The organism is Streptomyces sp. NBRC 110028, assembly GCF_001417735.1.
Lineage (GTDB): Bacteria > Actinomycetota > Actinomycetes > Streptomycetales > Streptomycetaceae > Streptomyces.
Genome location: NZ_BBUZ01000041.1, coordinates 1 through 55,712 on the forward strand (window position 1 = coordinate 1; position 55,712 = coordinate 55,712).

Genomic DNA, 55,712 nt, shown 5'->3' on the forward strand with positions numbered 1-55,712 from the left:
CCCCGAGCTGCTCGGCACGAAGGGCCTGGGCGCCGTTCGTAAGGGGGCCAGGGTCGGCAAGTCCGGTGGTCTCCTGAACAAGGCTCGCGAGGCGATCAAGGGCCGCAAGCGCGGTGATAACACCACCGATAACAAGGACAAGTGCAGCGACGGAACCGACCCGGTCGACCTGGCGACGGGGAAGATGTACCTCCCGCAGACGGACGTCTCCCTGCCGGGTGCGCTACCGCTGGTGTTCCGCCGCCAGGTGGAATCCGGCTACCGGGTCGGCCGGTGGTTCGGCCCGTCGTGGTCGAGCACGGCGGACCAACGGCTGGAGATCGATGCCGAGGGCGTCGTCTTCGTCAGCGAGGACGGTCTGCTGCTGTCCTACCCTCACCCAGCCCCGGATGTCCCGACCTTCCCCTCCGCGGGCCCCCGCTGGCCCTTGGCACGGGACCCCCGCGGCGACTACACGCTCACCGATCCCGCCACCGGCCGGGTCCGCCACTTCAACGGTCCACGGGACGTGGACCCGGGCGGCGACGGGGTCGCCCTGCTGGAGCAGATATCCGATCGCTCCGGCCACTGGATCACCTTCGAGTACGACGCCGAGGGCACCCCGACCGCCATCGCCCACAGCGCCGGGTACGAGCTGAAGCTCAGCACCGCAGAGGGCCGGATCACCGCCCTCCACCTGGCGGGTGCCGCTGCGGACGGTGGCGACCAGGAGCTGATCCGCTACGCGTACACGGACGGCAACCTCACCGGCGTGACGGGCTCCTCCGGCCTCCCCCTGCGCTTCGAATACGACGACGACGGCCGCGTCATCGCCTGGACCGACACCAACGACCGCCGGTACGACTACGTCTACGACCACCAGGACCGCTGCATCGCCGAGGGCGGCGAGGCGGGCCACGTATCGATCCGCATCTCGTACGACGAGGTCGATCAGGCAACGGGCCACCGCGTCACGACGGTCACCACGCCCGAGGGCCACACCACCCGCTACTTCGTCAACGACGCGGGAAAGGTGGCCGCCGAGACCAACCCCCTGGGCCACACCACCCGCACCGAGTACGACCGCCACGACCGCGTCCTGTCCCGCACCGACGCGCTGGGCCGCACCACGACGTTCGCCTACGACGAGGCGGGCCACCTCACCCGGATCACCGCCCCCGACGGCAGTGAATCGACGGCGACATACAACGACCTCGGCCTCCCGACATCCGTCACCGGCCCGGACGGCACCACCTGGACGCAGACGTTCGACGAGGCGGGCCGCCGCACTTCGGCCACCGACGCGGCGGGCCACACGACCCGCTACGCGTACGACTCGTACGGCCACCTGTCGTCCGTCACCAACGCGCTGGGCGAAACGACCCGGGTCCGCTGCGACAAGGCGGGCCTGCCGGTGGAGATCACCGACCCGCTGGGCGCGGTCACCCGCTACGACCGCGACGCCTTCGGTCGCCCCATCACGATCACCGACGCGCTCGGAGCCACCACCCACCTCACCTGGACGGTGGAAGGCAAGCTCACCCGCCGCACCAACCCCGACGGCTCCACGGAAACCTGGACGTACGACGGCGAAGGCAACTGCACCACCCACACCGATGCCATCGGCGGCACCACCGTCTTCGAGTACACCCACTTCGACCTTCTCGCGGCCCGCACCGGCCCGGACGGCGTCCGCTACGAGTTCGAACACGACGCAGCCCTTCGCCTCACCCAAGTCACCAACCCACAGGGCCTGACCTGGTCATACACATACGACCCCGCTGGCCGACTAATCTCCGAGACGGACTTCGACGACCGCACCGTCACGTACGAACACGACGCGGCGGGCCAGTTGCTCTGCCGGACCAACCCACTGGGCCAGACGGTCGCGTATGAGTACGACGGGCTCGGTCAGGTAATACGCAAGACCGCCGACGACCAGGTGACCACCCTCACCTACGACCCAGCAGGCCGCCTGACCACGGCCACTGGACCGGACACCGAGGCGATCTACCAGCACGACCGCTTGGGCCGGCTCAAGTCGGAAATGATCAACGGCCGCGTACTGGCCCACTCATACGACCCCCTGGGCCGCCGCACCCGCCGCGTCACCCCGAGCGGCGCGACGACGACGTACGCGTACGACGCGGCAGGCAACCGCACCACCCTCACCGCCGGTGGCCACACGCTGACCTCCGAACACGATGAGGCAGGCCGCGAGACAACGCGCCGCATCGGCGACACCCTGACGGTCACCAACACCTGGGACCCGCTAGGCCGCCTGACCGAGCAATCCCTGACAGGCACCACCAACGCGTCCCTCATCCAACACCGCGCCTACACCTACCGCGCAGACGGCAGCGTCACCGCTATCAACGACCGCCTGAGCGGCCCCAGCACCTTCGACCTGGACGCGACAGGCCGCGTGACAACAGTCCGCGCCACTGGCTGGACCGAGACCTACGCCTACGACGAGGCAGGCAACCAAACCCAAGCGACCTGGCCCGCGCCCCATCCCACCGCAGCCACCGGCGAACGCACCTACACCGGTACCCGAATCACCCGCGCCGGGGCCATCCGCTACGAGCACGACGATGCGGGCCGCCTCACCCTCCGCCAGAAGACCCGCCTCTCGAAGAAGCCCGACACCTGGCACTACACCTGGGACGTCGAAGACCGCCTCACGACCGTCACCACCCCCGACGGCACGATGTGGCGCTACCTCTACGACCCCTTCGGCCGCCGCACCGCCAAACAACGCCTCGCCACCGACGGCGAAACCGTCCTGGAGCAGACCGACTTCACCTGGGACGGCCCCACCCTCATAGAACAAACCACCACCACCCCAGACCTCCCAAACCCCATCACCCTCACCTGGGACCACGACGGCCTGCGCCCGATAGCCCAGACCGAACGCATCACCGAGGCCACCACCCAGCGCGAGATCGACGCCCGGTTCTTCGCCATCATCACCGACCTCGTCGGCACCCCCACCGAACTCGTCGACGAATCCGGCACCATCGCCTGGCACACCCGCGCCACCCTCTGGGGCACCACCACCTGGGCCACCGACAGCACCGCCTACACGCCCCTCCGCTTCCCGGGCCAATACTTCGACCCGGAAACCGGCCTCCACTACAATTTCCACCGCTACTACGACCCGGAGACCGCTCGCTATACATCGGCAGATCCACTGGGTCTCGATCCTTCCCCCAATCCGGCTACCTACGTCCACAATCCGCAGACCTGGACTGACTACCTGGGGCTTGCCGGAAATGAAGGACTAGAGTGGGCAGATCCTGCAGATCTAAATTTCTCTCAGCGAACCGTGTCACCGAACGACTATGTGGATAAGATGCGGTCTGGGGAGTGGGACTGGGAACGCCCAGGGACAGCCCTGAAGGTCATGGAGGTGGACGGTCAACTTGTATCCTATGACAACCGAAGGCTCGACGCGGCACGCGAAGTGGGGAAGCCCGTAACTATCGAGCGAGTCGACCCGAACGCCGTTCATCCGGACTCGACTACTGGACGAACATGGGCCCAACAATTTCACAGGCGCATGAACTCCGCACGAAACAGAAATGAACTAGGCGAACCAGTCCCTCGACAGGGACTCAAGGAAAGGCCACAGCACGTGCGCAACACGAAATGCAAGGGAAAATGAGCGAAATCGAGCGCCTATGGGGAGATTTTTTGCTCCCTATCAGAGATGCCCTGCACTTCCCTGACGGACATTCCTATGATGTCACTCTCGCCCCTGAGACATCACGTGGACTGCAAATCCTGGCCCCCTTCGACCTCAATGCCATGCTGGCAAGTGACCCGAATTGGACATCTTCCGTTGATGGACTTAACGAACTAGACCTAGAGGGCAGCGGGTTCCTTTGGGCCGGCGAAGGTTCCTACGGCTCAGAGGGCTTCATTGCACGTTTGACTATCGACCGAACGCTAGTTTGGGCGATCTTCTTCGAGGAATCGAATCCGTTCCAAGAAATTCGACTTTCTGGCACCACCGCAACCTTCACCTCGACTTCCGGCATCGACATCACCCTCAATATCGATGATCCGCGAAATCCAATTCCTGACCATCCCAGCTGATACGCTCTGGCATCACGCACGCCGATGCAGCATCTGGCTGCATTAGTCCGCCAGCGCCACCTGGAGCAGGTCGTCCGCTCCCACGAACCGTGGGTGGTCCCGTTTGTGGTGCAACTGGTTGGCGAATACGTGGTGGAGATCCTGGAAGCGATCCGGAGGGGCATTTCCGACGTGGCCACTGCGGGGTCCGCCCAGCGACTCCTGTACGGGGAGTTCATCGCGCGCAACCCCTCGTACTTCGCACGCACGGAGCGCCGGGTGGTGAGCTGCTGGTCCCGTTACTACCGGCCCGAGTACCCGGCGTTCGGTGCCTACCCGGGCTGCCCACTCCTGACAACCTCCGTACTGCTGCGGCCGATCTCACCGGCAGGCCGTGACCTCGCCACACACCAGGACTCACCGGCCCAGACCGCTCTCCCTAAGAGCGATCAGCCTGCGGATCATGCGTCATCGTCGACCCCGCTTGCGTCACCCAGCGACGCGCGGTGATCACGGTGACGTCCTTGCCGGTCGCCGTGGGCCTTGCCGTCCGGGATGACGCGGTCGCGTCGACCAGGAAGAGCCCCATGCCGTCCTTGCTCCGGTCGCTCACCGTGATGCACACGCCGTCCCGCGTTCCCTGGGCGACCATCGTGCACAAACCAAGTGCGGGCCTGTGCTTGGGATCGCAGGGGCATCCGGCCCGCTGTCGGACGACGAAGTGGAGTTCTTCGTGAACTTTCGTCTCGAGCGGCAAGCCATCTTTCAGCGCGACGACCCGCCGCAGTACCTGTGCATCCTGACCGAGGGCGTGGTCCGCCAACAGATCGGCGGACCCCCGATCATGGCGGATCAGCTTCGCCAACTGATGTCCCTGAGCCGAGCCCTCCTCCACGGCAGCCGCGTCCACGATCACGTCCGGGACCGGCAGGCCCGTCCGCAGGAAGCAGCCGCGCACCCCGTGCTCATAGGCTCAGATTTCCCTGACGAAGACGATGGCGTCCATCTGGTCGGTGGTGGCCGGGTCGAGCGGTGCGTAGGTGTGGTCGGCCGGGACGCGGGGCGTCGGCTTGTGGTCGAGGGCCGTGGCCCATCGGCCAGGATCGATGACGGTGCGGGGGTGGGGTAGGGAGGACAGGAGCCCTTCGAGGGTGTCGGAGTGGGGGACGTCGGCGCCGCGGGTGCCGAAGGTGGAGGCGGCGAAGGCGTACTGGTCGCCGAGGCGCGTGGCCATGATGGCGCCCGCGCTCCACCACTGGTACGGCGTGTCGCCGAACCGCAGCTCGCTCTTGGGGCGCTGCAAGTGGCCGTTGTGGGCGAAGGCGAGGGTGGGGCCGCGGCGGGCCTCGCGGCGCATGATGGCGTCGAGGTTGTCGGCCATCATCACGGCGCGCAGCGACAGGAGTGCACCGACGCGGGTGGGCCCGGTGTCGGCCATGCCGGAGTGGTAGCGCAGGAGTCCGGCGGCGGTGCGGGCGTGCAGTTCGGCGTGCCAGAGGTCGTCGGGGGAAGTGGCGGCTGCCAGTTGGGGGGCGTGCGCCGTGAGCAGCGCGCTCAGGTCGTCGACGACCAGGCGCAGCTTCCCGGCCTCGGGGGTGCGGCCGATGGACTGGGCGGGTTCCATCATGGCGTCGGGGTTGGTCCAGCGCTCATCGGGGCCGAGCAGTTCGTCGAGGGTTTCGCGGCTCCAGGGCAGGTCGAGGTGGGCGGCGAGGTGGGCGTACAGGGCGGTCAGCGCGGGGCGGGGGCTGGCGGCGCCGGTGATCTCCAGGGGGCCGTCGAAGCCGTAGAAGCGGAGCCGTTCGTGCGAGGGGCGCTGTTCGTTGTGGGCGCGCATCCAGCGCAGGAGCTCGCGGTTGGCGGGTGAGGCACCGAAGCCGTGGCTGAAGCCTCGGCCCATCGCGTCGTCGAGGGTCCCGGGGCCACCGGCGACGTAGGCGTCGGCGGCCAGGGCCGCCAGGCAGTCGCCCTCGATGGCGATCGAGCGGTAGCCCTCGTGTTCGACGAGGTGGCGGAACAGCTCGTTGCGCAGCTCGGGAAAGGCTTCGACGCCGTGGGTGGGCTCGCCGAGGCCGAGCAGGCGGGTGGCGGGAGACAGGAGCGCGGTGAGGGCGCCGCCGGTGAAGGGACGGGCCGCGTCCCGGATGGTTGGCGTCATGGATTCAACCGTATCGTTGAACCTTCGGTGTAAACTTTGGCGGCTATTTTTCCCACGGGTAAAGGCGAACCTTCAAAATGCGGTTGCGGCCCATCGATCTGGCGCGCGAGCACGGCCTGTCCACACAGGCGGTGCGCAACTACGAGGATGCGGGGATTCTGCCGTCGGCCGAGCGTTCGCCGAGTGGCTATCGCGTCTACGCTCCGCGCCACGCGGCGGCGTTGCGGGCGTTCCTGGCGTTGATCCCCGCACACGGCTATGCGACGGCCGGGGCGATCATGCGGGCCGTGAACGGCGACGCGGTCGAGGAGGCACTACGCCTGATCGACGAGAGCCATACGCAGCTGGCCGACGACCGGCGCACGCTGGAGGACGTGGAGGAGGCGCTGCGCGACCTGGCGCCGCCAAGCGAACCGGAGCCGGGCGTCACCTTCATCGGGCCGCTCGCACGCAGGCTCGGCATCCGGCCCGCGACGTTGCGCAAATGGGAGCGGGCCGGGCTGGTTGTGCCCCAGCGCGACCCGCGCACCGGCTATCGCGTCTACACCTCCGCCGATGTGCGCGACGTGCTGCTGGCCCACCAACTGCGCCGCGGCGGCCACGGGCTGGAGCAGATCGCGCGGGTGCTGGAGCGGGTACGGACGGCAGGCGGACCGGAACCGCTCCAGGCGACGCTACGGGAGTGGCACGACCGGCTGACGGCGCGGGGCCGGGCGATGCTGGCGGGAGCGGCCGCGCTCGACACGTATCTGGGGAGCCGACACACCTGACGGCGGCTCAGCCCTCCCCCAGCACCGCCCGAATAACGTGCCGCGCGTTGCGCGCCATCGGCGGGGTCCTCGTCCGGTGGTACGGCAGGGCAATCAGGGCCTGCGAGAGGGTCCGGGCACGGCCGCGGGTCCAGGTCGCGTCGTCCACGGCGAGGGCCTCCCGGAAGGCCACACGCGCACCCGCAGGTAGCAGGTTCCAGGCCGGGAACAGGTCACAGGCCGGGTCGCCCACCCCCATGCAGCCGAAGTCGATCACCGAGGTCAGTCGGCCACCAGCGTCCACCAGCAGGTTGCCCGGCATCAGATCGCCGTGCAGCCACACCGGCGGGCCGTCATAGGCCGGGGTTCGGAGGGCGTCGTCCCATACGGCGGTGGCGGCGTCGCAGTCGACGCCCTCCTCCGGGATGGCGCGCAGTCGCTCGATCGCCGCCCGGGTTTCCGCGTCGAGCGTGGCGAGGGGGCCGCCGCGGTAGGCCTTCGGGGCGTCCGACAGCGGGATGCTCCGCATCGCCGCCACGAACTCGGCCAGGTCCTTGGCCAGCAGGACGGGTTCGCTCAGCGCGCCCTCCTCGGGGTTCTCCCCCGCCAGCCACCGGTGCACCGACCACGGCCACGGAAACCCTTCGGTGGGCTCCCCGGTCCCCAGCACCTCGGGGATGGCCGTGGGCAGGTGGGGCGCGAGGCGGGGCAGCCACGTCCGCTCCGTCGTAACGTCGGAGGCTCCGCCCGCCACCAGCGGCAGCCGTACGGCCATCTCGTCGCCCAGCCGGTACACGGCGTTGACGGTGCCGCCGGACGGGAACCGCCGCACCGGCAGGTCCGCCCACTGCGGGAACTGACTGGCGATCAGCCGCCGTACAACGGAGTCGTCGAGGTGCGTCCGCCCTGGGCTCATGGGGCACCATCCGATCGCTGGGCGGCGACGGGGGCAATCGATTTTTCATAAGACCGGGCCGGCGCAGGTGCCCGCAGGATGCCCGCCGCGCAGGCGGCGACGACGCAAAAGGCCACCGGGAGGAAGAAGGTCAGGTTGAGGGGCACGAGGTGGGTCAGCGGGCCGATGACGGCGGGGCCTGCGAGCATGCCGAGGTAGCCGAGGCCCGCGACGCGGGAGACGTTGGCGCCGGCGGTGGACTGGTCGGTGTGGCCCGCGGCGCTGAAGAGCTGGGGGACGCAGCCGGAGAGTCCGGCGCCGAACACGGTCCAGCCCAGCAGGGCCAGGGGGCCCCAGGGCGAGAGCGCGGCCACGGTCATGCCGAGAGCGGCCGCGGAGGCGCCGTAGCGGAGGATGGCCACCGGGCCGAGCCGGGCGGCCACGCGGTCGGCCAGCAGGCGTCCGGCCGTCATGGCGGTGGCGAAGGCTCCGAAGGCGAGGGCAGCGGTGGCGGCGGGCGCGTCCAGGACGTTGCGCAGATGGAGCACGCTCCAGTCGTTGGCCACGCCCTCGCACAGCATGATCATCAACGCCAGCGTGGCCAGCGCCCAGATGCGGCGGGGCGTCCCACGGCGGGACTTCGCGGCAGGAGCGTCGGGGTCCGGGGCGGTGGCGGGCCGCCCCAGCAGTGCGCGGGCGGCCACGGCCGCGACGGTGAGGCCGAGGGCCGCCGCCACCGTGAGGGTCGTCGCCGGGCTCCAGCCCCAGCCGAGGGTGCGGGCGCCGACGAGCGAGGCGAGGACACCGCCGAGCGAGAAGGTGGCGTGGAAGGCGGACATGACGGGCCGCCCGTAGCCGCGTTCGACCTGGACGGCGTGGGCGTTCATGCTGACGTCCAGGCAGCCGTTGCCCACACCGAGGGCCAGGAGCGCCGCGCCCAGTGTCCAGGCGTTGGTGGCCAGGCCCGGGAGGATCAGGGTGGCGCTGCACAGCGCCGCGCCGAGCGGTACGACGACGCGGGCGCCGAAGCGGTCGGTGAGGGGACCGGCGAACTGCATGGCCGTGAAGGCTCCCGCGCCGAGGAGGAGAAGGAGCCAGCCGAACGCGGCGTGGCCGATCCCCGCACGGTGCTCGATGCCGGGGATGTGCACGATCCACATCCCCAGGAGGAAGCCGTTCAGGGTGAAGTAGGCGAAGGTGGCCAGCCGGGCTACCCGCAGCGATCTCTGCATGCATCGAACGTAGCGAACGAACTTGATGTTTGTAAGGTTGCCTTTTGGGCATGAAGAGTGTTCAAATCGGCAGCATGGCAGGCACAGAGCGACTGAGGCAGATCACCGAGGCCGTACGGAGCGCGGGCCGCCTCGGGGTCGCGGAGCTGGCCGCACTCACCGGCGCCTCGGAGATGACCATCCGGCGCGACCTGGAGGCATTGGCCGCTCAGGGCGTCCTGGAGCGTTACCGGGGCGGGGCGCGGAGCCTGCTGCTGCGCGGCGAGGAGCCGCCGTTCGCGCTGCGCGCCCAGGACGGGCTGGAGGTCAAGCGGCGCATCGCGGCGGAGGTCGCCGGGCTGATCGCCGACGGGGAGTCCGTCGTCCTCGACAGCGGCACCACCTGCCTGGAGGTGGCCCGGGCGCTGGAGCACCGCCGGGTCACCGTGATGCCGCTGTCCCTGCACGCGGCGAACGCGCTGAGCGGTGCCCCGCAGGTGACGCTGCTGGTGCCCGGCGGCCGGTCCCGGCCGGGCGAACTGGCGCTGACCGGCCCGCTGGCCCAGGCGTCGCTGGCCGCGCTGCGCTTCGACACCGCGGTCATCGGCTGCTGCGGGCTCGACTCCGCGGGCGGGCTGACCGCTTACGACCTGGACGACGCCGCCGTGAAGCGTGCCGCCATCGCCTCGTCCCGCCGCGTGATCGCCGTCACGGAGGCCGCCAAACTCGGCCACACCGCCCTGGCGTTCGTCGCCGCCGCCTCCGATCTGGACGCGGTGGTGACGGACGAGACCGCGGCGGAGGAGGAGACCGGCCGGCTGGCGGCGGCCGGCGTGGTCGTACGGAAGGTATGAACGTACGGGCGCCGGGGCTGGCCTGCGGCGATCCCTGCTTCAAGGGGCCGCAGGGCCGGGGCATATGCCAGAGCGAGGAGCCGGGGAACACTCCCGCAGAAGATGCGTCGTTCCTCACATACGGCGGGTAACACCCCAGTTGAGAGGTTTAGGCCACAGCGCTTGTCAGTGGCTGCCCCTACTCTGTTTCCCATGCGTCCGACTCCTACTCCTCAGAGCCCCGCCTTACTGACCACCTCCACCGACCAGGCCAACGAGGCGATCCGCGTGTTCCTGCGGGCCCGGGCCGGGCGGGCCTTGCGGCCTGCCGAGCGGGCGGAGTACGGGCGGCTGCTCGGGGTGTACACGCGGGCGCTGCGCGGTGAGATGGAGCAGGCGGCCTGACAAGCGGGGCGCCGACCACACCTGGGGGCGGGCGACGCCATGCGTACAGCGGGGAGAGTCGTACTCGGTACGGCGTTAGCAGGGTTCATCGGAGTTGCGGGGATCGGGGGGTACAACCTCTACATGGGGGTGACCGGCGGCAGTGAGTCGTCGGTTCCGGACGGCGCCGTGACGCCGGCCGAAGTCAAGGAAACGGCGCGGGACTTCCTGGCGGCTTGGGCGGACCAGAACGACCTGCGGGCCGCCGCGTTCACCAACGACGCCCAGAGCGCGGGTGCCGCGTTGAGCGGCTATCGCGAGGACGGCCGGGTGGAGAAGCTGACGCTCACGGCGGGCGAAGCGCACAGCAGCACGGTGCCGTTCCGGGTCGAGGCGCAGATCGCCTTCGGGAAGACGCGTTCGACATGGGCGTACGACTCCCAGCTCACCGTCGTGCGGGGCCGGACCACGGGGAAGCCGCTGGTGGACTGGAAACCGGCGGTCATCCATCCCCGACTGACAGCCGGTGAAACGTTACAGACGGGCATGGCGGACCATCAGCCGGTCCGGTTGCTGGACCGGAGCGGCAAGGAGCTGAAGCAGGGGCGCTATCCGTCCCTCGATCCGGTGCTGAACGCGCTGCGGGCGCGATACGGCGACAAGGCCGGTGGCGCCGCCCGGGTCGAGGTGACGGCGGTCAAAGCCGACGGGACGGCCGGCGCGACGCTGCATGTGGTGACGAAGGGCAAGCGGGGGAGCCTGCGCACGACGCTGGATCAGGCGGTGCAGCGGCGCGCGGAGTCGGCCGTGAGCGAGCGGAACGGGGCGTCCGTAGTGGCGCTCAGGCCCAGCACCGGGGAGATCCTCGCGGTGGCCAACTCGGACAAGGCCGAGTTCAACGCCGCGTTACAGGGACAGACGGCGCCCGGGTCCACGTTCAAGATCATCACCGCCGCCGCGCTGCTGGAGTCGGGCAAGGTGACGCCCGCCCAGCCGGTGCCGTGCCCGAAGACGGCGGCGTACGCGCAGGGCATGACGTTCCACAACGTCGAGGAGAGCGAGAATCCGGGCGCCACCTTCGCCCAGGACTTCGCGGCCTCCTGCAACACCGCGTTCGTCTCGCTCGCGGGCTCCATACCCGACGACGGGGTGGCGGAGGAGGCGCGGGCGGTGTTCGGGATCGGGCTGGACTGGCGGGTGGGCGTGACCACGTTCGACGGCTCGGTGCCGACGGAGGGCGGGGACGGCAAGGCCGCGGCGGTCATCGGGCAGGGCACGGTGCAGATGAACCCGCTGACCATGGCGTCGGTGGCGGCCACCGTGCGGACGGGCGCCTTCAAGCAGCCGGTGCTGGTGGCGCCGTCGGTGGACAACCGGAGGCTGGCCACCAGCGAGCGCGGGCTGACCCCGGCGGCCGTGGCACAGCTGAAGGGCATGATGCGGCTCACGGCGACGAGCGGCACCGCGGCGCGGGCGATGGCGGGCCTCGGCGGCGACATCGGCGCCAAGACCGGCTCGGCCGAGATCGACGGGCAGGCGGCGACCAACGCCTGGTTCACGGCCTACCGGGACGACATGGCCGCGGCGGCCGTGGTCACGGCGGGCGGGCATGGCGGTGACGCGGCCGGACCTGTCGTGCGGCAGGTGCTCGAATCCCCCTGAGGGCGGTGGTCCTCGCTTCTGCCCCCGCTTGCCTCTGACGCTTCGTACAAGGGTTGTGCGAAGGGGTTGTCTATGGCCAGGCGCACGCTCTAGCCTGGCGCGGCGTCAGCCGGGAGAGCCACAGAGGGGATTTTGGCGTGAAGCGCACGTCCCGCGACATACGCACCGCCAACCGCTACGGGGTACTGCGCCACATCGTCGCCGAATCCCCGGTGTCCCGGCAGGAGGTGGCCGCGGCGACCGGGCTGAGCCTGGCCACGGTCGCCAATCTCGTCGGCGAGCTGCTGGAGCTGGGCATGCTGGTCGAGGTCGGCTACGAGGACTCCGACGGCGGCCGGCCGCGCGGGCTGGTCGCCGTCAACTCCTCCGGCGGCGCGCTGATCGGGGTGGACGTCGCGGAGACGTACATCCATGTCGAGCTGTTCGACCTGGCCCTGACCGTCCTCGCCCGCGCCGAGGAGGAGTTGCGCCCGGAGCGCCCGGCGGAGAACGACCCGACCAAGGTGGTGGCGCACATCGCCGCCGCCGTGGCGTCCGTGGTCGGGCAGGCGAAGGTCGCGCCCGAGCGGGTGCTGGGGGCCGGGGTCAGCATGCCGGGGCAGGTGGACCGGGAGGGCGGGGTGTCGGTCTTCGCGCCCAACTGGGACTGGCACGACGTACCGCTGCTGCGGATGCTGGCCGACCACATCCCGTACCCCCTGTACCTGGACAACCCGCTGCGCGCGTGCACGGTGGCCGAGCAGTGGTTCGGCGCGGCGCGCGGCCGGGGTGACGCGGTGGTGGTGAACCTCGGTACGGGCGTGGGCGCCGGGCTCGCGCTCGGCGGGACGCTGCACCGCGGGGTCAGCAACAGCGCGGGCGAGTGGGGGCACACCACCCTCATCCTGGACGGGCGGCAGTGCCACTGCGGCAACCGGGGCTGTGTGGAGACGTACGTCGGCGCGCCCGGCATCATGCGGAATCTGCGCGAGCTGAGCCCGGACAGTCCGCTGCTGCGCCCCGGCGACCAGACGGCGACCATCGAGGCCCTGGGGCGGGGGCTGGCGGACGGGGACCCGGTGGCCGTCCAGGTGGTCCGCGACACGGCCCGCTATCTCGGGGCGGGCCTCGCCGACCTGATCAATCTGCTCAACCCGGAAGTGATCGTGCTCAGCAGCTGGGTCGCGGCCGCGCTGGGCGAGGGGCTGCTGGCCGAGGTGCGCGAGGCGGTGGCCGGGCGCGCGCTGCGCCGTCCGCTGGCGAACACCGAGATCGTGCTGTGCCCGATCCCGTCGAACCCGGTGAGCCTCGGGGCCGCGACCTTCGTGCTGGAGGGGTCGCTGGCGTCCGTGGGGCTGAAGCAGCGCCGCACAGCGGCCGTACGGACCCGCGGCGGCAGCCCTTCCTGACGGCGGCGGGGCGTGGGAGCGTTCCCACACCCCGGTTCCGTTCGAAGGCTCGAACCGTCCCGGAACTCCCGCCGGGTACTTCGTCCAACCCCTTGCCGAAGTCTTCGTCTATGGCTAACGTCCCGCTGCACCAACGCACTTGGCCGTGAACCGTGATCGTGATCCGAGACAAGGACATCAGATGTCGGCAATGAACAGAGCCAGGGATGCCAGGGACTGGGACCGCCGCAGCGTGCTGCGCGCCGTCGGCGGGGTGGCCGCCCTGGGCGGGCTCGCCGCCTGCGGTTCGAACACCGGCCGCGCCGGCGGCGACGGCAAGTCGATCAAGCAGATGTACCACGCCTACGGGGAGCAGGGCACCCAGCAGGCCGCCAAGAAGTTCGCCGACGCCTACGACAAGGCGAAGGTCACCATCGAATGGGTGCCGGGCGAGTACGAGTCCAAGCTGGCGACCTCCCTGCTGGGTTCGGGCCGCCCGGACGTCTTCGAGTACCACCCCGATCTGCAGTTGGTGCGCTCGAAGCAGATCGTCCCGCTCGACGACGTCATCGCCGACGTCAAGGACGACTTCCTGCCGGAGGACATCACGGCGAATTCCGTGGACGGAAAGATCTACGGCATTCGCATGATCGATGACCCGCAGTTCTTCTTCTACCGCAAGTCGCTCTTCGAGGACGCCGGGGTCAAGCCGCCGACCACGTTTGACGATCTGATCGACATCGCGCACAAACTGACCAAGGGGAAGGTCAAGGGCCTGTACATCGGCCAGAACCTGAAGACCATCAGCAAGCCGCTCGTCTGGTCCAACGGCACGCACTACCTCACCGAGGACCACAAGATCGCGTACCACACCGATGAGCTGGAGCAGACCCTCACCAAGGCGCGGGAGCTGTACCGGAGCAAGTCGCTGCTGCTGGGCGCCCCGACCGAGACCTGGGACCCGACCAGCTTCGTCCAGGGGCTGTGCGCGATCCAGTGGTGCGGGATATGGGCGATTCCCGCGATCCAGAAGGCGTTCGGCGACGACTTCGGGATCTTCCCCTTCCCCAAGTCCGGCGGCAAGGGTCGCCCGGTGGTCTACAACGGCGGCTGGTCCACGTACGTATCGGCCAAGGCCAAGGACGTCGACGGGGCCAAGGAATTCGTCAAGTGGCTGTGGATCGAGCAGAAGAAGTACCAGCAGGAATGGGCCCTGGACTACGGGTTCCACATTCCCGCGCGCAAGAGCATCGCCGCCGGGGCGGACAAGCTCAAGAGCGGGGTCGCGGCCGAGGCGGTCGAGCTGTTCAACAGCCACGGCATCTTCGACGACCCGTACTGGACCGAGGGCATGTTCAACATCGTGCTCGACGCGGTGGTCAACTCGGTGCGCGACAGCAAGAACCCCGCCGCCGAACTCGACAAGGCCGACAAGAAGATCGAGCGCGAGCTGAAGAAGCTCGGCTAGGCCGGCGGGTCCGGAACTGACATGGCGACCACCACCCCCACCCAGAGCGCCGCCCCCGGCCGCCCGCCCCGCAAGGCGGCTCCCGCCGGACGCCGGCCGCGCGGGCTCGGCGGCAGCCGCGGCCGCACCCTCAACTTCTGGCTGTTCACCGGCCCGTTCCTCATCGGGCTGATCGTCTTCGTCTACGTACCGATCGGCTGGAGCCTCTGGCTCAGCCTGTACAACGCGAAGGGCACCGTCGCTCCCACCGAGTTCGTCGGCCTCGGCAACTACGCCGACATGCTCAGCGACGGCGACTTCGTGGACAGCCTGATCAACTTCACGATCTTCGCCGCGATCATCGTCCCGATCACCTACGCGCTCTCCCTCGCCCTCGCGCTGCTGGTGCACCGCATCCGCTTCATGAAGGCGTTCTTCCGCTCGGTGTTCTTCCTGCCGACCGCGTGCAGCTTCGTCGTGGCCTCGCTGGTCTGGAAGATGTCGATGTTCAACGGGCTGCGCTACGGCATGGTCAACACCGTGCTCGACTGGTTCGGCGCCGACTCCGTCGCCTGGCTCGCCTCGCCCCATCCGCCCTGGTACTGGCTGGTGATCTGCACCGCCCGGCTGTGGCTCCAGTGCGGGTTCTACATGATCCTCTTCCTGGCCGCGCTGCAGAACATCCCGCGCGAGCTGTACGAGGCGGCGGCCGTGGACGGCGCCAAGTCCGGCTGGCAGACGTTCCGCCACATCACCCTGCCGCAGCTGCGCGCCACCTCGGTCGCGGTCGTCCTGCTGCTGCTCATCGCGGCCTACCAGGCGTTCGACGAGTTCTACAACATCCTCGACGAGGGCCGCGCCACCTGGGGCAGGCCGCCACTGGTCGAGCTGTACCTCCAGGCGCTCGGCGCCAACCAGGACTACGGGCACGCCAGCGCGGGCGCCCTCATCCTCGCCCTGCTGATCGCCATGGTCACCCTGGCCCAGGGCAGGTTCCTCGGCTTCGGAAGGGGTGACGACAAGTGACCGTCACGGCGCCCAGGCCCGCCATGGTCAAGAAGCGCACGGCGCGCTCCGTCATGAACGGCACCGGCCTCTACGTCGCGCTCGGCGTGGCGACCCTGCTGTTCCTCGTGCCCTTCTATCTGATCGTCCGCAACGCGCTGTCCACCGACCCGGACATCACCGGTGAGGACTGGGCGTTCTTCCCCACCGACCTGCAGTGGGGGAACGTCAAGGAGCTGTTCGACGACCCCTCCGTACCGTTCGCCCGGGCGCTGTGGAACTCCACCGTGGTGGCCGTGCTGCACACCCTCGGGACCCTGCTGGTGTGCTCATTGGCCGGATACGGCCTGGCCCGCATCCCGTACAAGCACGCCAACAAGGTGCTGTACACGGTGCTGTTCACCCTCATGGTCCCGGCGGCGGTGACCTTCGTGCCGAGCTATGTGCTGGTGTCGTCCCTGGGCTGGGTCTCCTCGCTGCGCGGCCTGGTCATCCCGGGCCTGTTCAGCGGCTTCACCGCGTTCCTCTTCCGCCAGTACTTCCTGGGGTTCCCCAAGGAGCTGGAGGAGGCGGCCCGGGTCGACGGGCTGGGCTACTGGGGTGCGTACTGGCGCATCGTCGTGCCCAATTCGCTCAACTTCTTCGCGGCGATCTCGGTCATCACGTTCATCAGCGGCTGGAACGCCTTCCTGTGGCCCCTGGTGATCGGCCAGGATCAGAGCTCGTGGACCGTGCAGGTCGCGCTCTCCTCGTACATGACCGCACAGACGATCAACATCCATCTGATCTTCATGGCAACGGCCGTATCGATCCTGCCACTTGTGCTCGTCTTCGTGTTCCTGCAGCGCTGGCTCGTGCAGGGTGTGGCACAGACCGGTATCAAGGGCTGACCGAGGAGAGTCGATGAACTCGCGCGCGCACACACCGCCGCTCCCCTACTACGAGGACGTCTCCCCCGGCACCGGATGCCTGCCGCCGCGCGCCTGGGCCCCCGGCTCCGACGCCGCCCGGCTGAACCTCGGCGGCACCTGGGCGTTCCGGCTGTCGCCGACCGCGGGCACCGAGGACGACTCCTTCGCCCGCCCCGGCTACGACGCCTCCGGCTGGGGCGAGATCCCGGTGCCCGCGCACTGGGTGCTGCACGGTCACGGCGCGCCGATCTACACCAATGTGAACTATCCGTTCCCGGTGGACCCGCCGCGGGTGCCCACCGAGAACCCGACCGGTGACCATCTGCGCGTCTTCGACCTGCCCGGCGACTGGCCGGACGGCGGGGACGCGGTGCTGCGCTTCGAGGGCGTGGAGTCCTGCGCCCGGGTCTGGCTCAACGGGGAGGAGCTGGGCACGTTCAAGGGCAGCCGGCTGCCGCACGAGTTCGCGGTCGGCGGGCTGCTGAAGCCGTCGGGGAACGTGCTGGCGGTGCGCGTGCACCAGTGGTCCTCCGGCAGCTATCTGGAGGACCAGGACCAGTGGTGGCTGCCGGGGATCTTCCGCGAGGTGACGCTGCTGCACCGGCCGGCGGAGTCCGTGACGGACTTCTTCGTGCACGCCTCGTACGACCACCTCAGCGGCGCGGGCACGCTGCGGGTCGACGCCGAGCCCGGCGGCGGCCGGGTCGCCGTGCCCGAGCTGGGGCTCGACCTGGCGACCGGGGAGAGCGCCACCGTGGCCGTCGAGCCGTGGACGGCGGAGACGCCGCGGCTGTACGAGGGCACGCTGACCACCGGGGGCGAGACCGTCGCCTTGCGGATCGGTTTCCGTACGGTCGTGGTCGAGGACGGCGTGTTCAAGGTCAACGGCCAAAGGGTGCTGTTCCGGGGCGTCAACCGGCATGAGTTCCACCCGGAGACCGGCCGCGCGCTGGACCTGGCGACCATGCGCCGCGATCTGGAGCTGATGAAGCGGCACAACATCAACGCCGTGCGCACCAGCCACTATCCGCCGCACCCCGCCTTCCTCGACCTGTGCGACGAGCTGGGGCTGTGGGTCATCGACGAATGCGACCTGGAGACCCATGGCTTCGTCGACCTCGACTGGCGGAACAACCCGGTCGACGACGACCGCTGGACCCCCGCGCTGATCGACCGGGCCGCCCGGATGGTCGAGCGCGACAAGAACCACCCGTCCGTCGTGATGTGGTCGCTCGGCAACGAGTGCGGCACCGGCCGCGGGCTGTCGGCGATGGCCGGCTGGATCCGGGAGCGCGACGCGTCCCGGGTGATCCACTACGAGGGCGATCTGTCCTGCGCCGACACCGGGATCTACTCCCGGATGTACGCGCCGCACGAGGAGGTCGCGCAAATCGGCACGCGGACGGAGGCGCCGTGGGGCGACGCGGCGCTGGACGCGCGGCGCCGGGCCCTGCCGTTCATCCAGTGCGAGTACGCGCACGCCATGGGCAACGGGCCGGGCGGACTGAGCGAGTACCAGCGGCTGTTCGAGACGCATGAACGGCTGCAGGGCGGCTTCGTGTGGGAGTGGATCGACCACGGCTTCGCCCAGTACACGCCGAACGGCACGCGCTACTTCGCGTACGGCGGGGACTTCGGCGAGGAGCTGCACGACGGCAACTTCGTCTGCGACGGGCTCCTCTTCCCCGATCGCACCCCGTCCCCGGGGCTGGCCGAGTACAAGAAGGTCATCGAGCCGGTGCGGATCGAGGGCGACGGGTCTTCGGGGACGGTCCGGATCACCAACGGCCACGACTTCGCCGACCTGTCCCATCTCGCCTTCGCCTGGACCTACGAGGCGGAGGGCGTGGCGGTCGGCTCCGGTGAGCTGACGGTGCCGCCGCTGGCCCCCGGTGAGTCCGCCGACCTCAAGCTGCCCGCGCCCGATGCCACCGCGCCGGGCGAGGAGACCCACTGGACGGTCGAGGCGCGGCTCGCCGCGGCGACGGCGTGGGGCGAGGCGGGGCACCTGGTGGCCTGGGCCCAGCTGCCCGGTGTGGCCGCCGCCCCCGCCGCCGCTGCTCCGGCCGCTGTGACGGCCCCGGTGGCGCCGCGCCGCGACGGAGACCGGATCACCCTCGGTCCGGGCACCTTCGACGCCGCGACCGGCACCCTGACCGAACTCGGCGGGCTCACGCTCACCGGCCCCCGGCTCGACGTCTGGCGGGCCCCCACCGACAACGACAACGGCGCGTACTGGCAGCCCGACGAGCGCTACGGGCTGATCTGGCGGCAGCTGGGCCTGCACCGGCTGCAGCACCGGGTCGACGCGGTGGACCTCGTGGACCGGGCGCTGACCGTCCGTACCCGGGTCGCCCCCGCGGCGACCGACATCGGGCTGACGGCGGTCTACCGGTGGACGGCGGAGGGCGACCGGCTACGGCTGGCCGTGTCCGTCACCCCGCTCGGCACGTGGACCTGCCCGCTGCCCCGGCTGGGCGTACGGCTCGGGGTGCCGGCCGAGCTGGACGCCGCGGAGTGGTTCGGCGGCGGCCCCGGCGAGGCGTACCCGGACACCCGGGCCGCCTCCCGGCTGGGGCGCTGGGCGCTGTCGGTGGACGAGCTGCAGACGCCGTACGTGCGGCCGCAGGAGAACGGGGCGCGGGCCGATGTGCGCTGGGCGCGGCTGACCGGCCCGGACGGCACGGGCCTGCGCGTCGAGGGCCACCCGCCGTTCTGGTTCACGGCCCGCCGCTGGACCTCGGAACAGCTGGACGCGGCCGAGCACACCCCCGACCTGGTCGCCTCGCCCGACACGGTGTGGGTCAACCTCGACCACGGCCAGCAGGGCATCGGCAGCCAGTCCTGCGGGCCGGGGGTGCTGGAGCCGTACCGGCTGCTCGCGGCCCCGGCAAAGTTCTCGTTCGCCTTCTCCCCGCTGAGCTGAGCGGGCCGGCCGGGGTCAGGTCTCCAGCACCCGGTGCAGGAACTGCTGGGTACGGGCCTCGGCCGGGCTACCGAAGACGCGCTCGGGCGTGCCCTGTTCGAGGACGACACCGCCGTCCATGAAGACCACCCGGTCGGCGGTGTCCCGGGCGAACCGCATCTCGTGGGTGACGACCACCATGGTCATGCCCTCGTCGGCCAGGGACCGCATGACGCCGGTGACCTCGCCGACCAGCTCCGGGTCGAGGGCGGAGGTGGGTTCGTCGAAGAACATGACGGCGGGGTCCATGGCGAGCGCGCGGGCGATGGCCACGCGCTGCTGCTGGCCGCCGGACAGCTGGGCCGGGTAGGCGTCCGCCTTGTCGGCGAGCCCGACCCGGGCCAGCGCCTCCCGGCCCCGCTCCTCGGCCTCCTTGCGGCCGGTCTTCCGTACCTTGAGCAGCGCGAGGGTCACATTGCCCAGCGCGGTGCGGTGCGGGAACAGGTTGAACTGCTGGAAGACCATGCCGACGTGGCCGAAGATCTCGGGCGCGCGCCTGCGGTCGTGCAGCGGGACTCCGTTGACCCAGACCTCTCCGCTGTCGGCGCGCTCCAGGTCGCACATGATGCGCAGCAGGGTGCTCTTGCCGGAGCCGCTGGCTCCGATGAGCACCACGACCTCGCCCGCGCCGACCTCGATGTCGACGCCCTTGAGGACCTCCAGGTCGCCGAAGCGCTTGTGCACGCCGGACAGGGCGACCTGGGCGGTGGTGGCGGGAGTCCGCTCCATGGGGGACTTGGTGATCATCAGGCGGTCACGGCCTTTCTCTCCATGCGCCGGACGACGACCGACAGCGGGGAACAGATGACGAAGTACAGGACGGCGATGGCCAGGTACGTCACGCCCGGGTGTCCGTCCCGGTCGACGACGGCCTGGCCCTCGCGGAGGAGTTCCGCGTAGCCGATGACCACGGCGATCGAGGTGTCCTTGACGAGCGAGAGGTACTGGCCCACCAGCGGGGGCAGCACGATGGCCCGGGTCTGCGGGAGGATGACCGACCCGAAGGTCTGGGCGCGGGTCAGGCCCAGGGCCCGCGCCGCCTCCCACTGGCCGCGCGGTACGGCCTCGATGCCGGAGCGGAAGATCTCCGCGACGTAGGCGCCCTGGAAGAGGGTGAGCGCGAGGAGGGCGGCGCCGAAGACGGAGATGTCGCCGATGTTGAGATAGGCGGCGCCGAAGTAGATGAAGAGCATCTGGACCAGCAGCGGGGTGTTGCGGATGACCTCGACGTACGCGGCGGCCGGGGCGCGGACGAGGACGTGGCGCGACCGGCGGGCGGAGGCGCCCAGCAGCCCGAGGGCGCAGGCGAGGGCGAAGGCGAAGGCGGCGAGGGACAGTTTCAGGGTCAGCCAGGCCGCGGCGAGGTAGGTGGGCCAGTCCTGGAGGGCGTAGGTCCAGTCGGCGAACATGGGGTTCCTCCACGGGGGCGGCGGCCGGGGTACCGCCGCCCGGCAGGGCTCAGTAGGACGGCCGCCGCCCGGCAGGGCTTTTTTTAGTAGGACGGCCGCCGCCCGGCAGGGCTTTTTTTAGTAGGACGGGGCCAGGGGGTAGACGGGCTTGACGCCGAACCACTTCTTGTACAGCGCCGCGTTCTGGCCGGAGGTGTTGAACTCCCGCAGCCAGGTGTTGATCCACTGCAACCAGTCGGGGTAGCCCTGGCCCACGCCGATCGCGTTGTACTCCAGCGGTACGACGGAGGCCTTGGTGACCTTGAGGGAGGGGAGGTCCACCCCTGGATGCGCGAGCTGCTCGGCCCCGGCCGCACCCTCCACTTCCACGCCACCGACACCGCGCCGGAGGCGCACGCGGAGTGGGTGGTCGACCTCACCGGGGAGGTCATCGCCTGGCGCCGGGCGCACGAGAAGGCGGCCGTCGCGGTGCGGGGGCCGCTGACCGAGCTGCTGCTGCTCGTCTACAAGCGGCGCCCCGCGCACGGCGGGACCGTCGAGGTCCTCGGTGACGCGAAGCTGCTCGACTTCTGGCTGGAGCGGGTCAGCTTCGGCTGACCGGCGCCGGGACCGACGGGTCGACCCGTACCGTGTCCGCCGACAGATGGGCGCGGTAGGCGGCGCCGTCCCACCAGGCGACCCGGACCTCGTAGCCGCCGTCGGCGGGCGCCACGTCCACGCGGGCCAGCGTCCCCAGCGCGGGCGGGTCCGGTTCGGCCGTCAGCCGGGCCAGGCAGACGAACAGATCACCCGCCGCGCCGCCGGTGGTCTCGCCGGTGAGGGCGGGGGCCACGGCATGGCCGGTGAAGGCCGTGGCGGCGGCGGGCAGCGGATCGGCCGTCAGCAGTCCGTGCAGCGGCAGGAGTTCGGAGTGCAGGCCCCTCTCCGGGGCCGCCCAGCCGGTCTGGCGTACGGCGTGGCCCGGGTCCGCGCCCGCCACCAGGTGGACGCGGACCTCCGCCGCGCCGTGCGCCAGCACCAGGCCGGTGATCCGGACCTCGTCCGGCCGCTCCTCCCCCACCAGCCGGGCGCGATGGCGGGAGGCGGCCCAGCCCTCGCCCGTGCCCAGGGGCTCCAACCGGATCCGCAGCGAGGCCCGGTCGCCGCTCAGCAGGCCGAAGTGGTTGTCGGGCGCCGCGCCGTACGGGACGGGGCCGGTGGCCGTGGAGTAGGCGAGCCGGGCGTAGTACGGGTCGTCCTGGTCGGGGTCGCCGGGCGGCGGAAGGTGTTCGCTGCCGTGGTTGTGGAGGCGTACCAGGCCGTCGGCGGCGGTGGACTGGAGCAGCCAGTTCGGTCCGGGCACCGGGCGGATGACGTCGTGGCCCGCGGTGGCGGGGGCCGGCTCCTCGCGGGCCGTCCACACAGCGTGGTCCTCCGGGAGCAGCAGCCCGAGGAAGCCCTTGGCGGCCCAGTAGGGGGACGCGGGCCCGGAGTAGGGCTGGGCCAGGGCCTCGTACCGGCCGTGCCAGCCGGGTGACAGCAGCCCGTCGCCGAAGACCGCGCCCCGGTCGAGGAAGTAGCGCAGGGCCCCGGAGGCGAGACGGCGGGTGGTGCCGGGGGTGAGCGGGGTGTGCCCGGTGAGGGCGCCCAGCCACAGCGGCGCGGCGGCAGCGAACCGGTAGATGAGCGAGCGGCCCTGGTGGAGCGGGGCACCGTCGCCGCCGAAGAAGTGGGCGTAGTCGGCGAGATGGGCGGCCAGCCGCTGCCCGTAGCGGGCGAGCCGCTCGGTGTCGCCGGTCAGCCATGCCTCCAGGGCCGGATAGAGGTGCAGGGCCCAGCCGTTGTAGTAGTCGAAGGCGCGGTTCGCGCCGTCGCTGTACCAGCCGTCGCCGGTGTACCAGGGCTCGATGCGGGTAAGGCCCCGGGATACGGCGGCGCGGGCGGCCTCCGGTTCCACGTCCGCCTCGGCGAGGAAGCCGCCGACCGCCACCGGGAACAGCTCCCAGTTGGTGGGCACGGGGGTGGCGGTGAGCGCGTCCGTGAGCCAGGTGCCCACGCGCTGGCGCACGCCGTCGTCCAGCCGGTCCCACAGCCAGGGGCGGGTGATCCGCAGCCCGAGCGCGATCGAGGCGGATTCGACCAGCGGCTGGCTGCGGTCGGCGATCCGGGGCCAGTCCTCGGGGCCGTCGCCGCCGGGCCGCCGGGTGCCGGTGGCGAACCCGTCCGCGTACCGCTCCAGCAGACCGTGCGGGTCTGCGCCGCGCGCCCCCGCGACGCGGAACGCGGCCAGCAGGAAGGTGCGGGCGAACCCTTCGAGCCCGTCGGAGCGGACGCCCGACCAGCTCGGCCGGAGGCCCGGCAGCTGGTAGAGGGCCCGGCCGGGAGTGGCGTACGGGGCGACGGCGGCGAGCATCCCGTCGGCGGCGGCCTCCCAGTGAGCCCGGGTCCAGCCGGTGTACGGGCTGCTGGCGCGGTCCTCGGCGGGCAGCCGGAAGGGGTGGGGCCCGAGGGTCCCCTGGGGGTGCGTCACCGGATCACCCCGCCGGGGACGAGGGCTTGCGCGCGCAGCTCGCCGAGCACGAGCCGGGCGAACTCGGTGGCGCCGTGGGCGGAGGTGTGGGTGTTGTCCCGGGCCTCATCGGTGAGGTACAGCGCCTTGGAGTCCTCGGGGCCGAGCCGTTCCACCAGCTGCCGGGTGAGGGCGGTGAGGTCGATGAGGGGGACGCGCTGCTCGGCGGCGAGGGCGCGCATCTCGGCGGGCAGGTTCACGCCGAGGCCGTTGATGTGCAGCGCGGTGGCGTTGTCGAGGGTGCCGTCGTCGTTGAACCAGCGGCGCACGACGGGCGTGACGAGGACGGGCTTGCCGCCGCGCGCCCGTACCCCGTCGAGCAGCGCGGTGAGGTGGGCGCGGTAGTCGGCGGCGGTCGTCTGCTTGTCGTTGTGGGCGAACTGGATGAGGACGGTGTCACCCTTGCGGATCAACGGACGCATGGTGGGGAAGAGCCGGGGGTCGGCGAGGAAGGAGCCGGAACTCTCGCCGGAGTCGGCGTAGTTGGCGACCGAGAGACCGCCCCGGAAGAACTGCGGAAGCTGCTGCCCCCAGCCCGTGTACGGGGCGGCGATCTGGTCGCAGACGGTCGAGTCCCCGGCGAGGAAGAGTTGCGTCCGGCGGCTCGCGGTGACCCGCAGATCGGCGAGGCGGGGCGCCTCGCCGCCGAGGGAGAGGTCGAGCCCGGGGGATCCGCTCGGCCCGGTCGGCTCTCCTTCCGGCTCGCGCACGTTGATCGTGAAGGTCCTCGTCAGCCGCTGCCGGGCGGCGGTGGGCGTCGCGGGCAGCAGCGTGCGCCGCGACTCGGCGGTCACGGCGGTGCTGCCGGAGTCGGCGCCGCCGAGGACGGCCGTGACGTCGTACGTCCCCGGGGCGACATCGACGTGGCAGGTGACGGGGGCGGTGCCGGTGCAGTTCCGCAGGGCGTGGCCGGGGTGGTGTCCGCCGGGGGTCTCGGCCCACGCCGGGGCGCCGGGCAGCAGGGCGAGGCAGGCGGTGGCGGCCAGTAGTGCGGTACCGGCGCGTCTCATGTCGGGCTCCTCGGCTCGGCGCGTGCGGCGGGGGGCGGGGCGTAGGGTCGGGCGGCCCGACCCTACGCCGCTCGGCAAGCGCTTGCTAGAGGTGTTACCAAGGTTTGCCGGGCGGCACGGCGCACCGTCCGTGCAAGTGTTTTCGAGCCTGGATCGCTACGCCGCCCGGCGCCGGAGCGCGTCGAGCGCCCGGTCCGCGTGCACCCCCATCCGGAACTCGCTCTTGACGACCTCCAGCACCCGGCGGTCGGTGTCGATCACAAAGGTGACCCGCTTGGTCGGTACGGCCGCGATACCGCGCTTCACCCCGAACCGCTCCCGCACCGTCCCCTCCGGATCCGACAGCAGCGGATAGCCGAAGGAGTAGGCGCGGGCGAACTCCGCCTGCTTCTCGACCGCGTCGGCGCTGATGCCGACCGGTTCGGCGCCCAGTTCCCTGAACTCCGCCGCGATGTCGCGGAAGTGGCAGGCCTGCTTCGTGCAGCCGGGCGTGAAGGCCGCCGGATAGAAGAACAGCACCACCGGACCGCCTGCGAGCAGCCCGCTCAGGGTGCGGGTGGCGCCGCTCTCGTCCGGAAGTTCGAAGTCCTCGACCACATCACCGATATCCATGAGGATCAAGCTATACGGCCGGACCGCCGGAGGGTGGGCGGTCCCCGGGGCGGCCCGGCCGACCGTGCGCCGGTTACGCGGGGCCGTCCCCGAAGTCCGGTATCTCCAGGCGGGCGCCGCCCTGGAGCGCGGAGCGGTGGGCGACGATGCCCGGCAGGGTGCTGTCGGCAGCAGATCGGTGACGGTGACGTTCCCGACGCCCGTGCCGGCCATCCAGGTGCTCGTCCTCGGCAAGACGGACGGCCGGCCAATGTCCTGGGCCCGGCCGCGGGGCTTCAGTAGCGCAGCCGGGCCGTGTGGCCGTCGATCCGGAGGATGCACTCCGTGAAGAGCGCCATCGAGGGGCTGCCGTCCGCGGGGACCAGCCGCAGTTCGAGGTCCATGATGGATCTGATGACCTGGGCGGTGCGGCTTCCGTCCGGGTCCGGGCCGCGCAGCGCCGACCATGATTCGAACTTGTCCCGGGCGGTCTCCCAGGCGGGTCCGGGCGTGAAGTGGCACAGGAAAACCGGCTGATCGACCCCGTACTGCCGTAACTCGCCGACCGTGTCCTCTCCCTGCATGAGCCACCACCTGGCAGACATCGCGCCCCCAACTCCGTCCATAGGACTGGATACCGATCATACGGGTGCGGAAGGTCCGCCGAGGACCAACTCGATTCCGGGGCCCCACCGCAGCAGCCGCTCGTCCGCCCCCGCCCGGGCCACGCACTGCAGGCCCAGCGGGAGGGAGTTGGCGGCCCGGCCGGCGGGCAGGCCGAGGACCGGCACTCCGGCGACGCTCCAGGGCAGGCACATGATCGAGTCCCCGGTGCTGTCAAGCCCGCGCGGCGCCGGGCCGGTGGCCGCCGGGGTGATCCACAGGTCGATGCCCTCCTGGTCCATCACCGCCGTCAGCCGGTCCCGGAACCGGTCGCGGTCGCGCAGCGCCGACGCGTACTCCTCGGGGTCGATCCGCTGCCCCTGCCGGATCTTCGCGGCGGTCTGCTCCCGGTACAGCTCGCCGTAGCGCGGGAACCACTCGGCGTGGGTGCGGGCGGCCTCGTAGCGGCCGATCACCCGCTGGTGGGCGACGAGGGCGTCGAAGTCGGCCGGGAGGGGGACCCGTCGGACCGGGAACCCGGCGTCGGCCAGCCACCGCGCCTGGGTTCCGAAGGCGGCCACCGCCTCCGCCTCCGCCCGGTCGAGGTACGGGCCGGTAGGCACGGCGAGCACCGGCCGCCGCCCCTCCCCCGGGCCCTGGCCGACCGGGCCCTGGCCGTCCGGTTCGGGCCGCCAGTCGTCGCACAGCACGCCCGCCGCCGGGCTCAGCCCGGCCGTGTCCGGGGCGAACAGGCCCACCGTGTCGAAGGTGGGCGCGTTGGGGATGACGCCGTCGGCCGGGATGCGGCCGTGGGTCGGCTTGAAGCCGACGACCCCGCAGTACGCGGCCGGGCGGATCATCGAGCCGATCGTCTGGGTGCCGATGGCCAGCGGCACCATGCCCGCGGCGACGGCCGCCGCCGAACCGCTGCTGGATCCGCCGGGGGTGTGGCCCGGATCGTGTGGATTGCGGGTCGGGCCGGGCGCGGTGACGGCGAACTCGGCGGTGACGGTCTTGCCCGCCACCAGCGCCCCCGCCGCCAGCAGCCGGTCGATCAGCGACGCCTGCGGGCCGGCCAGCGCCTCGGCGGGGACCGCCGAACCGGCCCGCGTGGGCAGCCCGTCGACGTGCACGATGTCCTTGACGCCCACCGGCACCCCGTACAGCGGCGGCCGGCCGGCGGGGCCGGGCCACCGCTCGGCCGCCGCCCGCGCCTCGCGCCGCAGCCGTGCCCGGCGGCCGGGCTCGGGGACGAAGGCGTGTACGCGGTGGTCGGCGGCCTCGATCCGGTCGCAGAGGTCCTTGGGCGGCGCGGTCTCCATGGACGCCAGATTACGGGCGTGCCGGAGGACGACGCGTCAGTTGCCGCCGCTCACCTTCACGTAGTCGACCACCAGTTGCTGCGGGAAGGTGGTGCTGCCGTCCGGGTCGCCGGGCCAGTAGCCGCCGACCGCGAGGTTGAGGATGAGGTAGAAGCGGTGGTCGAAGACCCAGCGGTTGCCGCCAAGGTCGGCGGGGGTGCGGGTCTGGTAGACGTTGCCGTCCACCGACCAAGTGATCTTGTTGGGCGACCAGTCGACGGCGAAGGTGTGGAACGCGTCGGCGAACCTGGCCCCGCCCGGGAGGGTGTACCCGGCGCCGATGCCGCCCGAGCCGGAGTAGCCGGGGCCGTGGATGGTGCCGTGGACGGTGCCGGGCTCGTAGCCGACGTTCTCCATGACGTCGATCTCACCGCAGTTGGGCCAGCCCGCGCTGCCGATGTCGTTGCCGAGCATCCAGAAGGCGGGCCACATGCCCTGGCCGCGCGGGAGTTTCATGCGGGACTCGACATGGCCGTAGGCGGTGGTGAAGGTGCGGGCGGTGGACAGCCGGGCGGAGGTGTACTCGCAGCGGCCGTACCAGCAGGAGTAGTTGGCGGGGTTCTCCTTGCGGGCGGTGATGACGAGGTTGCCCTGGCCGTCCAGCGCGGCGTTCTTCGTGCCGTCCGTGTAGTACTGCCGCTCGTGGTTGTTGACGTTGTCGCCGGTCTCATAGCCCCATCGGGAGGCGTCGACCGCGCCGCCCGCCGGGCCGTCGAAGTTGTCGGTGAAGACGGCGGTGGGAGTGCGCGGCCCGGCGGCGGCCGGGGCGGTGAACCAGGGGGTGGCGGCGAGCGCGGTCGCCGAGAGCAGACCGACCAGGGTGGTGCGCAGCGTCCTTCGCATGGCGCGGTTGCCTTCCTGTGGGGGGGGATCCCGGACATCGGCGCGTGGGGCCGGTCCGGGAGGGAAGGTGCGCGCACAATCTCCAGCGCTACGCCGTTCATGTCAATAGGTCTGGACCAATCCCTCCCGCCGAACCGGGGAATCGGGTCCGGCGGGAGGGATCGACCCAGGGGACCGGCGGGGCCGGGCCGGTCCGGCGCGGTCCGGCGCTACGAGCCGGCGGGCCCGAACAGCGCCAGCAGATCGTCCCGTCCGAACATGCGCGCCGTGTCGACCGCCGACGGAGAGCCCGCGCGCGGGTCGGCACCGGCGGCCAGCAGGACCCGCAGCACCTCCTCCTCCCCCTTGAACGCCGCCCCGGCGATGGGGGTCTGCCCCCGGTCGCTGACGCGGTTGGGGTCGGCGCCGCGCTCCAGCAGAGCGGACACGGCCGCGGCATGGCCGTGGTAGGCGGCCAGCATGAGCAGCGAATCGCCCTTGTCGTTGGTGAGATTGGCCGGAACACCCGCGTCCACATAGGCGGCGAGCGTGTCCGTGTCACCGTGCCGGGCCAGGTCGAAGACCTTGGCCGCCAGTTGGAGCACCTCCGGGTCGTGAGCGGGCTCGCCCTCGGGGTTCGGTGCGCTCATCGCGTATCGCCTCCGGCTTCGCTAGCTGTGCGTTCACTGCCTGTGCATGCCGCTACCCGTACACGCGCGACCTGTGCATGTGATCACCGGCACGTGACCATTGTGGCGCCTACGTCGCCAATCTCCCCATTTGCGCCTTTCTCCGGATGGATACATGCTGTGACCCTGGAATGACTCATGGTGAGAGTCCCCCACCAGCCAGGAGACCGAGATGATCCTGTCCATTTCCGGTGTCGTCCTGCTCGGCATCGTCGTTTTCATCTTCTTCCGCAAAGACGGCCTCAAGGCATCCCACGGCGTCGTCTGCGCCCTCTTCGGCTTCTACCTCGCGAGCACCGCCATCGCCCCGAGCATCAAGGCCGGTGGCGCGAGCCTCGCCAGTCTGCTGGGCGGGATCAAGATCTGACGTGGGCCTGCCACCGCTCCCCCGGCTCCGTATCGGCGGCGCCGGGCGCGCCCCGTTCCGCCGCGGCCGTGAGTTCGCCCGCACCGCGGCCGACAGCGCCGCCGATGTGCTCCACCCGCTGTTCGCCCTCTCCCGGGGCTTGCGGGTGCTGGCCGCCGGTGGACGGCGCCGATGGACGGAGCTTCCGGGCGAACAGCGGGGGCCCGCGTTCTTCGTCGCGGCCGCCTGCGTGTTCGTCGTCTTCCTGCTGCCGTACGGGCCGCTGGCCTCGGCCATCGGCCTGCTCGGCGCCGCGGGCTGGGCCGGGCGGGTGCGCGCCCCCGCCTCCCCCGGGCCCGGCGCGGACGGGACGGAGCGGCTGCGCCTGATCTACGAGGCGCTGGTGCCGTACTTCGCCGCCGCCGAGGACCCGGACCCGCTGTACCGCCACGGCGGGGAGTGGTCGCGCCCCTTCGAGTCGTACGACGTCGACGAGGACGGGCGGCTGACGCGGCTGCTGCTGCGGTACCCCGCCTACTTCACGGACGGCGAGCCCGAGTCCCGGGCCCGCGTCGAACAACTGCTGTACGCGAAGTCCGGGCGCGACCGGGAGTACCTGTTCACCTGGGACGAGGAGGCGAACCGGCTCACCCTGGCGGTACTGCCCGCCCTGTCCACCGCGATCTGCGCCCAGCGCTTCGTGACCGCGCCGGGCGAGACGGTGCTCGGCTTCACGGACGCGTCCTCCGTGCGGCGGACCCTGCCGGTGCTGGAGGGCGTCGACGACGAGACGGGCCCGGATGCCGACGCGGGCGGGACGGGCGGCGCGGCGGCGACCCGGGACGTACCGCCCGTCGTCTGGCGCACCGGGCCGCGCTCCACCGAACCGCATCTGCTGGCGCTCGGCCGCCCCGGCAGCGGCACCACCACCCTGCTCCGCTCCATCCTGCTGCAGGCGCTGCCGCACGGCGATGTGCTGGTGGTGGACGGCAGCGGGACCGGCGAGTACGCGTGCCTCGGCGGCCGGGCCGGGGTGCTGGCCGTCGAATGCGGGCTCGCCGGGGTGCTGGCGACGCTGGAGTGGGCCGGGCACGAGACCGAGCGGCGGCTGCTCGCCGCCAACCGCGCCCGCCAGTTCGGCCACCCGCCGCCGGAGGACATCCAGCGTCCGCTGTGGATCGTGGTGGACCGGCCGTCGGCCCTCGGCCACGTGGCGGCGGCGGACGGCCGCACCGACCCGCAGGAGCTGCTGCAGGTGCCGTTGCGGCACGGACGGGCGGCGAACGTACGGGTCGTGGTGGCCGATCAGCTCGACGCGGCGGAGGGCCTGAGCGAGGCCGTACGGCTCCACACCCGCGCCCGGGTGATCCTCGGCCCGGCCTCACTCGAACAGACCACCGCCGTGCTCGGCGCCCCGCCGCCCACCACCCCGGTGCCGGAGGTACCGGCGGGCCGGGGGTACGCCCGGCTCGGCACGGGCCCGGTGCACCGGCTCCAGGTACCGGCCACGCCCGATCCGTACGACGACGCGACGAGCGAGGGGCAGCGGCGGGCGGTGCTGCGGCTGCTGCCGGAGCCTGAGCCCGGCTCCCGGGGCGAGCCGGTGGTGGCCACGAAGGGGTGAAACCGGCCGGGGCGGGGCGGCGCTCGGCCCACGGACGGCGTTCTGCGTCAGGCCACCCACGTACGGGGGGCCTCCGCCTCCGCCGTGGCGCCCGTCGCCACCAGGTCCGCGGCGGCCGCCAGGCGCTCGGCGGCCTTGTCGGCCACCGCGCCCGCCACCGTGAACGGGAGCCGGACGTAGCCCTCGAAGGCGCCGTCCACACCGAAGCGCGGGCCCGAGGGGACGCGGACGCCCAGCCGGGCGCCCGCTTCCGCGATGCGGGAGCCGGACAGGCCGCCGGTGCGGGCCCAGAGGGTGAGGCCGCCGTGCGGGACGGTGAACTCCCAGTCGGGCAGGTGGCGCCGTACGGCGGCCACGAGCGCGTCCCGGTTGTCGCGGGCGAGGGCGCGGCGGATCTCGATGGCCTCCTCCCAGCCGCCGGTGTTCAACAACCAGGCGACGGCGAGCTGTTCGATGACCGGGGTGCCCAGGTCGGCGTAGGCGCGGGCGGCGACGAGGCTGCGGATGACGTCGGGCGCGGCGCGGACCCAGCCGATGCGCAAGCCCGCCCAGAAGGTCTTGCTCGCGGAGCCGACGGTGACGACGGTGCTGCCCGCCGGGTCGAAGGCGGAGACCGGGCGGGGCAGCTCGACGTCGTCGTCCAGCCGCAGCTCGGCCATGGTCTCGTCGGCGATCAGGACCGTCCCGGCGGCGCGGGCGGCGTCGACGAGGCTGCGGCGCTGCTCCTCGGTGGCGAGCGCGCCGGTGGGGTTGTGGAAGTCGGCGACGACGTAGGCCATGCGGGGCGCGGCGGCGGCGAGGACCTGGCGCCAGGCGGGGATGTCCCAGCCCGCGAGGTGGTCGGCCATCGCGACGGGCACCAGCCGGGCGCCCGCTTCCCGCATCAGCTGGAGCACATTGGCGTAGCTGGGCGAATCGACGGCGACGCGCTCACCGGGGCGGACCATGAGGCGGCAGGTGGCGGCGACGGCGCCCATGGCACCGGTGGTGACCATGATCTGCTCGGGCATGGTCGGTACGCCGCGGGCGGTGTAGCGGTCGGCGAGGGCCTGGCGCAGGGCGGGCAGGCCCGCGGGGTAGTCGCCGTGGGTGTGGGCGTACGGCGGCAGCTCCTCCAGGGCGCCGCGGGTCGCGCGGGTCAGCCAGGGCTCGGGGGCCGGGAGCGCGGCACAGCCGAGGTCGATGACGGAGGCGGCGGCCTCGGGCGGCAGCGGGTCGAGCCCGCGGGTGGGCAGCGGGCTTCCGGCGGGCATGGCGGTCCAGCTGCCCGCGCCGCGCCGCGACTCCAGGAATCCCTCGCCGCGCAGCGCCTCGTAGGCGGCGGCGACGGTGGTGCGGCTGACGGTGAGCGCCGCGGCGAGTTCGCGCTCGGCGGGGAGGCGGGCCGCGACCGGGACCCGGCCCTCCAGCAGGAGCAGCCGTACGCCGTCGGCGAGCGCGCGGTAGGCGGGGACGCGGCGGTTGCCGTTCAGCACGGCGACCGGGCTCGCGGCCGTCGCGTCGCGGGTGTGCTGGGAGCCGAGCAGGCGGGCCAGTTGAGGTGCCCCCACCGCGGAGGTCCACGGACTCATCGGATGCGGTCCACCTTTCCCGGATTGGCCATGGAACTGGACTGCTTTCAGGCATCAGAGTGACATGCCACCGGCCAATGGCACCAGCCCGGGCGGACATGGCCACTCACCACCAGGAGGACGCGTTGTCCAAGGAACCCTCGGGGGGCTCCCGCCTCACCCGTCGCCTCGTCCAGCTCTACGGAGGGCTCGTGCTGTACGGCGTGGGCATGGGGCTCCAGGTGCGCGCCGCGCTCGGGCTCGACCCGTGGGACGTCTTCCACCAGGGGATCGTCAAGCGCACGCCGCTGTCGTTCGGCACGGTGACGGTCATCGTGGGGGCCGTGGTGCTCCTGCTGTGGATTCCGCTGCGGCAGCGGCCGGGGCTCGGCACGGTGTCGAACGTGATGGTGATCGGGGTCACGGTGGACGCCACCTTGTGGCTCGTACCGCAGCCGGACGCGCTGGCGCTGCGCGTTCCGCTGCTGGTGGCCTCGATCGTGCTGGGCGGCGCGGCCACCGGGCTGTACATCTCGGCGCGGTTCGGGCCGGGGCCGCGGGACGGCCTGATGACGGGGCTGCATCGGCGCACCGGCCGGTCGGTCCGGCTGGTGCGGACCGGGATCGAGCTGGCGGTGCTGGCCACGGGGTTCGCGCTGGGCGGTTCGGTCGGGGTGGGCACCGTGCTGTACGCGCTGGCCATCGGGCCGCTTTCGCAGTACTTCCTGGGCCTGTTCGCGATACCCTCGGCCACCGGCGACGCGGCCGCCGACACTCCCGGCGGGGCGACGGAGGGTACATCGGTGGTGGCGCAGGGCGGTCCACGGAGTCCGGTCCGTGACCTGATTTAGCCCTCGCGCACGTGGAGCGGTAGTGTACGCCCTTGGCCCACCAGGCGGACCGTTACTGCGCGCTAAAGCATGAGAAACGCTGGGTGACATCTGCTGCCAGATGTGACAAACCGGGCGCCTGTGGGTACAACAACGGGGCGGCACGACGGGCGACGCATGTCCCAGTACGGGAATCTTCACCGCCGACCGGACGTTGACCGGATGACGACGACAGCGACACCTGTCCTGTGGGCGAGAAAGCCCGGGAGGCACGATTCATGAGTGAGCGAGCTCTTCGCGGCACGCGACTCGTGGTGACCAGCTACGAGACCGACCGCGGCATCGATCTGGCCCCGCGCCAGGCGGTGGAGTACGCATGCCAGAACGGACATCGATTCGAGATGCCGTTTTCGGTAGAGGCGGAGATTCCGTCGGAGTGGGAGTGCAAGGCGTGCGGCGCCATGGCACTCCTTGTGGACGGCGAGGGGCCGGAGGAGAAGAAGGGCAAGCCCGCACGCACGCACTGGGACATGCTCATGGAGCGGCGTACCCGTGAAGAACTGGAGGAGGTGCTGGCCGAGCGGCTGGCGATCCTGCGGTCGGGAGCCATGAACATCGCCGTGCATCCGCGCGACACCAGCCGTAAGTCTGCCTGACCTTCACACGGCAGTACTGAAGCACAAGGGCCGGGGCCACTCTTACGCAGTGGCCCCGGCCCTTGTGCGCGCTCAGTCCTTGTCGTCCCGGACGATCCCGGGCCGACCCGCGTCGCCGCGCGCCGCGTCGCCGCGCCTCACATCATCGCGGACCACCTCGCCCTGGATGACCTGGCCGTCCCGCGAACCGCCGCCCGTCCCCGGCCCCGGCCCCGGCCACCGGCCCTGCCCGGCCTGCCGGAACGGGCCGCCCGGCGAGCCCGGCGGGTAGCCCATACGGCGCGACAGCGCGCTCTCGGCCCGCCGCCGCAGCAGCGCCGCCGTCGGCGGGAACAGGCACAGCAGCGCGGCCACATCGGAGACCAGCCCCGGGATCATCAGCAGCAGCCCGCCGAGCATGGTGAAGGAGTTGCCGGTGCGCCCCGGCTCCTCGGCGGGCTCGGCGCCCGGCTGCATCGTCCTGGCCAGGTTCTGCCAGGCCCGCCGCCCCGCCCGCTTGACGACGGCCGCGCCGCCGACCGCGCCCGCGATCAGCAGCAGGAAGACGGTGAGCCCGCCGGCCGCCTCCGCGACCAGGGTCAGTAGCCAGATCTCCAGCACCAGCCAGGCGGCGACACCCAGCGGTACGAACGTGCGGGCGCGGGTGCGCTTCGGGCGGGTCGGGTCGCTCTGCGGAGATGCGCCGGTCATCATGCCTCCAAGTGTGCCCGGACCCGAGCGCTGTACGGACTCCGGGTCGTGGATCCGGAAGGCCCCGGACGTGAATCCACAGGGAATCGGCGGCGGCGGTCCGGGTACCCGCCGCCGTGGAGGTGGCGGAATGTCCGGTGTGCTCGAAGTGTTCGCGTGGTGGCTGGTGCTGACCGGGGTGTGGCTGGTGCTCATCAGCACCGTCGACTCCCTGGAGGTCATGGTCGGCGCCGCCGCCGCGCTGCCCACCGCCCTCGTCGCCCGCACCGCGCGCCGGGTGGTGACCGGACGGTGAGCACGGCCGACGCCTGGCTGCTGGTGGCCCTGGTGCCGCTGCTCGCCCTCGGACCGGTGCTGTGGCGGGTCTCCCGCGGGGCGCCGGGGAACCGGCTGATCGCCCAGAACCTCAGCTCGCTGCTCGGCGGCCTGGCGCTGCTCCCCGCCGCGCAGGGCTTCGGCCGCCCCGCGTACGTGGACGTGGCACTGGTGCTGTCCGTACTCGGCCCCGTCGGCACGCTGATCTACGCCCGCTTCCTCGGCGTCCTGCCCGGCTCCCGGCTGGTCCGCTGGACGGCCCTGCTCGGGGTTCCGGCGATCGTGCTGCCACTGTGCGTGGCGACCGGACCCGGCCGGGCCATGGGCAAGCTGCTGCTCATCGGGGCGCTGCTGATCGCGGGCAGCGTGGTGACCAGCGCGGGCGGCAGCCGCCCGGACGGGGGCGTGGCGAACGAGGGCGCGGCGAACGGCGGCACGGCGAACGGGGGCCGTACGGCATGACCGATGCCCTGATCGTCGTGGCGCTGCTGCTGGTCGCGGGCGCCGCCACCGCCGCCGTCCTCAACCGCGACCCGGTGCGGCAGGCGCTCGTGCTCTCGTTCCTCGGCCTGTCGCTGGCGCTGCTGTTCACGTTCCTCCAGGCCCCGGACGTCGCGCTGTCCCAGCTCGCGGTCGGCTCCGCGGTGACCCCGCTGATGATCCTGCTGACCGTACGGAGGGTGCACCGCCGCCCCGGGGACGAGCCGGGCGAGCCGGATCAGTCGCGCGAGCACGAGCGATGAGCGCCCGCGGCCGGCTGTGGCTCTTCCTGGCGGGCGCGGCCGTCTTCGCGGCGCTGTTCGCCACCGCCTGCTTCTCCCTGCCGCCGTTCGGCACGGCCCACCATCCGTACGGGGAGCGGGCCGTACGCGCCGCCCTCGGCCACCACACGGCCAACGTGATCGCGTCCGTCAACTTCGATCTGCGCGCCTTCGACACACTCGGCGAGGAGACGATCCTGTTCGCCGCGGTGCTCGGCGCCGTCGTGCTGCTGCGCCAGACCGCCGACGAGGAGCGGAGACGGCCCGCGCCCGCCGTGGTGCGTCCCCGGGTGCGCCGGTTCGCGCTGCCGATGCTGCCGCTCGCGATGCTCGTCGGCCTCTATGTGATCGCGCACGGCCAGATCAGCCCGGGCGGCGGCTTCCAGGGCGGGGTGGTCACGGCGACCGCGCTGCACCTCCTCTACATCGGCGCCGACTACCGGGCGCTGGAGCGCGTGCGGCCGATCCCCCTGTACGAGATCGGGGACACCGTCGGCGAGGCGGCCTACGTGGTCACCGGGCTCGGGGCGGTCCTCGCCGGATCGGCGTTCCTCGCCAACATCCTCCCCCTGGGCACCTTCGCCACCCTGTCCTCCGGCGGCACCGTCATCCTGCTGAACGCGGCCGTCGGCATCGAGGTCACCAGCGGGATCGTCGTCCTGCTGGCCCAATTCCTGGACCAGGCGGTGGAGATCGGACACGCGCACGACAGCGGAAACGACGGAAAGGAGCGGATGTGACGGTCCTGCCGTACCTGATCGCCGGATGGATCTTCCTGATCGGGGTGTACGGGCTGGTGACCAGCCGGAACCTGATCCACGCCGTGGGGTGTCTGGCCGTCGCCCAGTCCTCCACGTACGTGCTGCTGCTCGGCGTCGGCTACCGCCGCGGCGGCACCGCCCCGGTGTTCTCCGACGCGCCCACCGACAGCCGCGTGGTCGACCCGGTGGTCCAGGCGCTCGCCCTCACCGACATCGTGGTGGGCGCGACGGTGACCGCGCTGCTGCTCGCGCTCGTCGTCCAGCTCCGCAAACGGCACGGCACGGTCGACCCGGACGCGCTGTCCGAGCTGAAGGGCTGACCGGGTGGACAGCGCACGGCTGCTGCCGCTGGTGGTCGCCGTACCGCTGCTCGGCGCCGCGGTGCTGGTGGCCACCGGGCGGCGGCTGCCCCGGCTCGCCTCCGACGTCCTGGGCTGCGCCTTCGCCGCCGCCACCGCAGCGACGGCGCTGATCCTGGCGGGGCGTTCCACCGGCCGGCCCGTGGAGTGGGTGGGCGGCTGGCGCCCGGTGCGCGGCGAGGGCGTGGGCATCGTGCTGGTCGGCGACCCGCTGGGCACCGGGCTCGCGGCGCTGATCTCGCTGCTGGTGGTGGCCGTCCTGGTCTACTCCTGGCGCTATTTCGAGGAGCCGCCCGTCCGCCACACCGGCTCCTTCCCGGCGCTGATCCTGCTCTTCCAGGCGGGCATGTGCGGCTTCGCGCTGACCGGGGACCTGTTCGACGCGTTCGTCTTCTTCGAGCTGATGGGCGTCGTCGCGTACGCGCTGACCGGCTTCCGGGTGGAGGAGCCCAAGCCGGTGCAGGGGGCGCTGACCTTCGGCGTGGTGAACTCCCTCGGCGCGTACTGCGTGCTGCTGGGCATCACGCTGCTGTACGCGCGCACCGGGGAACTGGGCTTCGCCCAGATCGGGCGGGCACTGGACACCGAACGCCCGGACGGCCTGGTGCTCGCCGCGTTCGTCCTGGTGACGACGGGTCTGCTGGTGAAGGCGGCCGCGGTGCCCTTCCACTTCTGGCTGCCCGACGCGCACGCGGTCGCCCCCACGCCCGTGTGCATGCTGCTGTCCGGCGTCATGGTGGAGCTGGGGGTGTACGGGATCGGCCGGGTCTACTGGACGGTCTTCGCGGGCCCGGGCGGCATCGCGCACCCCGCCTGCACCCGCGCCCTGCTGGCCCTCGGCGCGCTCACGGCCGTGCTGGGCGCGCTGATGTGCTGGCAGCAGCGCCATCTCAAACGGCTGCTGGCGTTCTCCACGGTGTCCCACACCGGGCTGTTCCTGATCGGGCTGGCCATGCTCTCCCCCGACGCCGTCTCGGGGACGGCGCTGTACGTCGTCGGCCACGCGGGCGTGAAGGCGGCGCTGTTCGCGTGCGCGGGCATCCTGCTCGACCGGTACGCCTCCGTCGACGAACACGAGCTGTACGGGCAGGCCCGGGAGCTGCGCCTGGTGGGGGCCCTGTTCATGGTGGGCGGCCTGGCGCTGTGCGGACTGCCGCCGTTCGGCCCGGGGCTCGGCAAGGCGGTCGTGGAAGAGGCCGCCGGGCATACGGCGGGCTGGCTGCCCGCGCTGTACGTCCTGGTGTCGGCGGTGACCGGCGGCGCGGTGCTGCGGGTGGGCCTGCGGGTCTTCGCCGGGGCGGGCCGGGCGCCGCACGACGAGCGGAACGCGGGCCCGGAGACCACCGGCGAGGAGGAGCCGGAGACCGGCGGCCGCCTCGGGCGCATCCCGGTGCCGATGCTGGCCGTACCGGCGGTGCTGCTGGCCGGGACGCTGGCGGCCGGGCTGGTGCCGGCTCTGGCGTCGGCCGCCGGGCGGGCCGGGGCACTGTTCACCGACGGCTCCGGCTACCGGCACGCGGTGCTCGGCGGACGCGCGGCGTCCGCCCCGGCGTTCGCGCCGCCGCACTGGTCGGCGGCCGGGATCCTGCTCGGGCTGCTCTCCACGGCCCTCGCCATCGCCCTGGCCGCACTGGCGGTGCGGCGGCCCGTCCGCACCGGGGCGGCCGCGCTGCTCGCGCCCGTACGGCGGCTGCAGTCCGGGCACGTCGGCGACTACGTCGCCTGGATGGTCGCAGGGACGGCACTGCTGACCGCACTGACCGTCCCGGGGATCCGCTAGCGGATCCGGCTGTCCGGGCGTCAGCGGCCGCGGCGCAGAGCGGAGATCAGCTGACTCTTCGACATCTGCGACCTGCCCTCGATCCCGGCCTTCTGGGCCTCGCGGTACAGGTCCTCCTTGGTGCGCGCCTCCATGCCGCCGGACTTCGCACCCCCCTTGGGGGCCATCGTCCCGCGCTGTGCGCTCTTGCTGCTCTTCATGGTCGTCTTGGGCATGTCCGCCTCCTTCCGCCTTCAGTGTCCGGCAGGTGACGGACCGCCGCCCGTGGGACTACTCCGAGCGCGCACGGCCCCGGGATCGCTACGGCTCCTCGCGGCCCAGCAGCTTGTTCACCCGCGAGCCCACGCCCCAGGACATGACCCGCCAGGCCGCCTCGGTGACGATGTCCCGGCTCATCTTGCTCTCCCCGCGCTCCCGCTCGATGAACGTGACGGGCACCTCGATGACGTGGAAGCCCGCCTTGACGGCGCGCCAGGCCAGGTCGATCTGGAAGCAGTAGCCCTGAGAGGCGACGGCCTCCATGCCGAGCCCTTCCAGGGTCTCCTTGCGGAAGGCCCGGTAACCGGCCGTCATGTCGCGGATCGGCACGTCCAGCATGAGCCGGGAGTACGTACTGCCGCCGCGGGAGATGAACTCGCGGGACTTGGGCCAGTTGACGATCCGTCCCCCCGGCACCCAGCGCGAGCCGATCACCAGGTCCGCGCCCTTGAGCGCGGTGAGCAGCCGGGGCAGCTCCTCGGGCTGGTGCGAGCCGTCCGCGTCCATCTCCACCAGGACGCCGTAGCCGTGCTCGATGCCCCAGCGGAAGCCCGCCAGATACGCGGCGCCCAGGCCCTCCTTGCCCTTGCGGTGCAGGACCTTGACGTGGTCGTCCTCGACCGCCAGCTCGTCGGCGACCTTGCCGGTGCCGTCCGGACTGTTGTCGTCGGCGACGAGAATGTGGGCGTCCGGCACGGACTCCCGGACCCGGGCGACGATCGGCGCGATGTTCTCCGCCTCGTTATAGGTCGGAATGATCACCAGAACGGCGCCGAGCGGACCGTACTTCCGCCGTCCGCCGTCGTCCTGGCCGCTGCGGCGCGGCCGCGGACCCCCGTCCCCGGTGCCGGTCCCGCCGGTCCCGGTGCGCGGCTGGTCGGCCTCGGTGATCGGCTCCTCAGCCTCGCGCGCGTCGCTCACGGCATCTGACTGTTCGCTTCTCCGCCCGCGAGGCGAGTCCTCAGGTTCGTTGCTCCGGCGCGGCTGGTCGGCCTCGCGCGCGTCGCTCACGGCATCTGACTGTTCGCTTCTCCGCCCGCGAGGCGAGTCCCCAGGTTCGTTGCTCCGGCGCGGCTGGTCGGCCTCGCGCGCGTCGCTCACGGCATCTGACTGTTCGCTTCTCCGCCCGCGAGGCGAGTCCTCAGGTTCGTTGCTCCGGCGCGGCTGGTCGGCCTCGCGTGCGTCGCTCACGGCTGCTGCCCCTTCTTGTCCGTACGTCCCCGACGGCCGATCATGATCGCGGCCGCGCAGGACAGAACGCCCACCATAGCGAGCACCCACTCCGGGGCCGCACCGACGCGGTCGGCGAGGGTCGTGCCGTCACGCAGCGGGATGCGCGCGGTGAGCACATCTTGCGTGAATTCTTTCGTCCGCTGCTCGATCGTGCCATCCGGCGCGACGACCGCGCTGATCCCGCTGGTGGCCGCGGTGATCACGGGGCGGCCGTGTTCGATGGCCCGCAGCCGGGACATGACCAGCTGCTGTTCGGGCTGGCCGCTGCGGCCATAGGTGGCGTTGTTGGTCTGGACGACGATCGCGCGGGCGCCCGCGTTGACCGTGTCGCGGACGATCTCGTCGTACGCGACCTCGAAGCAGATCACATCGCCCAGCCGGGCCGGGCCGACCTTCAGCAGCCCGGTGTGGTCACCGGGGTAGAAGTCGCGGGGGATGCGCTGCAGCCGGGTGATGATCTTGCTGAGCTGCTCGCGGAACGGCACGTACTCGCCGAAGGGCACCGGGTGCTGCTTGGTGTACGAGGCGCCGGGGCCCTTCTCGGGGTCCCACACGATGCCCTCGTTGAACACGTACCCCGGCTTGGTGGGGTGGTCGACCAGGGCGCCGACCAGCACCGGCACGCCGATGGCCTTCACGGCCTCGTCGATCCGGGCGTAGGCCTCCCGGTACTGGAAGGGGTCCAGGTCGGAGGAGTTCTCCGGCCATATGACGAGGTCGGGTTTCTTGATCCGGCCGGCCTTGACGTCCCGGGCCAGGTCGAGCGTGGCGTCCACGTGGTTGTTGAGGATCTTCATGGGGCGGCCCAGGAAGTCCATGCCCGCCTGCTGCACATTGCCCTGCACGACCGCGACGTCCACGCTGTCGTCCGCGCGGGTCGGGATCGGCACCGCGAATCCGGCCACGGTCACGGCGGCCGCGACGACGACCGCGCCGGCGGCGGGCAGCGCGCCCCGCACCGACAGGCCGCCGTCCGCCCCCCGCAGCCGCCACAGGGCGAGCGCGGCGGAGGCCAGCAGTCCGCCGGTCAGCGCGACGCCGAAGGTGACCAGCGGGGCGCCGCCGAGCGCGGCGAGCGGGGTGAACGGCGACCCGGTGTTGGCGAAGGCCAGCCGCCCCCAGGGGAAGCCGCCGAACGGCACCCGGTCCCGGGCCAGTTCCTCGGCCACCCACAGACAGGCCGTCCACAGCGGCCACAGGGACGGCACCGGCAGCCGGGAGACCAGCGCGAAGCCCGCGCCCATCAGCACCAGGAAGAGCGATTCGATGACGGACAGGCCGATCACCGCGTCCCAGCCGATCACGCTCAGCCACTTCAGCAGCAGCACGAAGAACGGCAGCCCGAACGCGAATCCCGTCCAGGCGCCCTGGCGGGCGGTGCGGCCGTACGTGAGCAGGCTCAGGGCCGCGACCGACAGCAGGGACAGCGGCCAGACCCCGAACGGCGGGAAGGCGAACCCGAGCGCGAGCCCGGCGACGGCCGCGAGCACGCTGCGCCACGCCTCGCGGCGGGCGAGCCGGGCCAGGCGGCGCCACCGGCCGGGGCGGTCCCCACCGGGGGGCGTGGGGGCCTCCGCCGCGGCGTCGCCCCGGTCGTCCGTACGGGTCGCTGCGGCGGGCGTCCGCGGCCCGTCCGGTCGTTCTTCGGCCGGGCCGGACGAGGCGGCTTCGGCGGTGGTGTCGGAACCCGAGGGCACGGTGCGGCCTTCCTGCAAATCAAGCTGTGATGAGGTGACCGTATAACGCGGGCGCGCGGCTGTGTCCCCGAGGTGCGGAACGCAGGGAAGAAGACCGGGGTTCCCGGTTCGGGCCCGTTCAGGTCTCTTCGGGTCGCTGTCCTGATTTCGGCGGATGCCGCCCCCTCACGGGGGGCGGTCCGCCGTGTGCGTGCGGATGGGGGCCCGACGCCCTTCGGGCCGACCTGGGACCCGCTGGCTGCGGGTCGACCGAGAGCCGTTGTCTACTGAGCGTCCGGGCCCCTCCCGGGTCGCACCTGCCGACCCGGCGACCCTCCCTCGCCCCCGTGCGCTGGACCTGGCTCCCAGTGGTGACGGCCTGGGCGGCGCGTCTCCCTCTGGCCCAGCGGCGTTCGACGACTGCGTGAAGATTCCCCGGTCGGGTGTCCAGTGGTGGACGGGGCCGAACCTACCGGCCACCGACCGGACCCTGTCAACAGTCGCATGACCTGCGCGGTTTCCTCAAATGACCAGGTCAGTACGGACAATGTTCAGCTGTCGCGACAGGCCGGTGGCACATCGTTCGGCGGTACGCGAACGCGTAGCGTCACTCGTCCGGACGGCTGTGCACGGTGCGTCCGCCCACCACCGTGCGCACGCACAGGGGCAGTTGGCCGCCGGGGGTGAGGTCGGGCAGCCCGGGCGTGCCGGAGCGCGGATCGGTCGACCAGCCCGCCACCCGCGTGTCGGGGACCTGGACGAGGAGTTCACCGGTCCGCCACACCGCGTAATCGGCGGGCGCGCCGGGCACCAGGACGCCCGCGTCGTCCCGTCCGACGGCCCGCCAGCCGCCGCGGGTGTGGGCGGTGAAGGCGGCGCGGGCGGAGACCCGGTGCTCAGGGGTGCGGTGGAAGGCGGCGGCGCGCACGGTGCCCCACGGGTCCAGCGGGGTGACGGGGCTGTCGGAGCCGAGCGCCAGGGGCACCCCGGCCCGCAGCAGCGCCGCGTACGGGTTGAGGGTGCGGGCCCGCTCGGGGCCGAGCCGCTGGGCGTACATGCCCTCCTCGCCGCCCCAGGCGGCGTCGAAGGCGGGCTGGACGGAGGCGGTGAGGCCGAGGTCGGCGAAGGCGGCGATGGTCTCGTCGGTGAGCATCTCGGCGTGTTCGACGCGGTGCCGGGCGGCCCGGACCCGGGCCAGGCCGACCTTGTCCGCGGCGGCCCGTACGCCCTCGACGACGGCGGAGACGGCGGCGTCGCCGATGGCGTGGAACCCGGCCTGGACGCCGCCCTCGGTGCAGACGGCGACATGGGCGGCGACGGCGGCCGCGTCCAGGTAGGCGGTGCCGGTGTGCGGCGCGTCGGCGTAGGGCTGGTGGAGGCAGGCGGTGTGGGAGCCGAGGGCGCCGTCCACGAAGAGGTCCCCGGCGGCTCCGGCGGCGCCCAGCGCCCGCACCTTCTCCAGGCCGGCGGGGCCGGTCACGGCCTCGGCCCAGTAGCCGTGGACCCGGGGGCCGGACCCCTCGGCGGCGAGCCGCAGCAGCCCGGTGAGGTCGTCCTCGCCCGAGATGCCGGGGCCCGCGCATTCGTGGACCGAGCCGATGCCCACCGAGGCGGCGTGGGCGAGGGCGGCGCGCTGGGCGTCCTCGCGCTGGCGCGCCGTCACGCTCGCGTACGCGGCGGCGCGCACGGCGTGGTGGGCGTCGGCGGTCAGGGGCGCGTCGGGGTGGTAGCCGGTGCGGGCGGTGATGTCCGGGACGCGGTCGAGCAGCGCGGTGGTGACCACCGCGGAGTGCACATCGGCGCGGCTGAGGTAGAGGGGCCGGCCGCCGGTGGCCTCGTCCAGTTCGGCGCGGGAAGGCGGGCGGCCGCCGGACCAGCCGCTGGCGTCCCAGCCATGGCCGAGAAGCATCTGGTCGGCGGGGTGGGCGGCGGCGTGCGCGCGGACCCGCTCCAGGGCGTCGGCGAGGGTGGGGGCACCCGTCAGATCGAGACCTGTGAGGGCGAGTCCGGTGGCGGTGGTGTGCACATGCGCATCGGTGAACGCGGGGGTGACCAGCGCCCCGTCCAGCCCCACCACCTCGTCCACGCCGTCGGCGAAGCCGTCCGCGGCGCCCTCGGAGCCGACCCAGGCGATGGTGTCGCCCTCGATGACCATCGCGGTCGCGAACGGATCGGCGGGGCTGTGCACCTCGCCCCCGCGCAGCAGGACGGTACGGCCTTCATCGGCCTGGACGGGGGTCGGGTCGTTCACGGCGGGCTGCCTCGCGGGGTCGGTTTTCGGACGATCCGGGCACCGGGGATCACACGTCCGACCGGGCCCGTACGGGGGGGGTCAGACGCGCGGCGGGCGCGCCTCGTACGGAGTGGACAGGACGACGGTGGTGCGGGTGGAGACGCCGGCCAGCGAGCGGATCCGGCTGAGCAGGTGCTCCAGCTCCAGCGGGGTGGCGACGCGCACCTTGAGGATGTAGTTCTCGTCGCCCGCGACGCTGTGGCACGCCTCGATCTCGGGCACCTCGGCGAGCCGGTCGGCGATGTCGTCCGGCGCGCTCGGGTCGAAGGGTTTGACCGAGATGAAGGCGGTCAGGGGCAGCCCCACGGCCTCCGGGTCCACCACGGCCGCGTATCCGCGGATCACGCCCCGCTGTTCCAGGCGGCGGACCCGCTGGTGCACGGCCGATGTGGACAGGCCGGTGGCCTTGCCCAGGTCCGTGTAGCTCATCCGCCCGTCCTTGACGAGCAGCTCCGCGATTTGTCTGTCCAACTCCTCCACAGCCGATCACCTTATGTGGTCGGAAGGCTCTCGGCACAGCGGGCACACCTCGTGGATCGGTCCGGAACGCGAAGCATCTGCACGGGGCATGTGACGAACACCACATCTCCTGGCGAGTGTCCTATGAGATGCGGCGATTACCTATGCGACGGCGAGGGAAATGCTTGCTGTGGTCGAGGCCGACGCGCCTGGCCAGCCCACCCGAGGGGGAAATCTCATGCCCTACGTCGAGCGCCTCGATGAAGGCGACATCGAATCGTACGAAACATACGAAATGTTCCGGGTCATCTGCCCGGACTGCGCGCAGCCCATCGCGCTGCTCGCGGACGAGGACGTTCTCCCGGAGCACGCGCTGTGCCCGTCTCCGTGGAACCCGTTCGGACTGACGGTGTGCGCCGGCACCGGACGCGGGGTGGCGGACGCCGCCGCCGCGGACGCCTCGCTCGACGCGCACGAGCGGGACGCGGCGCTGCTGCTGACGCTGCCGGCGGGCCTGGACTGGCGGAAGCAGCCGTTCTCGCACATCGGCGGCCCGGGCTCGCGCCCGATCAGGACGCCGATGACGGTGCGCCACGCCGCGTCCCGCCCGTAAGGCCCGTGGCGAACGCGCATACGGCGGGGGCCCGGCACGGCCGCGCCCCCTACCGCTCACCTACCGGCTCTCGGGTCCCGCGACGCTGCGCGCGATGACCACACGCTGGATCTGGTTGGTGCCCTCCACGATCTGCAGGACCTTGGCCTCGCGCATGTAGCGCTCGACCGGGAAGTCCGCCGTGTAGCCGTAGCCGCCGAACAGCTGGACCGCGTCGGTGGTGACGCGCATCGCGGTGTCGGTGCAGAACAGCTTGGCCATGGCCGCCTGCTTGGAGAACGGCCGTCCCGCGTCCCGCAGCCGGGCGGCGGCCAGGTAGAGGGCGCGCCCGGCCTCGATCTGGGTTGCCATGTCGGCCAGCATGAAGCGCAGCCCCTGGAAGTCGGCTATCGGACGGCCGAACTGCTTGCGCTGCGCGGTGTACGCCAGCGCCTCGTCCAGCGCCGCCTGCGCGAGGCCGATCGCGCAGGCCGCGATGCCCAGGCGGCCCGCTTCGAGGGCGGACAGGGCGATGGCGAAGCCCTGGCCCTCGTCGCCGATCCGGCGGGTGTCGGGGACCCGGACCCGGTCCAGGTGGATCTGCGCGGTGGGTGACCCGTTCATGCCCATCTTGCGCTCGGGGGCGGCCGCGGAAAGCCCGGGGGCGTCGCCGGGCACCAGGAACGCGCTGATGCCACGGGTGCGCTCGGGGCCGGTGCGGGCGAGGACGGTGTAGAAGTCGGCGATGCCGCCGTGGGTGATCCACGCCTTGCCGCCCTCCAGCGTCCAGGTGCCGCCCTCCCGGGTGGCGCGGGTGGTGAGGGCGGCGGCGTCGGACCCGGAGGCGGGCTCGGAGAGGCAGTACGCGCCGAGCAGTCCACCGCCGAGCATCGCCGGAAGGTGCTCGGCCAGCTGCTCCTTGGTGCCGTACCGGGCGAGGCCGTGGCAGGCCAGGGTGTGGACGCTGACGCCGAGGCCGACGGTGAGGCGGGCCGCGGCCAGCTCCTCCAGGACCTGGAGGTAGACCTCGTACGGCTGGCCGCCGCCGCCGAACTCCTCGGGGTACACCAGCCCCAGCAGCCCCGACTCGGACAGCAGGGTGAACAGTTCGCGGGGGAAGTGCCCCGCGGCCTCCTCCTCGGCGGCTCGGGGGCGGATCTCCCGTTCGACCAGCTCGCGGACGAGCGAGATCAGGTCGCGGGCTTCCTCGGTGGGCAGTTCGCGTTCCACCGGCTGCGGGCCGTGGTCGGTCATGGCGGCGCTCTCCTCTCCCTGTAGGGCGCGGCGGCGGCGTGCGCGCCCGGTGGGGCGGCGCCGCCGGTGTCCTGCCTCGCCGCCGGTCCTCCCGCCGGATCGCGAACGGGTGACGACCTGCACCGTGGCGGTTGGAGTATGCCCGATCGGGGGCCCGCTTCACCGATGTATCGATCTTCAACCACATTCCTCCGTCCGGGTGTTACCCGGACCGGATTGGCCCAGACCATTGACCCCACTGGTCTAGTCCTTCTACCGTTCTCCCACCCTGCCCTGCGCGTGCATGTCAATATCGGGGCAGGTCGTCGGGCACTTCACCTCCCCTCACCCCCCACCGAGGAGAACCCATGCTCAGACCACGCGGGATACGGGCCGCCCTCGCGGCCCTCTCGACAGCGGTGCTGACCGCGACGCTGCTCGCGGGCGCGGCGACGGCCAGCCCGAGTGCCGCCCCGGCGGAGCCCCCCACCACCGCCAAGGCCGCGGAAGCGGCCGGCGACAAGGTCGTCGGCTACTTCACCGAATGGGGCGTCTACCAGCGGAACTACCACGTGAAGAACGTGGAGACCTCCGGGTCCGCCGCCAAGCTCACCCACATCAACTATGCCTTCGGCAATGTCACCGGCGGCAAATGCGCGATAGGTGACGCCTACGCCGACTACGACAAGGCCTACGACGCGGCGGGCAGCGTCGACGGCAAGGCCGACACCTGGGACGCCGGGGCGCTGCGCGGCAACTTCAACCAACTGCGCAAGCTCAAGAAGCTGCACCCGAACCTCAAGGTCCTGTGGTCCTTCGGCGGCTGGACCTGGTCGTCCGGGTTCGGCGAGGCGGCCAGGAACCCCGCGGCGTTCGCCGAGTCCTGCTACAACCTGGTCGAGGACCCGCGCTGGGCGGACGTCTTCGACGGCATCGACATCGACTGGGAGTACCCCAACGCCTGCGGCAACACCTGCGACACCAGCGGCCGGGCCGCGTTCAAGAACCTGATGGCCGCGCTGCGCGCCAAGTTCGGCCAGAACAACCTGGTCACCGCCGCGATCACGGCCGACGCCTCGTCCGGCGGCAAGATCGACGCCGCGGACTACGCGGGCGCCGCGCAGTACGTGGACTGGTACAACCCGATGACGTACGACTTCTTCGGCGCCTGGGCGGCCAAGGGCCCCACCGCCCCGCACTCGCCCCTCACCTCCTACAGCGGCATGCCCCAGCAGGGCTTCTCCACCGACGCCGCGATCCAGAAGCTCAAGGGGCTCGGCGTCCCGGCCTCGAAGCTGCTGCTGGGCATCGGTTTCTACGGACGCGGCTGGACCGGCGTCAGCCAGGCCGCCCCCGGCGGCACCGCGACCGGCGCCGCGCCGGGCACGTACGAGGCGGGTATCGAGGACTACAAGGTGCTCAAGAGCAAGTGCCCGGCCACCGGCACGGTCGCCGGGACGGCCTACGCGCACTGCGGCAGCGAGTGGTGGAGCTATGACACCCCCGCCACCATCGCCGGGAAGATGACCTACAAGCAGCAGCAGGGTCTCGGCGGCACCTTCTTCTGGGAGCTGAGCGGCGACACCGGCAACGGAGAGCTGATCAAGTCCATCCGCTGAACCGGGCAAGAGGTACGAAGGAGCCGGGAGCGCATGCGCTCCCGGCTCCTTCGTACCCGCCGGTAACGCGGTGCGCAAGCGCCTCGCGCGTATGCCGCACGCATGTGCCGAAAACCCGTGTTCCGGTGAACCGATCCAGCACCGGAGCCGTATCGCAACGCGGCTTGTTCTGACTATTGCGGGGCATCCGCCTCACAAGGAAATCTGAGCGCTGGGGTGGCCCTGACCGGCCCGTTGCGCATGAACCAAAGGATCGATCATGAGTTCCGAGCAGTGCCCGAGCTGTGGCGGCCAACTCGCCGTCAACCAGGACGGGTGGAAGATCTGCCACTCCTGCGGCTACGCCTCACCGCCCGGCTTCGTGCCCGCTCCCGCGCCCGGCGACTGCGTCGCCCCCGCCACCCCCACCTGAACCCCCGTCCCACCCGCCCCTTCGTACCCGTTGAGCGAGGCCCCGTGGTCAATCCCTGGCTGGCGATGGCGTCCGGCACCGATCCGGCGGAGCGCACCCGGGTGGTGCGCCGCGCGCACGAGGTGTTCCTGACGGAGGGGGCCATGGGCCCGGCCGTCCGCCCGGTGGTGGCGGACTCCTGGCGGCGCTCGGCCGACGCCCGGGTGGCGCAGGAGTGCGCGGCACCGATCGATCTGGTGGACGACGCGCTGGAGGCGTACCGGGCGGACCATCCGCTGGCCGGGGTGATGCCCCTCTTCCGCGAGCTGCTGGGGAGCATCGCGCACGACGGCGCCCATCTCCTCGCGGTCTGCGACGACCTCGGCCGCATGCTGTGGGTGGAGGGGCACGCGGGGATGCGCCACCGGGCCGAGCGGATGAACTTCGTCGCCGGGGCCCGCTGGGACGAGCGCCACGCCGGCACCAACGCGCCCGGCACCGCGCTCACCCTCGACCACGCGGTGCAGATTTTCGCCGCCGAGCACTTCAACCGCAGCGTGCAGCCCTGGACCTGCGCCGCGGCCCCCATCCACGATCCGCACTCCGGGCGGCTGCTGGGCGCGGTGGACCTCACCGGCGGCGACCATCTCGCCGCCCCGCACAGCCTCGCCCTGGTCCAGGCGACCGCCCGCGCCGCCGAGGCGCAGCTGGCGGCGCTCGCGCCCCCGGCGCGCGGGCCACGCGTGGCGCTGACGGCGCTGGGCCGCGACGAGGCGCTGCTGGTCACCGAGGGGCGGCGGCTGCGGCTGGGGCGGCGGCACAGCGAGATCATGGTGCTGCTCGCGGGCCATCCGGAGGGCCTGAGCGGCGCCCGGCTGGCGCTGGAGCTGTACGGGCCGCGGGCCGACCACCGCTCGCCGGTGACGCTGCGCGCCGAGATGTCCCGGCTGCGCAGGCTGGTGGGCCCGCTGCTGGGCTCGCGCCCGTACCGGCTGTGCGCACCGCTGCGGACCGATGCGGGCGTGGCCGCCGAGGAGTTGGCGGCCGGTGAGGTGGCCGCGGCGCTGCGGGCGTATCCGGGGCCGCTGCTGCCGATGTCGGAGGCGCCGGGGGTGTGCCGGATGCGGCGGACGCTGGAGGACGGGCTGCGGCGGGCGGTGCTCTCGCGCGGTGACCCGGAGCTGCTGCGGCGCTGGGCGCAGACGCCGTGGGGCGAGGACGACCTGGAGGTGGCGGAGGCGCTGCTGGCCGCCCATCCGCCGCACTCCCCCGGCCGGGCGGCCCCGGCGGCGCGGGTGCGGCGGCTGCGCGAGGTGTACGGAGTGGCGGGCGGCGGCCCGGAGGACAACTGCCGGGAGCACAGGGACGCAACGTTGCCGCAACGTTGCCGCGCCTAGCCTCCCCCACATCTCCGTCCGTCCCGTGGCGGGCGGAGCCCGCAGGCACGACAGGGAGGGCCGCCCCCATGACGCGTTACGCAAACCCCGGCTCCGAGGGATCGGTTGTCAGCTACCAGCCGCGCTACGACCACTGGATCGGCGGGGAGTACGTACCCCCCGCCAAGGGCCGCTACTTCGAGAACCCGACGCCGGTGAACGGGCAGCCGTTCACCGAGATCGCCCGGGGCACCGCCGAGGACGTCGAGCGGGCCCTGGACGCCGCGCACGCCGCCGCGCACGCCTGGGGCCGTACCGCGCCCGCCGAGCGCGCCGCGGTGCTGCTGAGGATCGCCGACCGCATGGAGCAGCATCTGGAGGAGCTTGCGGTCGCGGAGAGCTGGGAGAACGGCAAACCGGTGCGGGAGACCCTCGCCGCCGACATCCCGCTGGCCATCGACCACTTCCGCTACTTCGCGGGGGCGATCCGGGCCCAGGAGGGCAGTCTCTCCGAGATCGACGACGACACGGTCGCCTACCACTTCCACGAGCCGCTGGGCGTGGTCGCCCAGATCATCCCGTGGAACTTCCCCATCCTGATGGCCGCCTGGAAGCTCGCCCCGGCGCTGGCCGCGGGCAACGCGGTGGTCCTCAAGCCCGCCGAGCAGACGCCCGCCTCGCTCCACGTCTGGCTGAACCGGGTGGCGGACCTGCTGCCGCCGGGCGTGGTCAACATCGTCAACGGCTTCGGGGTGGAGGCCGGGAAGCCGCTGGCCTCCAACGCGCGCGTCGCCAAGGTCGCCTTCACCGGCGAGACCACGACCGGCCGGCTGATCATGCAGTACGCGAGCGAGAACCTGATCCCGGTCACACTGGAACTCGGCGGCAAGAGCCCGAACATCTTCTTCGACGACGTCTCCGCCGCCGACGACGACTTCCTCGACAAGGCCCTCGAGGGCTTCACGATGTTCGCCCTCAACCAGGGCGAGGTGTGCACGTGTCCGTCGCGTGCGCTGATCCAGGGCGGCCACTACCAGGACTTCATGGACGCGGCCGTGGCCCGCACGGAGAAGATCACCCAGGGGCATCCGCTGGACACCGGCACCATGATGGGCGCCCAGGCGTCCAATGACCAGCTGGAGAAGATCCTCTCCTACCTGGACATCGGCAAGCAGGAGGGCGCCCGCGTCCTCACCGGCGGCACCCGCGCCGAGCTGGGCGGCGAGCTGGAGGGCGGCTACTACGTGCGCCCCACCATCTTCGAGGGCGGCAACCACATGCGCGTCTTCCAGGAGGAGATCTTCGGGCCGGTGGTGGCCGTGGCCCGGTTCGCGGACTTCTCGGAGGCGATCGAGATCGCCAATGACACGCTGTACGGGCTGGGCGCGGGCGTCTGGACCCGGAACGGCACCGCCGCGTACCGGGCCGGCCGGGCGATCCAGGCGGGCCGGGTGTGGACGAACTGCTACCACGCCTACCCGGCACACGCCGCCTTCGGCGGCTACAAGCAGTCGGGCATCGGGCGCGAGAACCACAAGATGATGCTGGACCACTACCAGCAGACGAAGAATCTTCTGGTGTCGTACTCGCCGAAGAGGCTGGGCTTCTTCTAGAGCCTGAAGCCGGTTGCCAGGAGGCACGGCGGAGTGGCGCCAGGATGATCCTGGCGCCACTCCGCCGACGTCCCATCAGGTGCGTGTCCAGCGCTGGTTGCCGTCGTTCGAGCAGGTGGAGAGCTGGATCAGAGGGCCGTCGGTGGTGCTGGTGCCGGGCACGTCCAGACAGCGGCCCGAACCGGCGCCCTCGATCTGTCAGGAATGCGCGGGGGATGTGGTGGAGCCGCCGTTGAGCGCGTTGAGGACGGAGGTGTAGGCGGGCTTCTTGCTGCCGTTACCGTTGAACAGCAGCGGCGTCTGATCCGATCGCCAGGAATCGGTGTCGCGCACACCCCAGACGGTGATGCCGAGGCAGCGCGGGACCGCCAGACAGTCGTTGGTCACGTTGGCGTAGGTCGCGGCCGGGGCGCCCTGGATGTCGAGTTCGGTGATGGCCACGTCGACGCCGAGGGCGGCGAAGTTCTGCAGGGTGGTGCGGAAGTTGCTGTTGTAGGGGCTTCCGCTGTTGAAGTGCGACTGGAAGCCGACGCAGTCGATCGGCACGCCGCGCTGCTTGAAGTCCCGGACCATGGAGTACACGGCCTGGGTCTTGGCCCAGGTCCAGTTCTCGATGTTGTAGTCGTTGTAGCAGAGCTTGGCCGCCGGGTCGGCGGCGCGCGCGGTGCGGAAGGCGACCTCGATCCAGTCGTTGCCCGTGCGCTGCAGGTTGGAGTCGCGCCGGGCTCCCGAATTGCCGTCGGCGTAGGCCTCGTTCACGACGTCCCACTGGGCGATCTTGCCCTTGTAGTGGGCCATCACGCCATTGATGTGGCCGATCATCGCCTGGCGCAGCGCGCTGCCGCTGAGGCTCTGCATCCAGCCGGGCTGCTGGGAGTGCCAGGCCAGGGTGTGGCCGCGCACCCGCTTGCCGTTCTGCACCGCCCAGTTGTAGACGCGGTCACCGGCGCTGAAGTTGAACTGGCCCCGCTGCGGTTCGGTGGCGTCGATCTTCATCTCGTTCTCGGCCGTCACCGAGTTGAACTCACGGCCCGCGATCGTCGTGTACGCCGAGTCGCCCAGCCTGCCCGAGGCGATGGCGGTGCCGAAGTAGCGGCCGCTCTGCGCCGCCGCGGCGCCGAGCGTGTTCTCGGCGGCGTGTGCGGTCGGCGGCGCGACCAGCGCGGCGACGACGCCGACGACCAGCGCCACCAGCAGGCCGCGGATCTTCCTGCGGACAACGGGTTCGGGAAGGGCATACGAGCCCATGACTGTGCCTCCAAGGTAGGAATCACGGAAGGACTGAAGGCGCAGGGGATGCGTCGTCAGCTCCCCCTCGGCAGACGGAACGTGACGGGGTGGCGCAGGCTTTGGTGCGCGGCTCTGTGGTGCGGCCATGCGGGGACCTGCCGTGCGACACCACCATGGTTCGATATCGCGAACCATGACCGGCCCCTCAGGCAGGGATGATTGAGGCATTGACGATGTCTCGTCAATACTCCCCGCAGGAGAAGTTTCCGTTCCTCCTCCGAAACTTTCCGGAATCCTGGTGAGCCGCACGGCGCACCCCGGCGCCACCATCGACGGATGCCGCAGGGCCGGGTGCGGGGCGAGCGTGCGGGTGCGGACACTGCTCGCCAAGCCCCGAGGGAGGCGCTGTTTGTGGACAGATCGGCGCCAGGCCTTGACCAGAGGACCCCACATTCCTAGCTTGTGGCGTCAGAGCATCCGGAACTTCTCCGAAATGTTCCGGAAATCCCCCCGGCACGTCCGCTCCGCGGTTCATCAGGGACACCTCACCCCCGCCCCCTCAAGGAGGCCCGCTGATGTGGTTTCGCCATCTGCCCCAAGCCCGCCCAAAACGCTTACTCGCCGCGCTCGCGCCCCTGCTGCTCGTGTCCACCTTCCTCGGCGCCCACCAGCCCGCAGGCGCGGCGACCGTGGACCCCGACGCCTCGTATGCCAGCGGCGACAACCTCAGCGCGTGCGATCTTCCGTCGACCTACCGCTGGACATCAACGGGCGCGCTGGCCCAGCCCAAGTCGGGGTGGGTCTCGCTCAAGGACTTCACTGTCGTCCCCTACAACGGCAAGCAACTCGTCTACGCGACGACGCACGACACGGGGACGAGATGGGGTTCGATGAACTTCAGCCCGTTCACCAACTGGTCGGAGATGGCCTCGGCCGGCCAGAACACGATGTCGGCCTCCACCGTGGCGCCCACGCTCTTCTACTTCGCGCCGAAGAACATCTGGGTGCTCGCCTACCAATGGGGTGGGACCGCCTTCTCCTACCGGACGTCGAGCGACCCCACCAACCCGAATGGCTGGTCATCGCAGCAGGTGCTCTTCTCCGGAAGCATCGCCGGCTCCGGAACGGGACCCATCGACCAGACGCTCATCGCCGACGGGACGAACATGTACCTGTTCTTCGCCGGTGACAACGGCAAGATCTACCGGGCCAGCATGCCGATCGGGAACTTCCCGGGCAGCTTCGGCTCGAACTCGACCGTGGTCATGAGCGATACGACGAACAACCTGTTCGAAGCCCCGCAGGTCTACAAGCTCCAGGACCAGAACCGCTACCTCATGATCGTCGAGGCGATCGGCTCGAAGGGCCGCTACTTCCGCTCGTTCACGGCCACCAGTCTGAACGGCTCATGGACACCCCAGGCCGCGACCGAGAGCAATCCCTTCGCCGGCAAGGCCAACAGCGGCGCCACCTGGACCAACGACATCAGCCATGGCGAACTGATCCGCACCAGCCCCGATCAGACCATGACCGTCGATCCCTGCCATCTGCAGTTGCTCTACCAGGGGCGCAGCCCCAACTCCGGCGGCGACTACGGACTCCTGCCCTACCGTCCGGGTCTGCTGACTCTGCAGCGCTGACGGCGTGGCACGAGTCCGGCTCCGGTCTGGAGCCGGCCGGTGCGGGCTCGGCGGGAGGCCGAGCCCGCACCGGCCTCGGGGACCGGGCGTGGTGGCTGATGGTGAAGATCACTCGGCCGGCCGCCCGGAGGACGTCGATCTCATTCCCGCTCTGTCCTCTGCGTGCCGCTCCGAACAGCCATGGCCGCGGGTTCACAGCGGATGGACCGCGTCGGAGGAGATCATGGATTGAGGTAAGGGTCCTTCGCCATGCGCGCGTAGGACGCAAGCGACGACGGCGAGGAGTTGATCTGCCAGTGGCGTTCCTTGTCGACGTCGAACCACACGAGCGCCTTGATCAACGGAAACTTGGTCTTCAGTGTCGGGACGACGCCGTCGATCCAGGACGCTTTGCTGCCCCCGACCTCATCGGACGCCATTTCGCCGATGATGATGGGCTTGCCCTTCTTGGCGAGCTTGGCGTAGACGTCGGCGAAGAGGTCACCGAAGCTCTGCCACTCGAAGTCCGGGTCGGACGTGCCCCAGTTGTATCCGTCGACACCGGTCCAGTCGACGTATCGGTCGCCGGGGTAGTAGGCCATGGTCTCCGGGGCGTCGGGGCTGTCGGTGACGTTCGGGCACCACGCCCAGACGACGTTTGTGGCGCCTCGCCCCTCGAAGATGTCATGGATGTGGCGGTACGCGGCGATGTATTTCGCCGGGTCGTGCCCGCCCCAGCCCTCCCCCTCGTTCATCTCGGCCGCGAAGTCGAGGAAGAATTTCTTGCCGAGCGCCTTGGCCCCGTCGGCGCGCTTTCGGATCGTCGTGTCCAGCTTTCCGCTGATGATGTCGTCGAAGTCGACGTCGAACGGTTCCCAATTGACCAGCGGGATGCGACCGGCAGCGAAATCCGCACGCGTGGTCGAGGAACGGGCCCAGTCGTCCGCCCAGTTGTAGTAAGTGAGATGGACGGCTGGGCTCCGCCCTATGCGCGCGTCGGTCTCGGTCATCGTGCCCGCACCGTAGAAATGGCCGAGAAGCGCTCCGCGGGCGGGGACGAGAGGCCCCTCGCCCGGGATCTGCGCCGGAGCGGAGGTCTGAGAGCCGGCCGCCAACTCGGCCCTCCGGTCCCGTTCTGAGCTGGAACACGCGGTGGCGAGTGCGGTGAGCGTCATCATCAGCACCATCGCCACGACGCCCGTGATGGAGCGGCGGGACCGTGTGCTCTCCGAGGACCGCTGCGGATGAGGGGTGGCATACCACCGCATGAGGTGTCTCTTCACGCTCTCAGAATGCCGACCGGTCCATGAGGGGACGATGAGGCGGTCAGGAGGGGGAGTGCTGGGGGAGCACAAGTTCCACGAGCGCTCCGTCTCCCGGCGACTGGACCGCACCAGCCCTTCCACCGTGCAACTCGGCAACCCAGCGGACGATGGGAAGGCCGACGCCGATGCCGCCGCGGCCACCCGTCACGCGGTCGCCGAAGATCCTCTCGCGCTCAGCCGGGGCGATCCCCGGCCCCCAGTCCCGAACCGAGACTCTGCCCGCCGCGACATGCACATCCACCGGTGGCGGCCCATCGGCCGCCGCACCATGGCGCAGGGCGTTCGCTATGAGATTGCGCACCGCCTGTGCCAGGAGGTCAGGATCGCCGAGCACGATGGTTGCCTCGGTCCGCAGCATGATGTCCGCGTTCGTGTCCGGGAGTTCGTCCACCACCTGCTCGACCAGCTGGTCCAACCGCAGGGGTGTGAGTTCCAGCTGCCGGC

52 protein-coding genes and 3 pseudogenes (1 of these 55 running past the window's edge) are annotated in these 55,712 nt (G+C 71.6%); 29 read left to right on the top strand and 26 right to left on the bottom strand.

The features are described 5' to 3' along the window. On the top strand, positions 1-3,646 hold a 3,646-nt coding region (locus tag ASC60_RS31430; RefSeq protein ID WP_107097215.1), incomplete at its 5' end, for a DUF6531 domain-containing protein. Beyond that, complete coding sequence (locus ASC60_RS40040; protein ID WP_079038743.1) at positions 3,643-4,080, top strand: hypothetical protein; 438 nt, start codon at positions 3,643-3,645, stop codon at positions 4,078-4,080. The genes ASC60_RS31430 and ASC60_RS40040, both read left to right, overlap by 4 nt. A gap of 418 nt (positions 4,081-4,498) precedes the next feature. Here the strand turns inward: ASC60_RS40040 and ASC60_RS44230 are convergent, their stop codons facing one another. Beyond that, positions 4,499-4,684 (bottom strand): hypothetical protein, encoded by a 186-nt coding sequence (locus tag ASC60_RS44230; RefSeq protein WP_370592988.1) that lies wholly within the window; start codon positions 4,682-4,684, stop codon positions 4,499-4,501. 108 nt (positions 4,685-4,792) lie between these two features. On the opposite strand from ASC60_RS44230, the pseudogene ASC60_RS44235 reads away from it, so the two are divergent. Continuing rightward, positions 4,793-4,960: pseudogene (locus ASC60_RS44235) on the top strand (Scr1 family TA system antitoxin-like transcriptional regulator); the annotation flags it as partial. Here ASC60_RS44235 and ASC60_RS44240 read toward each other — a convergent pair. Together ASC60_RS44240 and ASC60_RS31440 are read right to left on the bottom strand one after the other, a co-directional pair. Beyond that, a pseudogene (locus ASC60_RS44240) lies at positions 4,943-5,029 on the bottom strand (phosphatase); the annotation flags it as partial. The pseudogenes ASC60_RS44235 and ASC60_RS44240 sit on opposite strands and share 18 nt — an antisense overlap. Positions 5,030-5,032: 3 nt before the next feature. Beyond that, positions 5,033-6,217 (bottom strand): erythromycin esterase family protein, encoded by a 1,185-nt coding sequence (locus ASC60_RS31440; RefSeq protein WP_055556934.1) that lies wholly within the window; start codon positions 6,215-6,217, stop codon positions 5,033-5,035. Between the two features lie 77 nt (positions 6,218-6,294). Between ASC60_RS31440 and ASC60_RS31445 the strand changes: the two genes are divergently transcribed. Further along, positions 6,295-6,987, top strand: a complete 693-nt coding sequence (locus ASC60_RS31445; protein ID WP_055556936.1) for a TioE family transcriptional regulator — start codon at positions 6,295-6,297, stop codon at positions 6,985-6,987. Between the two features lie 7 nt (positions 6,988-6,994). Here ASC60_RS31445 and ASC60_RS31450 read toward each other — a convergent pair whose 3' ends face one another. Together ASC60_RS31450 and ASC60_RS31455 are read right to left on the bottom strand one after the other, a co-directional pair. Beyond that, complete coding sequence (locus ASC60_RS31450) at positions 6,995-7,882, bottom strand: aminoglycoside phosphotransferase family protein (RefSeq protein ID WP_055556938.1); 888 nt, start codon at positions 7,880-7,882, stop codon at positions 6,995-6,997. Beyond that, the gene (locus ASC60_RS31455; protein WP_055556940.1) at positions 7,879-9,093 is read right to left on the bottom strand and encodes an MFS transporter; all 1,215 of its coding nucleotides are present in this window, start codon (positions 9,091-9,093) and stop codon (positions 7,879-7,881) included. The genes ASC60_RS31450 and ASC60_RS31455 overlap by 4 nt, the downstream gene beginning before the upstream one ends. Positions 9,094-9,167: 74 nt before the next feature. Between ASC60_RS31455 and ASC60_RS31460 the strand changes: the two genes are divergently transcribed. The 8 genes from ASC60_RS31460 to ASC60_RS31495 all read left to right on the top strand — a co-directional run bounded on the left by ASC60_RS31460 (position 9,168) and on the right by ASC60_RS31495 (position 19,607). Beyond that, the gene (locus ASC60_RS31460; RefSeq protein ID WP_055556942.1) at positions 9,168-9,926 is read left to right on the top strand and encodes a DeoR/GlpR family DNA-binding transcription regulator; all 759 of its coding nucleotides are present in this window, start codon (positions 9,168-9,170) and stop codon (positions 9,924-9,926) included. Between the two features lie 192 nt (positions 9,927-10,118). Continuing rightward, positions 10,119-10,310 carry a hypothetical protein gene (locus ASC60_RS31465; RefSeq protein ID WP_009713521.1) on the top strand — a complete coding sequence of 64 codons (192 nt, stop codon included), beginning with the start codon at positions 10,119-10,121 and terminating at the stop codon, positions 10,308-10,310. Between the two features lie 39 nt (positions 10,311-10,349). Beyond that, positions 10,350-11,951 carry a penicillin-binding transpeptidase domain-containing protein gene (locus ASC60_RS31470; RefSeq protein WP_055556946.1) on the top strand — a complete coding sequence of 534 codons (1,602 nt, stop codon included), beginning with the start codon at positions 10,350-10,352 and terminating at the stop codon, positions 11,949-11,951. A 137-nt stretch (positions 11,952-12,088) separates the two neighbouring features. After that, entirely contained in the window at positions 12,089-13,339 is a 1,251-nt protein-coding gene (locus ASC60_RS31475) for an ROK family transcriptional regulator (protein ID WP_055556948.1), read from the top strand. A 190-nt stretch (positions 13,340-13,529) separates the two neighbouring features. After that, on the top strand, positions 13,530-14,786 hold the full coding sequence (locus tag ASC60_RS31480; protein ID WP_107097217.1) for an ABC transporter substrate-binding protein: 1,257 nt from the start codon (positions 13,530-13,532) through the stop codon (positions 14,784-14,786). Between the two features lie 21 nt (positions 14,787-14,807). After that, positions 14,808-15,791: a carbohydrate ABC transporter permease gene (locus ASC60_RS31485; protein WP_055556952.1), complete on the top strand. Its 984-nt coding sequence runs from the start codon at positions 14,808-14,810 to the stop codon at positions 15,789-15,791. Further along, the gene (locus ASC60_RS31490) at positions 15,788-16,660 is read left to right on the top strand and encodes a carbohydrate ABC transporter permease (RefSeq protein ID WP_370592989.1); all 873 of its coding nucleotides are present in this window, start codon (positions 15,788-15,790) and stop codon (positions 16,658-16,660) included. The genes ASC60_RS31485 and ASC60_RS31490 overlap by 4 nt, the downstream gene beginning before the upstream one ends. 13 nt (positions 16,661-16,673) lie before the next feature. Further along, a complete protein-coding gene (locus tag ASC60_RS31495) occupies positions 16,674-19,607 on the top strand; it encodes a glycoside hydrolase family 2 TIM barrel-domain containing protein (protein ID WP_055556954.1) in 2,934 nt (977 codons plus the stop codon). A gap of 15 nt (positions 19,608-19,622) precedes the next feature. Here the strand turns inward: ASC60_RS31495 and ASC60_RS31500 are convergent, their stop codons facing one another. From ASC60_RS31500 to ASC60_RS31510, 3 genes are all read right to left on the bottom strand, one after another. Then, positions 19,623-20,375: an amino acid ABC transporter ATP-binding protein gene (locus ASC60_RS31500; RefSeq protein ID WP_055557074.1), complete on the bottom strand. Its 753-nt coding sequence runs from the start codon at positions 20,373-20,375 to the stop codon at positions 19,623-19,625. A gap of 17 nt (positions 20,376-20,392) precedes the next feature. Beyond that, positions 20,393-21,055, bottom strand: a complete 663-nt coding sequence (locus ASC60_RS31505) for an amino acid ABC transporter permease (RefSeq protein ID WP_055556956.1) — start codon at positions 21,053-21,055, stop codon at positions 20,393-20,395. A gap of 117 nt (positions 21,056-21,172) precedes the next feature. After that, a complete protein-coding gene (locus tag ASC60_RS31510) occupies positions 21,173-21,376 on the bottom strand; it encodes a transporter substrate-binding domain-containing protein (protein WP_055556958.1) in 204 nt (67 codons plus the stop codon). Positions 21,377-21,382: 6 nt separating this feature from the next. On the opposite strand from ASC60_RS31510, the gene ASC60_RS31515 reads away from it, so the two are divergent. After that, a complete protein-coding gene (locus tag ASC60_RS31515; RefSeq protein ID WP_079038744.1) occupies positions 21,383-21,652 on the top strand; it encodes a hypothetical protein in 270 nt (89 codons plus the stop codon). Here ASC60_RS31515 and ASC60_RS31520 read toward each other — a convergent pair. The 7 genes from ASC60_RS31520 to ASC60_RS31550 form a co-directional block, all read right to left on the bottom strand. Continuing rightward, positions 21,639-23,564: a DUF2264 domain-containing protein gene (locus ASC60_RS31520; protein WP_055556960.1), complete on the bottom strand. Its 1,926-nt coding sequence runs from the start codon at positions 23,562-23,564 to the stop codon at positions 21,639-21,641. The genes ASC60_RS31515 and ASC60_RS31520 overlap by 14 nt on opposite strands. Then, positions 23,561-24,613: a rhamnogalacturonan acetylesterase gene (locus ASC60_RS31525; RefSeq protein ID WP_055556962.1), complete on the bottom strand. Its 1,053-nt coding sequence runs from the start codon at positions 24,611-24,613 to the stop codon at positions 23,561-23,563. Before ASC60_RS31525 ends, ASC60_RS31520 begins: the two co-directional genes overlap by 4 nt. Before the next feature lie 156 nt (positions 24,614-24,769). Next, positions 24,770-25,225 (bottom strand): peroxiredoxin, encoded by a 456-nt coding sequence (locus ASC60_RS31530; protein WP_055556967.1) that lies wholly within the window; start codon positions 25,223-25,225, stop codon positions 24,770-24,772. Between the two features lie 275 nt (positions 25,226-25,500). Beyond that, the gene (locus ASC60_RS31535; protein WP_234357211.1) at positions 25,501-25,788 is read right to left on the bottom strand and encodes a NaeI family type II restriction endonuclease; all 288 of its coding nucleotides are present in this window, start codon (positions 25,786-25,788) and stop codon (positions 25,501-25,503) included. 57 nt (positions 25,789-25,845) lie between these two features. Further along, positions 25,846-27,129: an amidase gene (locus ASC60_RS31540; protein ID WP_055556970.1), complete on the bottom strand. Its 1,284-nt coding sequence runs from the start codon at positions 27,127-27,129 to the stop codon at positions 25,846-25,848. A gap of 36 nt (positions 27,130-27,165) precedes the next feature. Next, complete coding sequence (locus ASC60_RS31545; protein ID WP_055556971.1) at positions 27,166-28,011, bottom strand: family 16 glycosylhydrolase; 846 nt, start codon at positions 28,009-28,011, stop codon at positions 27,166-27,168. Positions 28,012-28,220: 209 nt separating this feature from the next. Next, positions 28,221-28,640: an ankyrin repeat domain-containing protein gene (locus ASC60_RS31550; protein WP_055556973.1), complete on the bottom strand. Its 420-nt coding sequence runs from the start codon at positions 28,638-28,640 to the stop codon at positions 28,221-28,223. A gap of 211 nt (positions 28,641-28,851) precedes the next feature. Here ASC60_RS31550 and ASC60_RS31555 point away from each other — a divergent pair, with 211 nt between their 5' ends. Further along, positions 28,852-29,046 (top strand): hypothetical protein, encoded by a 195-nt coding sequence (locus ASC60_RS31555; protein WP_039936790.1) that lies wholly within the window; start codon positions 28,852-28,854, stop codon positions 29,044-29,046. Between the two features lies 1 nt (position 29,047). Then, positions 29,048-30,649: a hypothetical protein gene (locus tag ASC60_RS31560; RefSeq protein WP_055556974.1), complete on the top strand. Its 1,602-nt coding sequence runs from the start codon at positions 29,048-29,050 to the stop codon at positions 30,647-30,649. Positions 30,650-30,696: 47 nt separating this feature from the next. Here ASC60_RS31560 and ASC60_RS31565 read toward each other — a convergent pair whose 3' ends face one another. After that, positions 30,697-32,220 carry a PLP-dependent aminotransferase family protein gene (locus tag ASC60_RS31565; protein ID WP_055556975.1) on the bottom strand — a complete coding sequence of 508 codons (1,524 nt, stop codon included), beginning with the start codon at positions 32,218-32,220 and terminating at the stop codon, positions 30,697-30,699. 98 nt (positions 32,221-32,318) lie between these two features. Between ASC60_RS31565 and ASC60_RS31570 the strand changes: the two genes are divergently transcribed. Next, on the top strand, positions 32,319-33,050 hold the full coding sequence (locus tag ASC60_RS31570; RefSeq protein ID WP_055556978.1) for a YitT family protein: 732 nt from the start codon (positions 32,319-32,321) through the stop codon (positions 33,048-33,050). Between the two features lie 257 nt (positions 33,051-33,307). Continuing rightward, positions 33,308-33,685: an RNA polymerase-binding protein RbpA gene (locus ASC60_RS31575; protein WP_055556980.1), complete on the top strand. Its 378-nt coding sequence runs from the start codon at positions 33,308-33,310 to the stop codon at positions 33,683-33,685. A 72-nt stretch (positions 33,686-33,757) separates the two neighbouring features. Here ASC60_RS31575 and fxsA read toward each other — a convergent pair whose 3' ends face one another. Then, positions 33,758-34,378 carry an FxsA family membrane protein gene (gene fxsA, locus ASC60_RS31580; protein ID WP_055556982.1) on the bottom strand — a complete coding sequence of 207 codons (621 nt, stop codon included), beginning with the start codon at positions 34,376-34,378 and terminating at the stop codon, positions 33,758-33,760. A 127-nt stretch (positions 34,379-34,505) separates the two neighbouring features. Here fxsA and ASC60_RS42385 point away from each other — a divergent pair, with 127 nt between their 5' ends. Genes ASC60_RS42385 through ASC60_RS31605 form a run of 6 tightly spaced genes read left to right on the top strand, consistent with a single transcriptional unit; the run spans position 34,506 to position 38,351 of the window. Beyond that, complete coding sequence (locus ASC60_RS42385; RefSeq protein WP_199831096.1) at positions 34,506-34,670, top strand: hypothetical protein; 165 nt, start codon at positions 34,506-34,508, stop codon at positions 34,668-34,670. Beyond that, on the top strand, positions 34,667-35,152 hold the full coding sequence (locus ASC60_RS31585) for an MrpF/PhaF family protein (RefSeq protein WP_055556983.1): 486 nt from the start codon (positions 34,667-34,669) through the stop codon (positions 35,150-35,152). The genes ASC60_RS42385 and ASC60_RS31585 overlap by 4 nt, the downstream gene beginning before the upstream one ends. Next, the gene (locus ASC60_RS31590; protein ID WP_055556986.1) at positions 35,149-35,433 is read left to right on the top strand and encodes a DUF4040 domain-containing protein; all 285 of its coding nucleotides are present in this window, start codon (positions 35,149-35,151) and stop codon (positions 35,431-35,433) included. Before ASC60_RS31585 ends, ASC60_RS31590 begins: the two co-directional genes overlap by 4 nt. Further along, positions 35,430-36,191, top strand: a complete 762-nt coding sequence (locus tag ASC60_RS31595; RefSeq protein WP_055556988.1) for an MnhB domain-containing protein — start codon at positions 35,430-35,432, stop codon at positions 36,189-36,191. Before ASC60_RS31590 ends, ASC60_RS31595 begins: the two co-directional genes overlap by 4 nt. After that, positions 36,188-36,532 (top strand): sodium:proton antiporter, encoded by a 345-nt coding sequence (locus ASC60_RS31600; RefSeq protein WP_055556990.1) that lies wholly within the window; start codon positions 36,188-36,190, stop codon positions 36,530-36,532. Before ASC60_RS31595 ends, ASC60_RS31600 begins: the two co-directional genes overlap by 4 nt. 4 nt (positions 36,533-36,536) lie before the next feature. Beyond that, on the top strand, positions 36,537-38,351 hold the full coding sequence (locus tag ASC60_RS31605) for a complex I subunit 5 family protein (RefSeq protein ID WP_055556992.1): 1,815 nt from the start codon (positions 36,537-36,539) through the stop codon (positions 38,349-38,351). Between the two features lie 20 nt (positions 38,352-38,371). Here ASC60_RS31605 and ASC60_RS31610 read toward each other — a convergent pair whose 3' ends face one another. The 5 genes from ASC60_RS31610 to ASC60_RS31630 all read right to left on the bottom strand — a co-directional run bounded on the left by ASC60_RS31610 (position 38,372) and on the right by ASC60_RS31630 (position 44,291). Continuing rightward, positions 38,372-38,566 (bottom strand): Rho termination factor N-terminal domain-containing protein, encoded by a 195-nt coding sequence (locus ASC60_RS31610; protein WP_055556994.1) that lies wholly within the window; start codon positions 38,564-38,566, stop codon positions 38,372-38,374. 85 nt (positions 38,567-38,651) lie between these two features. After that, positions 38,652-39,374 carry a polyprenol monophosphomannose synthase gene (locus tag ASC60_RS31615; RefSeq protein ID WP_055557076.1) on the bottom strand — a complete coding sequence of 241 codons (723 nt, stop codon included), beginning with the start codon at positions 39,372-39,374 and terminating at the stop codon, positions 38,652-38,654. A gap of 422 nt (positions 39,375-39,796) precedes the next feature. Continuing rightward, the gene (lnt, locus tag ASC60_RS31620) at positions 39,797-41,539 is read right to left on the bottom strand and encodes an apolipoprotein N-acyltransferase (RefSeq protein WP_055556996.1); all 1,743 of its coding nucleotides are present in this window, start codon (positions 41,537-41,539) and stop codon (positions 39,797-39,799) included. Positions 41,540-42,125: 586 nt separating this feature from the next. Then, entirely contained in the window at positions 42,126-43,769 is a 1,644-nt protein-coding gene (locus ASC60_RS31625) for an amidohydrolase (protein ID WP_055556998.1), read from the bottom strand. 81 nt (positions 43,770-43,850) lie between these two features. Beyond that, the gene (locus ASC60_RS31630; RefSeq protein ID WP_055557000.1) at positions 43,851-44,291 is read right to left on the bottom strand and encodes an Lrp/AsnC family transcriptional regulator; all 441 of its coding nucleotides are present in this window, start codon (positions 44,289-44,291) and stop codon (positions 43,851-43,853) included. 217 nt (positions 44,292-44,508) lie between these two features. On the opposite strand from ASC60_RS31630, the gene ASC60_RS31635 reads away from it, so the two are divergent. Then, entirely contained in the window at positions 44,509-44,883 is a 375-nt protein-coding gene (locus ASC60_RS31635; protein ID WP_199831097.1) for a hypothetical protein, read from the top strand. Positions 44,884-44,943: 60 nt separating this feature from the next. On the opposite strand, the gene ASC60_RS31640 is transcribed toward ASC60_RS31635, so the two are convergent. Beyond that, positions 44,944-46,116: an acyl-CoA dehydrogenase family protein gene (locus ASC60_RS31640; protein WP_055557005.1), complete on the bottom strand. Its 1,173-nt coding sequence runs from the start codon at positions 46,114-46,116 to the stop codon at positions 44,944-44,946. Positions 46,117-46,463: 347 nt separating this feature from the next. Between ASC60_RS31640 and ASC60_RS31645 the strand changes: the two genes are divergently transcribed. From ASC60_RS31645 to ASC60_RS31655, 4 genes are all read left to right on the top strand, one after another. After that, on the top strand, positions 46,464-47,714 hold the full coding sequence (locus ASC60_RS31645; RefSeq protein ID WP_055557007.1) for a glycoside hydrolase family 18 protein: 1,251 nt from the start codon (positions 46,464-46,466) through the stop codon (positions 47,712-47,714). Positions 47,715-47,973: 259 nt separating this feature from the next. Further along, positions 47,974-48,126 carry a hypothetical protein gene (locus tag ASC60_RS42390; protein WP_199831098.1) on the top strand — a complete coding sequence of 51 codons (153 nt, stop codon included), beginning with the start codon at positions 47,974-47,976 and terminating at the stop codon, positions 48,124-48,126. A 44-nt stretch (positions 48,127-48,170) separates the two neighbouring features. Beyond that, positions 48,171-49,502, top strand: a complete 1,332-nt coding sequence (locus tag ASC60_RS31650) for a GAF domain-containing protein (protein ID WP_055557009.1) — start codon at positions 48,171-48,173, stop codon at positions 49,500-49,502. Between the two features lie 68 nt (positions 49,503-49,570). Further along, on the top strand, positions 49,571-51,094 hold the full coding sequence (locus tag ASC60_RS31655; protein WP_055557011.1) for an aldehyde dehydrogenase family protein: 1,524 nt from the start codon (positions 49,571-49,573) through the stop codon (positions 51,092-51,094). Between the two features lie 78 nt (positions 51,095-51,172). On the opposite strand, the pseudogene ASC60_RS31660 reads toward ASC60_RS31655, so the two are convergent. After that, positions 51,173-52,342, bottom strand: a pseudogene (locus ASC60_RS31660) (endo-1,4-beta-xylanase); the annotation flags it as partial. A gap of 557 nt (positions 52,343-52,899) precedes the next feature. On the opposite strand from ASC60_RS31660, the gene ASC60_RS31665 reads away from it, so the two are divergent. After that, complete coding sequence (locus ASC60_RS31665; RefSeq protein WP_055557017.1) at positions 52,900-53,964, top strand: non-reducing end alpha-L-arabinofuranosidase family hydrolase; 1,065 nt, start codon at positions 52,900-52,902, stop codon at positions 53,962-53,964. Positions 53,965-54,185: 221 nt separating this feature from the next. Here ASC60_RS31665 and ASC60_RS31670 read toward each other — a convergent pair whose 3' ends face one another. Together ASC60_RS31670 and ASC60_RS31675 are read right to left on the bottom strand one after the other, a co-directional pair. Beyond that, entirely contained in the window at positions 54,186-55,130 is a 945-nt protein-coding gene (locus ASC60_RS31670; protein WP_199831099.1) for a glycoside hydrolase family 26 protein, read from the bottom strand. 139 nt (positions 55,131-55,269) lie between these two features. Further along, positions 55,270-55,712 carry the end of a sensor histidine kinase KdpD gene (locus tag ASC60_RS31675; protein ID WP_234357212.1) on the bottom strand. The gene runs 826 nt beyond the window's last position, so only the last 443 of its 1,269 coding nucleotides appear in the window; its start codon lies off the right edge, out of view; the stop codon is at positions 55,270-55,272.

What these genes read in the sequence shown, in the direction of transcription:
- ASC60_RS40040 (WP_079038743.1), top strand. Translation starts at nt 3,643, where the DNA reads ATGAGCGAAATCGAGCGCCTATGGGGAGATTTTTTGCTCCCTATCAGA.
- ASC60_RS31440 (WP_055556934.1), bottom strand. Translation starts at nt 6,217, where the DNA reads ATGACGCCAACCATCCGGGACGCGGCCCGTCCCTTCACCGGCGGCGCC.
- ASC60_RS31445 (WP_055556936.1), top strand. Translation starts at nt 6,295, where the DNA reads ATGCGGTTGCGGCCCATCGATCTGGCGCGCGAGCACGGCCTGTCCACA.
- ASC60_RS31450 (WP_055556938.1), bottom strand. Translation starts at nt 7,882, where the DNA reads ATGAGCCCAGGGCGGACGCACCTCGACGACTCCGTTGTACGGCGGCTG.
- ASC60_RS31455 (WP_055556940.1), bottom strand. Translation starts at nt 9,093, where the DNA reads ATGCAGAGATCGCTGCGGGTAGCCCGGCTGGCCACCTTCGCCTACTTC.
- ASC60_RS31460 (WP_055556942.1), top strand. Translation starts at nt 9,168, where the DNA reads ATGGCAGGCACAGAGCGACTGAGGCAGATCACCGAGGCCGTACGGAGC.
- ASC60_RS31465 (WP_009713521.1), top strand. Translation starts at nt 10,119, where the DNA reads ATGCGTCCGACTCCTACTCCTCAGAGCCCCGCCTTACTGACCACCTCC.
- ASC60_RS31470 (WP_055556946.1), top strand. Translation starts at nt 10,350, where the DNA reads ATGCGTACAGCGGGGAGAGTCGTACTCGGTACGGCGTTAGCAGGGTTC.
- ASC60_RS31480 (WP_107097217.1), top strand. Translation starts at nt 13,530, where the DNA reads ATGAACAGAGCCAGGGATGCCAGGGACTGGGACCGCCGCAGCGTGCTG.
- ASC60_RS31485 (WP_055556952.1), top strand. Translation starts at nt 14,808, where the DNA reads ATGGCGACCACCACCCCCACCCAGAGCGCCGCCCCCGGCCGCCCGCCC.
- ASC60_RS31495 (WP_055556954.1), top strand. Translation starts at nt 16,674, where the DNA reads ATGAACTCGCGCGCGCACACACCGCCGCTCCCCTACTACGAGGACGTC.
- ASC60_RS31500 (WP_055557074.1), bottom strand. Translation starts at nt 20,375, where the DNA reads ATGGAGCGGACTCCCGCCACCACCGCCCAGGTCGCCCTGTCCGGCGTG.
- ASC60_RS31505 (WP_055556956.1), bottom strand. Translation starts at nt 21,055, where the DNA reads ATGTTCGCCGACTGGACCTACGCCCTCCAGGACTGGCCCACCTACCTC.
- ASC60_RS31515 (WP_079038744.1), top strand. Translation starts at nt 21,383, where the DNA reads ATGCGCGAGCTGCTCGGCCCCGGCCGCACCCTCCACTTCCACGCCACC.
- ASC60_RS31525 (WP_055556962.1), bottom strand. Translation starts at nt 24,613, where the DNA reads ATGAGACGCGCCGGTACCGCACTACTGGCCGCCACCGCCTGCCTCGCC.
- ASC60_RS31530 (WP_055556967.1), bottom strand. Translation starts at nt 25,225, where the DNA reads ATGGATATCGGTGATGTGGTCGAGGACTTCGAACTTCCGGACGAGAGC.
- ASC60_RS31535 (WP_234357211.1), bottom strand. Translation starts at nt 25,788, where the DNA reads ATGCAGGGAGAGGACACGGTCGGCGAGTTACGGCAGTACGGGGTCGAT.
- ASC60_RS31540 (WP_055556970.1), bottom strand. Translation starts at nt 27,129, where the DNA reads ATGGAGACCGCGCCGCCCAAGGACCTCTGCGACCGGATCGAGGCCGCC.
- ASC60_RS31545 (WP_055556971.1), bottom strand. Translation starts at nt 28,011, where the DNA reads ATGCGAAGGACGCTGCGCACCACCCTGGTCGGTCTGCTCTCGGCGACC.
- ASC60_RS31550 (WP_055556973.1), bottom strand. Translation starts at nt 28,640, where the DNA reads ATGAGCGCACCGAACCCCGAGGGCGAGCCCGCTCACGACCCGGAGGTG.
- ASC60_RS31555 (WP_039936790.1), top strand. Translation starts at nt 28,852, where the DNA reads ATGATCCTGTCCATTTCCGGTGTCGTCCTGCTCGGCATCGTCGTTTTC.
- ASC60_RS31565 (WP_055556975.1), bottom strand. Translation starts at nt 32,220, where the DNA reads ATGAGTCCGTGGACCTCCGCGGTGGGGGCACCTCAACTGGCCCGCCTG.
- ASC60_RS31570 (WP_055556978.1), top strand. Translation starts at nt 32,319, where the DNA reads ATGGCCACTCACCACCAGGAGGACGCGTTGTCCAAGGAACCCTCGGGG.
- ASC60_RS31575 (WP_055556980.1), top strand. Translation starts at nt 33,308, where the DNA reads ATGAGTGAGCGAGCTCTTCGCGGCACGCGACTCGTGGTGACCAGCTAC.
- fxsA (WP_055556982.1), bottom strand. Translation starts at nt 34,378, where the DNA reads ATGATGACCGGCGCATCTCCGCAGAGCGACCCGACCCGCCCGAAGCGC.
- ASC60_RS42385 (WP_199831096.1), top strand. Translation starts at nt 34,506, where the DNA reads ATGTCCGGTGTGCTCGAAGTGTTCGCGTGGTGGCTGGTGCTGACCGGG.
- ASC60_RS31590 (WP_055556986.1), top strand. Translation starts at nt 35,149, where the DNA reads ATGACCGATGCCCTGATCGTCGTGGCGCTGCTGCTGGTCGCGGGCGCC.
- ASC60_RS31595 (WP_055556988.1), top strand. Translation starts at nt 35,430, where the DNA reads ATGAGCGCCCGCGGCCGGCTGTGGCTCTTCCTGGCGGGCGCGGCCGTC.
- ASC60_RS31610 (WP_055556994.1), bottom strand. Translation starts at nt 38,566, where the DNA reads ATGCCCAAGACGACCATGAAGAGCAGCAAGAGCGCACAGCGCGGGACG.
- ASC60_RS31635 (WP_199831097.1), top strand. Translation starts at nt 44,509, where the DNA reads ATGCCCTACGTCGAGCGCCTCGATGAAGGCGACATCGAATCGTACGAA.
- ASC60_RS31640 (WP_055557005.1), bottom strand. Translation starts at nt 46,116, where the DNA reads ATGACCGACCACGGCCCGCAGCCGGTGGAACGCGAACTGCCCACCGAG.
- ASC60_RS31645 (WP_055557007.1), top strand. Translation starts at nt 46,464, where the DNA reads ATGCTCAGACCACGCGGGATACGGGCCGCCCTCGCGGCCCTCTCGACA.
- ASC60_RS42390 (WP_199831098.1), top strand. Translation starts at nt 47,974, where the DNA reads ATGAGTTCCGAGCAGTGCCCGAGCTGTGGCGGCCAACTCGCCGTCAAC.
- ASC60_RS31655 (WP_055557011.1), top strand. Translation starts at nt 49,571, where the DNA reads ATGACGCGTTACGCAAACCCCGGCTCCGAGGGATCGGTTGTCAGCTAC.
- ASC60_RS31665 (WP_055557017.1), top strand. Translation starts at nt 52,900, where the DNA reads ATGTGGTTTCGCCATCTGCCCCAAGCCCGCCCAAAACGCTTACTCGCC.
- ASC60_RS31670 (WP_199831099.1), bottom strand. Translation starts at nt 55,130, where the DNA reads ATGGTGCTGATGATGACGCTCACCGCACTCGCCACCGCGTGTTCCAGC.